This window comes from Actinoplanes sp. NPDC051405 (assembly GCF_055586185.1).
Window position 1 is genome coordinate 215,911 of record NZ_JBVJIR010000014.1, and the last position, 56,228, is coordinate 272,138.

Consider the following 56,228-nt stretch of genomic DNA (forward strand, 5'->3'; position numbering starts at 1 on the left):
GGCGGCTGGCCCTGCGCGACCCGGCCGCGATCACCGCGATCATCACCCAGAACGGCAACGGCTACGAGGCCGGCTTCGTCGAGAGCTTCTGGACGACCGTGTGGGACTTCCACCGGGAACGGACACCGCAGACCGAGGCCGCCGTCCGTGAGGCGCTGACGTGCGAGGCGATCCGCTGGCAGTACCTCACCGGCGTCGCCGACCCCACCCTCGTCGACCCGGAGACCTGGTTGCACGACTTCGCCCTAGTGTCGCGTCCGGGCAACGACGCCGTCCAGGTGAGCCTGTTCGCCGACTACGCCACCAATCCGCCGCTGTATCCGCGCCTGCACGAGTACCTGCGGACCAGCCAGGTGCCGCTGCTGGCGGTGTGGGGTCGCGGTGACGAGATCTTCGGCCCGGCCGGTGCCCGGGCGTTCGCCACCGACCTGCCGGACGCTCAGATCCACCTGCTCGACGGCGGCCACTTCCTGCTGGAGTCCGCCGTGGACGAGGTGGCCGGGCTCATCCGTCCGTTCCTGGCGAAGCTGTAGCCCCGGACGGGTGACGTCGGACGGAGCGGCTGTGGTGACGGGTGCTCGTCCGGGGGATAGTCACCGGTATGGATGCAGACTCCGGGCAGGAGGCGGCCCGTGCCGCGCACCTCGACGACCGTGAGCGCCGGCTGGACCGCCTCGAGGAGCAACGCAACGGGAGCCACGGGGCCCGGGATCGCGCCGCCGACGCGCGTGAGCTCGCCGCCGACGAGCGGGAACAGCGGGCGGACCTGCGGGAGGTGTTGGCCATGGAGAAGCTCCTGCAGTCCGGGGCCGGGGAGGCGCCGCCCCGTACCGACCCCGGCGACTGACCCCGGGCTCACTCCTGATCGAGGAAGGCCAGGGTGACCGCGGCGAACAGCGGTGACAGGAACAGGTTGTAGTGGGTGAGGCCGGGCAGGACGGCCAGCGCGTGCCCGCCCTTGGGGCGGGACTCGCCCATCCAGCCGCCGTCGCGCAGACCGCCGTCGAGCAGGCCGAAGACCTCGACGTAGTGGCTCGGCGGGGCCATGTCGGCGTCGGCGGCCACCACCAGCGTCGGCACCCGCAGGCCGCGGACCTCCTCGGTGAAGTCGAAGTCCTGGGCCATCGCCACGCCGATCTTGTCGAGCAGCCGCGGGAAGTCCTCCGGGCGCGGGGCCACCCGCTGGTAGAGCTCGTACATCGGGGTCTCCTTCATGAACTCCACCGCCGCGGCGCTCACCTGCCCCTGCTGCTGCAGGATCTCCGGGTAGGTCGCGTCCCGGCGGATGCTCGCCGACGCCGCGACCAGGCGGCCGACCTTCTCCGGGAACTGGAACGCCACCTGGAAGGCCACCCCGCCGCCGAGCGAGTAGCCGACCACGTCGGGCCGGTCCAGCCCGAGGTGGTCGATCAGGGTGGCGACGTCGCCGGCCATCAGGCGTACGTCCAGCGGCCGGTCGATGTCGGCGGTCCGGCCGTGGCCCTGCAGGTCGACGGTGATGACCCGGTGGTGGTCGGCGAGCACGGGCAGGATCGGCCCGAACATCTCACCGGAGCCGAGGCCACCGTGCAGCAGGATCAACGGCGCGCCGGTCCCGTGCGACTCGTAGTAGAGGTTGATGCCGTTGACGTCGGCGTACTGGCCGGTGCCGGTCATGATGACTCCCTGGTGTCCGGGGTTGAGGTGACGGGGGGTAGACCGGGCGGGCGGCGCGAACTAATCGGTCGCCGGGCCGCTACGTTGAGCCGGTGGAGGATGTGGCGATCGAGCAGCGGCTGGAGGCCTACCGGCCCGAGCTGACCGGCTACTGCTACCGGATGCTCGGGTCCGCGTTCGAGGCCGAGGACGCCGTGCAGGACACGCTGATCCGGGCCTGGCGCGGCTACGACCGGTTCGAGGGCCGCGCGGCGCTGCGGTCCTGGCTGTACCGGATCGCGACGAACGTCTGCCTGACGATGCTGGACAGCGCCCAGCGCCGGGTGCGCCCGATGGATCTCGGCCCGGCCGGGTCGGGCCGGGCCACCGATGCCGGCGAGCCGCGCCCGGACGAGATCTGGGTCGGGCCGGTGCCGGACAGCCGGTTGCTGCCCGAGGGCGCCGACCCGGCCGCCGTGGTCGCCGAGCGCGAGTCGGTCCGGCTGGCGTTCATCGCCGCGTTGCAGCACCTCCCGCCGCGGCAGCGGGCCGTGCTGATCCTGCGTGAGGTGCTGGCCTGGTCGGCGCAGGAGGTGGCCGAGCTGCTCGACACGTCGGTGGCCGGTGTCACCAGCGCGCTGCAACGGGCCCGGGCCACCATCGCGGCCGCGGACACCACCGCCGACCCGCGCACCCCGCTCGACGACGAGCAGAAGGCGCTGCTCGCGCGGTACGTGAGCGCGTTCGAGGCGTACGACCTGACGGCGCTGACGGCTCTGCTGCACGACGACGCGACTCTGTCCATGCCGCCGCTGCCGCTGTGGTTCCGCGGCACCGGCGACATCGTGGCCTGGATGGCCGGCACGGGCAGCGGTTGCCGCGGCTCCCGGCTGGTGCCCGTGACGGCCAACGGCATGCCCGCTTTCGGTCAGTACCGCCGCAGCGCGGGCGGCACGGGCCACGACCCCTGGGCGCTGATCGTGCTGGAGATCTCAGCCGGGCGGATCACGGCCGTCACCAACTTCCTCGACACCGCCCACCTGTTCCCGCTGTTCGGCCTCCCGCCCCACCTGGGGCAGGACGTCGGTCAGGCCGACCAGTCGCAGCAGCCGGGACAGCTCAGCGCCGGCGCCACCGAGGACGAGCTCGCAGCCGTGCCGCCGGGCGGTCAGGCGTAGCCGGGCCAGCGCGTCGACCGTCACCACGTCGGGCCGCACCACGCCGGCCACGTCGCAGATCACGACGCTGCCGGTACGCCCCCGCAGCAGGTCGGCGAGGCCGGCGCACAGGACGGGCACGTCCGCGCGGGTGACCGTCGTGCCGACGGAGAAATGGGCGGCCATGGTGATGAGACCGGCGCCGGCCCGGGAACTCATCGCTGCCCGGGCCTGGACCGCACGCCGTGCCGCACCATGGGTGGGTGGAATTCGCCTGGCCGGCCTTGCGCCGTGAGATCACCGTCGAGGGCCCGCGCGCCACCGACGACGTCTGGGACCGCTATGTGCGCCCGCAACGGTGGCCGGAGTGGTCACCCCAGATCCGTTCGGTCGACTACCCGGTTGCGCTGCTGGCGCCCGGCACCACCGGCGTCGTGCGCGGGCCTGCCGGTCTGCCGGTGCCCTTCCAGGTCATCGGCGTGGACGCCGCGGGACCGGTGCGGACCTGGTCGTGGACGGCGTCGGCGGCCGGGGTGAAGCTCACCCTGCTGCACACCGTCGAGGCCACCGCCACGGGTACGCGGACCGGCCTCACTGTCGTCGGCTTCGCGCCCGCAGTCGCGGGTTATCTGCCGATGGCTTGGTGGGCGCTGCGCCGTCTGGTGCACTGACCGCTGGGCGCCGGCCGGCGCGTCTATGCTCCGTGCCGTGACCACCAGCGAGACGAGCGGTATGGATCTCACCGAGGTACTGCTCGCCGTCGAGAAGGCGGCTCCGGTGGACGCCGTCCGGGCGGTGACCCGCAAGATCGGGCTGCGCCTCGACGCGGTGTGGGTGTCGTTCCTCGTGGCCGACATGAGCGGCCGCGCCCTGGTGCGCCTGGTCCACCTGCCGGTCGGTGCCGTGTCGGGCGAGCGCTGCCAGGACGAGGACGTCGCACTGGTCCTGCCGTTCGACGGTGGCCCGCAGGAGCAGGCACTGCGCGCTCAGCGGGCGCTCGTCGAGCAGTCCGGCAACGAGTTCGTGGTACGGGCACCCGTCACCCAGCGTGGGGAGGCGATCGGCCTGCTGGAGATCGCCCTGTCCACCGCGCCGTCGGAGGAGATCGTGCGGCGGGTGTCGCGGGCCGCGCACACCCTGGCCTTCGTGGTGATCGCCAATCGCCGGCACACCGACCTGTTCGAATGGGGCCAGCGCACGACACCGTTCACCCTGGCCGCGGAGATCCAGCGGCGCCTGCTGCCGTCCTCGTTCACCTGTGAGGCCGACTCGTTCACCCTGGCGGCCTGGCTGGAGCCGGCCGCGAGCATCGGCGGGGACACGTTCGACTACAGCCTGGCCCGCGACCTGCTGCACCTGAGCATCACCGACGCCGTGGGGCACGGCGTGCACAGCGCACTGACGGCCACCCTCTGTGTGGGCGGGCTGCGTAACGCCCGCCGCCGCGGCAGCACCCTGCTCGAGCAGGCCGAGGCCGCGAACGAGGCGCTGGTCGGGAACGCCTCCGACCGGTCGCTCTTCGTCACCGGCATTCTCGGCCGGCTGGACCTGCGGACCGGATCCCTCGCTGTCGTGAACGCCGGACACCCGGCTCCGCTCCTGGTCCGCGACGGTGTCGTGCAGGCTGTCGCGTTGCCGGTCAACCGGCCGTTCGGCGTGCGGGGCCGGCGGCCCTTCGAGGCCACTCAGCTCGACTTGCAACCCGGAGACCGCCTGGTCCTGCTCACCGACGGCATGCTGGAACGCGGCGCCGCGGCGCTGGACCTGCCCGGGCGGTTGCACGACCTCTGCGACCTGCACCCCAGGGAGCTGGTTCGAGTGCTGGGCGACCTGGTCCTCGCGGTCGCCGGCCCCTCCGGCACCCTGCCCGACGACGCCTGCATGCTGATCCTCGACTGGCACGGCGGCCACGGCGACACCCGCAGCACCGATGCCGGCGCCGACCCGCGGCGCGCCAGCAGCCCCGCGTCCGAGGACTCATCCTCGGGTGATGCACGAGGAAATCTAGGTGCGGCCACCTAGACTTTCTCGGAGTCTTCAGCTAACGTTTCTCTGGTCAACAGCGAGGAACGACGAAGACGCAGACGACAAAGACGCGAACGCCCCGGCCCGCCGGCACCGCCGGCAGCTGGTGTTCTGATCCGTAGCCCCCGGGCCCCGGTGCTTGAGTGCCGGGGCCCCCGTCATCGCCGCGACGAAAGCCGGGCCCGGCAGGCCCGGATCAGGCGGGCAGGGTGACCGCGAAGCGGACGACGGTCGTGGCGTCGCGCCGGACGACGGTGAGCGCGTCGCACAGCTGCTGGGCGATCCACAATCCCCGGCCACCGGCCAGGTCATGCGCGGGCGGGCGGTAGCCGATCAGTGGATCCGCGACCCCGGCGCCCTCGTCGCTGACCTCGCAGGTGACGGTGCCGCCGTGCGTCCACACCCGCAGCTCCCGCCGGCCCCGGCCGTGCCGGATGCTGTTGGTGACGATCTCGCACATCGCCAGGATCAGATCGTCGCCGCGGTCGAGGTCCGCCCAGCCGGCCGCCGTGAGCAGAGCCGACACGGCGTGCCGGGCGGCCGCCACACCCTCGTCCACGTCCAGGCTCAGCGCCGGCGGCCCGGTGGTCGGCGGCACCGGCTCGGCGACACTACGCAGGAACTGCTCGGGCTCCAGGTAGTGCTCGCTGGGGCAGCGCCGCGGGTGGAAGGTCGCCGGGTGGGTGCGACGGGCGTCGTCCAGCAGCGCCGGCGGGAGCGCCCGGGTGTCGTACGGGCACACGATCCACGCCGGCGCCTGCGCGAACACGTCGTTGAGAGCCGCCTCGTACCGCGTCCAGGTGGGGTGCGCAGGGCGGGGGCCGAAGGCGACCTCGCCGATCAGGCGCATGCTCTTGTGCCCGCGGGTGAGGGCGTCGTTGAGCAGCCGCTGCCAGCCGGCCACCGTGGTCGCGGGCCGCCTGTACCACTCGTTGCGATCGATGAACGTCACCGCGGCGGCGTCGGTGCCGAGCGCGTCCCGCAGGAGGACGATGTTGGCCGGTGTCACGGCCGCGACCAGCGCCTCGTCGTGCTCCAGCCCTTCGCGGGCGAACGGGACGAGCGCCGAGACGAACTCGTCGTCGCTGCCGTACAGCATGGCGTCATGGGTCAGCGTGGCGGAGAGGGGCATCGGTCACTTCACCATGATCAAGAGGGCAGGTCGGCCGCGGGGTGGTTCCCGGTCGCAACGGTACACCCGCACGTGAAGAGTTCTCCGGCCGTCCGCCGGCCGTGTCGGGTGTGCGTCACCGCGGTGTCATGTGCGGCGGCTGGTAACAGTCTGGACAACACCTGGGAGATCACTGATTGGGCGGAACGGCGCCGGGTACCCCGGCCTCGCCGCCACCTGGCGGCCCGACATATGACCCCCTGGAGTGATATTCATGGCTACCACGACACACGCGCACGACGGTCTCGACGTCAAGCACACCCGGATCCGCGGCGAGGAGACCAAGCCGTCGTACAAGACCACCGAGCTGTTCGTCTATCTCGCCGCCGTCGCCGGCGTCCTGATCGCCTCGTACACCGTGGGCGACGGGGCGGCCAACGACGGCAGCGACTACTTCGCCGCCGACAAGGCGTGGTGGTACATCACCCTGCTCACCATCGGATACCTCGTGAGCCGGGGCCTGGCCAAGGCCGGCAGCCGCAGCAACGACGGTGACCCGCGCACCCACTGATCCGACGGACATCTGCGGGCGGTGGGCGTGATTGTCGCGCCCACCGCCGCGGTGTTTCCCGGCCGGCGCTCGCTCCCTGATCGAGCGGGCACCGTGCTCGGAGGCGCAGCGGTGCGTAATCAAGGACACTTCGTTGCCCGGGGCCGGTGCCGGGTCCAGGCTGGTCACGGGCCGGACTCCGGACGGTCGCGGTGCCGCCCGACGGGGCCGGCCGCCGCTCGGCCACCCGCTGTGAGTGCCCGCGTCATCCCACGCCTGCTGCCTTCCGAGGGGACACCCATGTCTGTCGACAACCACAAATCCACGCCGCAGGTCCACGCGCCCCGTACCGCCGAGCAGCTCGTCGCCGGCGCGACCTCCGGGCACGGTCTCGGCTACGGACGCCGTTCCGCGCGCGGCCACGGTTACGAGTTACGCGGCCTGTCCTACGTCCCGGTGTCCCGGCTGCACGAGGGCAGATTCGGGCGGATGTTCCGGTTGCCGCCGTTCGTGCCGGGCGACGAGCGGATCGCCCAGATCGCCGGGCTGATGACCGGGCCGGACTCCGACTCCGACAACCCCGACATCCCGGCCGGCTACACCTACCTGGGCCAGTTCATCGACCACGACCTCACCTTCGACCCGGTGTCCAGCCTGGACCGGCAGAACGACCCGGACGCGCTGACCAACTTCCGCAGCCCCCGCTTCGACCTCGACTGTGTCTACGGGCGCGGGCCGGTCGACGACCCGTTCCTCTACGACAAGGACTCCGGCGGCGAGAAGCTGTTGATCGGTCACCACGACGACGAGGACGACCTGCCCCGCAACCCGCAGGAGACCGCCCTGCTCGGCGATCCCCGCAACGACGAGAACATCTTCGTCAGCCAGTTGCAGCTCACCATGCTCAAGTTCCACAACGCGGTGGTCGACCGGGTGCACGACGACCCGGCTCTGCGGCGGGGCAGCGAGACCGCGTTCGAGGCGGCCCAGCGGATCGTGCGGTGGCACTACCAGTGGATGGTGGTGCACGACTTCCTGCGGCGCTCGGTCGGTGCCAGGATGCTCGGCAGCGTGCTCGACGAGAGCGGCCGGTATCCGCGGGTCGACCGGCAGTTCTACCTGTGGCAGCAGGACCCCTACATGCCGGTCGAGTTCTCCGTGGCGGCGTACCGGTTCGGCCACTCCATGATCCGTGGCGGGTACAAGCTCAACACCCTGGTCGGTCCGCTGCCGACGTTCACCGCCAAGCCGATCGCCGAGGAGAACCCGCTCGGGCACTACGGCGGCTTCCGCATCCTGCCCCGGTTCTGGACCATCGAATGGGCCCGCTTCTTCGAGGTCGACGGGGCCGGTAAGGAGGCGCTGCAGCAGTCCCGGCTGATCGACACCAAACTCGCCGACCCGCTGGCGGCGCTCCCGCCGGAGATCGCCGCGAACCGGCCGTCGCTGATCGACCGCAACCTGACCCGCGGCGCCCGCCTGCTGCTGCCGTCCGGGCAGGACGTGGCCCACCACATGGCGGCCGACGTGCTGTCCGAGGGCGACCTTGCGCTGCCCGGCGGCGGCCCGGCCCCGCTGTGGTACTACATCCTGCGCGAGGCCCAGGTGCAGGCCGATGGCCGGCATCTCGGGCAGGTCGGCGGCCGCATCGTCGCCGAGGTGTTCCTCGGGCTGCTGGCCAAGGACGCCTCCTCCTACCTGCGCAACCAGCCCGACTGGAAGCCGTTCCTGCCGTCGGCGACCCCCGGCGACTTCACCATGCCCGACCTGATCACCTTCGCCGGGCACGGCCTGGCGGAGACGAACCTCCCGGCCTGACCGGAACGCCACCGGGTGCCGCGGTCCGGCCGCGGCACCCGTCCGGCTCGCGCGGGGCGGCGTTGACAGCGGTGCGGCGCCGCTTCTACGGTCGACATCCATCGACAAAGGGGAATGGATGAAGCGCCGCGCGTTCGTCACTCTGCCGACGCTGGCCCTGGCGTCGGGCCGGCTGCCGGCCCCGGATCTCGCGGCAGCGGCCGGCGCGGCCGGGTTCGCCGCCCCGGAATTCGAGGGGCCTGCGGTGGTCGACGGCGGGCTGCCCGTCTTCGCCGAGCAGCTCAAGGCCGAGCTGGACTTCCCGCTGGCCTGGAGCCGCAATCGCCGGCTCGGCTTCCGGACCTGGCAGCGGCGGGCCCGTGCCAAGGTCGAGGAGCTGCTGTGGCAGCCCGAGGACGGCTCGCCCTTCGACGTCGAGATCGCCGACGAGCAGGCTCACGACGGCTACCGGCGGCGCCTGGTGCTCTTCAACGTCACCCGGCACAGCCGGGTCCGGGCGTCGATGCTGATCCCGGACGGGCCGGGGCCGTTCCCGGCGGCGTTGCTGTTGCACGACCACGGCGCGAAGTTCGACATCGGCAAGGAGAAGCTGATCGAACCCTGGTACGACGACACCCGCCGGGCGTCGGCGCAGGCCTGGTCGCAGCGGTACTTCTCCGGCCGGTTCGTCGGCGACGAGCTGGCCCGCCGGGGGTACGCGGTCCTGGCCGTCGACGCCCTCGGCTGGGGCGACCGGGGTGGGCTGACCTACGAAGGGCAGCAGGCACTGGCCAGCAACCTCTTCAATCTGGGGTCGTCGCTGTCCGGGCTGATGGCACGGGAGGACGTCCGCGCCGCCGCCATGCTCGCCACGCTGCCCGAGGTCGACCGCCGCCGGATCGCCGCCGTCGGCTTCTCCCTGGGCGGCTACCGGGCGTGGCAGGTCGCGGCCCTCTCCGACGACATCGCGGCCACCGTCTCGGCCTGCTGGATGACCGGGCTCAAGGAGATGATGGTCCCGGGCAACAACACGCTGCGCGGGCAGTCGGCGTTCTTCATGCTGCACCCCGGCCTGCCCCGCTACCTCGACATCCCGGACGTGGCCAGCATTGCCGCACCCCGGCCGATGATGCTGCTCGACGGGGAGAGCGATCCGCTCTTCACCGCGGCGGGCGTCGAGGTCGCGTACGCGAAAATGCAGGCCGTGTGGGCCTCCCAACGGGCGCGGCACCGCCTGAGCACCAAGGTGTGGCCGGGTCTCGGCCACGTCTTCGTCCGCGAGATGCAGGACGAGGCCTTCGCCTGGCTGGACCACTGGCTCAAGCGCGGCTGACGCCGCGGGCGTCAGGCCCGGCCGAGGGGGCGTTCGGCCTCGCGTGCCATCGAGCGCAGCACCTGGGCGAAGCCGACCTTGCCGACGGCGGACAGCAGGGGAGCGGTCAGCCGGGTCAGCCGGTGCGGGCTGACCGTGATGTCCTCGCTCCACACCACCCGGCTGCGGCCGCCCGGCAGCGGGGTGACTACGAACCAGGCCCGGCCGTGCACGACCCGGCCGTGCTTCTCCACGTCGCAGCGGCCGGGTGCGTCGTCCGGGGCGTCGCCGGCGGGCGGCTCCCAGCGCACCACGGTCATCGGGTCGTCGAAGCCGAGCGGGCCGATCCCGGTGCGGGCCACGAATACGGCGCCCACCCCGTCGGGGCGGGCGCTGGTGATGCGCACGCTCGTCAGTGGCGCCCAGTCGGCGTGCTTGCGCCAGTCCACCAGCTCCGCCCACACGCGGGAGGCTGGAGCGCGCACGTCGAGGGACACGTCGAAGCGGGCCATCAGGGGAGACCTCTCTGCGTCGCCGGCCGGGCCGTCGCACGCTCTTTCACGGTACGCCGGGCCGTGGCCGTGCCTCACGGATTCATGAGGCATGATGTACGGACTAGTTCGTATACAAGGAGCGTGATGAGCCGGGGAGCGGCACCAGAACCCGAGGCCGACCGCCGGCGCGACGCCGGGCGTACCCGTACGGACATCCTCGACGTGGCCACCCGGGAGTTCGCCGACCAGGGCTACAGCGGTGCCCGTGTGGACGAGATCGCGGCGCGGACGCGCACCACCAAACGGATGATCTACTACTACTTCGGCGGCAAGGAGCAGCTCTACCTGGCGGTGCTGGAGCGAGCGTACGCGGAGATCCGGGCGGCCGAACGCACCGTCGACGTCGAGCACCTGGCGCCGGTGGCCGCCATCCGCCGCATCGCGGAGGTCACCTTCGACCACCTCGAGGCGCACCCCACGTTCATCAAGCTGGTCGGGGTGGAGAACTCCCAGCAGGCGAGGAACATGTCCAAGGTCGCCCGGCTGGTCGACCTCAACAGCTCGGCGATCGGCGTCCTGCAGGACGCGCTGTCCCGGGGCCAGCGCGACGGCACCTTCCGCGCGGACGTGGACGCGCTGGACGTGCACATGATGATCAGCGCGTTCTGCTTCTTCCGGGTGGCCAACCGGCACACCTTCGGCGCCCTGTTCGGCCGCGACCTGCTCGACCCGTCCGCCCGCGCCCGCTACCGGACCATGCTGGCCGACATGGTTGTGGGCTACCTCGGCCGGTCCGGGAGCTGAGGCCGATGACCGCGGGCCGCCTGCGCCGCTCGATCGCGACGGTGTGTGTCTCCGGGACGCTCGACGACAAGATCGCCGCGGCCGCCGCGGCCGGCTTCGACGGCATCGAGCTGTTCGAGAACGACCTGGTGGTGGCCCCCTGGTCGCCGGCCGAGGTGCGGGCCCGGTGCGCCGACCTCGGGCTGGGCATCGAGCTGTACCAGCCGTTGCGCGACTTCGAGGCGGTCCCCGCGCCGCTGCTGGCGGCCAATCTGGCCCGCGCGGAGCACAAGTTCGACGTCATGGCCGAGCTGGGCGCCGACACCGTCCTGGTCTGCTCGTCGGTCTCCCCGGCCGCGATCGACGACGACGCTCTCGCCGCCGAGCAGCTCGCCCTGCTGGCCGACCGGGCCCAGGCCCGGGGGATGCGCATCGCCTACGAGGCGCTGGCCTGGGGACGGCACGTGTCCACCTGGGACCGCTCGTGGCGGATCGTGCGGCAGGCCGATCACCCCGCGCTCGGCCTGTGCCTGGATTCCTTCCACGTGCTGTCGCGTCAGGCCGGCACCGACGACATCGCGCGGATCACGCCGGGCAAGATCTTCTTTCTCCAGCTGGCCGACGCGCCGCACCTGCGCATGGACGTCCTGCAGTGGAGCCGGCACCACCGGCTCTTCCCGGGCCAGGGCACGTTCGACCTCACCGGCTTCGTCCAGCGGGTGCTCGCCGCCGGCTACACCGGGCCGCTGTCGCTGGAGGTGTTCAACGACGTCTTCCGGCAGGCCGACCCCCGGCGTACGGCCGTCGACGCGATGCGCTCGCTGATCAGCCTGGAGGACGGTCTTCCGGCGCAGTCACCGGCGATCGAGGTACGCCGCCTGCCGGCCGCGCCACCGCTGTCGGTGCACGCGTTCAGTGAGTTCACGGTGGACGGCCGTTCCGGACCCGTGCTGCAGGAGGCGTTGCGGGGGCTCGGCTTCGCCCACACCGGCCAGCACCGCTCCAAGCCGGTCGAGCTGTGGGAGCAGGGAGCGTGCCGCGTCATCCTCAACAGCGCGGTCACCCGCCCGCAGAGTCCGGGCACCGCCGCCCTCAGCGCCTTCGCACTCACCAGCGCCGACCCGCAACGGTCCCGGGCGCGCGCCGAGGCCCTGCTCGCCCCGGCCCTGCCCCGGGCCCGGGGGGTGCGGGAGGCGGACCTGGCCGCGGTGGCCGCCCCGGACGGGACCTCGGTGTTCTTCAGTGCCGACGACAACGACTGGCGGGCCGACTTCCTGGCCACCGGGGAGCAGCCCACCGTGGACGCCGGGCTGCGGGGCACCGATCATCTCGGGCTGGCCCAGCCCTTCGACCACTTCGACGAGGCGGGGCTGTTCTACCACTCGGTGCTCGGGCTGACCCAGCTGACCACCGAGGAGTACGCGGCGCCGTTCGGGCTCATGCGCTCGCGGGCGTTCAGCACCGCGCACCGGACGATCCGGCTGGCGCTGACCGTGGCCCTGCTGCGCCGCGGCGAGTGGGCGCCGGCCGTGGTGGATCCGCAGCACGTCGCCTTCGCCACCGCCGACATCTTCGCCACCGCCGCGGCCGTCGACCGGCTGGGCGGCCCGGCGATGCCGGTGCCGGACAACTACTACGCCGACCTGGTCGCGCGCTTCGCCCTGCCCGGCGATCTCGTCGCGCGGCTACGCCGCCACGGCATCCTCTACGACCGGGACTCCGCCGGCGGTGAGCTGTTCCACCTGTACACCCCGGTCTACGGCGGGCGGGTCTTCTTCGAGATCCTCCAGCGCCGGGGCGGTTACGACGGCTTCGGCGAAGCCAACGCACCCGTACGGATGGCCGCCCACCGCCACCTGCGGCTGTCGGCGAGCTGATCGGGGTCCTCAGAGTTTCTGCAGCTGGGTCACCACCATCGCCACGGCGAAGAAGCCGTAGAAGCCGATCGCCACCAGCAGCCCACCCAGCCGCCAGCCGCCGATCCGGATGGCCGCGGGCAGGTCCCTGCGGTTGAGCCGTACGAGCAGCACCGAGTACAGCAGGGTCACCACCGAGGCGGCGCAGGTCGACACGATCAGCAGGCCGAGCGGCTGGGTGAAGCCGGCCAGCAGGATCAGCGAGCCCAGGACGATCTCGCCCCAGACCACGGCCAGGTAGAGCCGGGCCTCGGTCCAGCGGGCCGAGCCGGCCAGGTGGTTGCGGCGGACGAAGTCGCTGGCCACCCGGCCGATGACGTCGAGCAGCCCCATCGCGGCGGCCCACAGCGAGACGGCGGCGATCGCGAAGAACAGCAGCTTCAGCCAGCCGCCGACCTCCGTGGCCAGCACGTCACCCTCGATCCGCAGGAACGACGGGTCGGACTTGAGGTCGTCGCGGCCGAACAGGGTCTCGTAGGCCAGCAGGCTCATGATCGTGATGGTCAGGAAGCAGACCAGCAGGAACGCGAAGAAGTGTTCGATGTTGGCGCGCTTCCACCAGACCCGCCAGCGAGCCAGGTTCTCGTCGTCCTGGGGGAAGGTGTACCGGTCGCTGCCGGCGGCCTCCTCCTGGCCGGTGATGGGGGAGATGAGCCGGGGGACGTGCGCGCCCATGCCGTACCGCTTGTCGCGGATCCAGTTGCTGAGCACCAGGTTGTGCACGCCGCCGGCGCCCGCGGCACCGATCGCGCTGAGCAGCAGGGTGAAGGTGATGCCCTCGGGGATCTGCCCGAAGCCGGTGACGGTCTCCCGCGCGCCCTCACCCCAGGTGGGCAGGGAGATGACGAAGACCACGACCACGGCCAGGAAGAACAGCGTCAGGCCGACCTTGACGACCTCGACCCGCTCGACGGTCTTGTAGATGACCTTCGACAGCGACAGCAGGACACCGATGGCAGCCAGCACGCCCACGGTGATCCAGACCGGATCGCCCCCGCCGGCCAGGTAGGTGAACACCGTGGAGCCGCTGGTGGCCCAGCCCGGCCACACGTACTGGAAGGCGCCGGCCAGGCAGATGATGATGCCCCAGCCCTTCCACCAGCGGGAGAAGCCGGCGACGGCGGTCTGCCCGGTGGCCAGGGTGTAGCGCTCGATCTCCATGTTGATGACGAACTGCACGGCCAGGGTGGCGAAGGCCAGCCAGAGCAGGCCCAGCCCGCCGATCGCGGTGAGGTACGGCCACAGGATGATCTCCCCGGCCGCCATGCCGATGCCGACCGCCACGACGCCCGGGCCGACCATGCGGCGCAACGACATCGGCTCGGGAAGGTTCCGGCTGGTGGGGTGCCCGTCGGGAGGCACGGTCCGGTCTGCGCGTTGCGTCGGTCGGCTCATCGGTCACTCCAACGGTGTGGGGGCGGGGCGGGGGACGGGTCAGGCGTGGATGTGGCGCCCGCTGCCTTGCAGCAGCAGGTTGAGGTGGGCGAGCATCCGCCCGGTGTCGGGGGTGCACCCGGTGAAGAGCTCGAACGCGGCGGCGGCCTGGAACACGCACATGGCGGCGCCTCCGATGGCCCGCAGGCCCTCGGCCCGGGCGGCGCGCAGCAGCCGGGTCTCCACCGGCAGATAGATGATGTCGACCACCCACAGGCCCGGGTGCAGCAGCGTGACCGGCAACGGCAGCCCGGGGCTGGCCTCCATGCCGACCGGGCTCGCGTTGACCAGGCCGTCGGCCGCGGCCAGCACCGCGGCCAGCTCGTCGGGCGCCGCCACCGCGATGCGCTCGACCTCGAAGCGCAGGCTCAGCGCCTCGGCCAGCAGGCCCCGCTGATCGGCGTCCGGATCGACCACGGTCAGCTGCTCGACGCCCCCGCTGAGCTGGGCGAACGCGCAGGCCGCGCCGGCGCCGCCGGCACCGAGCTGCACCACCCGGCCGACCGCCGCGCCCGGCAGCCCCCGGCGGAACGACTCGGCGAAGCCGTACGCGTCGGTGTTGTGACCCAGCCGCCGGCCGTGCCGGAAGACGACCGTATTGACCGCGCCGATGTCGCGCGCCTGCGGGGAGAGCTCGTCGAGCAGGCCGACGACCCGCTGCTTGAACGGGTGGGTGATGTTGACGCCGGCGAACCCGTCGGACTGCGCCCCGGCGAGCAGGTGGCCCAGGTCGTCCGGCGTACCCGGCTCGGCGATGTCGATCAGCTCGTACGACAGGTCCAGCCCGTGGTGCCGGCCCTCGGTCTCGTGCAGCGACGGTGACAGCGAGGCGCCGATGCCCGCACCGATGAGGCCGTACCGGCAAGGTTTCATGGGCATGAAGCTCCCGTCGTGGCTGGGGACGCTGATCAACGGCACTCGATGTACGAACTGGTACGTTAGTAAGCGACGAGGGTGCGGGCCTGTCAAGGGAGCTGCGATGGAACGTGCCGCTGAGCGGAACATCCCCGACGTGGCCGTGGCCCGGGTGTCGGCGGTGCTCGGCGCGTTCGACCCGGAACACCGCGAACTGCGGCTCAGCGAGATCAGCCGGCGCTGCGGCCTGCCCAAGTCGACGACCTCCCGGCTGGTGACCGAGCTGGTGACGTACGGCTTCCTGGAACGCCGCGGCGCCCACCTGCACCTGGGACTGCGACTGGCCGAGCTCGGCAGGCTGACCCTGCGCCGCCGGGACCTGCGGGCGGTCGCGTTGCCGTACCTGGTGGACCTGCGGGAGGCGACGCGGCAGTCGGTGCAGCTGGCGGTTCTGGACGGGGCTGACGTCGTACACCTCGAGATCTTGCGCGGCCGGGACACCCCGGAGCCGCCGGCGTCCGGTGGCCGGCTGCCGGCGCACGCCTGTGCGGCCGGCAAGGCGCTGCTGGCCTGCAGCGACGAGGCGGCCGTCAACCTGGTCTGCGCCCGCCCGCTGGCGGCGCTCGGGCCGCGCACAGTGCTGACGCCGGCGTCCCTGCGACGGCAGCTGAGCCAGGTACGCGAGTCAGGACTGGCCTACGAGAGCGAGGAATCCGGCCCGGGAGTCGGCGGCGTCGCCTGCGCGATCCTGCACGCCGACGGGCACCCGGTGGCCGCCGTCGCGGTCTCGGGCTGGTCGGGCCGGCTCAATCCCCACGCGATCGGCCCGGCCGTCCGCACGGTGGCGCTGGCCGTCGGCCGCGAGTTCTGCCCGTCGGCGAGCGCCCACTGCCGCCAGTGCCGGTGATCAGTGCGGTACCGTGCCGCCATGGCTCTGACCGCCGACGACCGGTTCGCCATCACCGACCTGATCAACCTGCACGGCCACCTGATCGACCGCGGCGACTTCGCCGGGCTGGCCGCCGTGTTCACCGAGGACGCCGCGTACGACGTGACCGCCCTCGGCGGCGGCGTGCTGGTGGGATGGGCGGCGACCCGCGAGGCTGCTCTGGCTCTGGGCGACGGCAACCCGGTGGCGCACCACGTGACCAACATCGTCCTGCACGAGGTGAGCGACGGGACCGTGCACGCCACGTCCAAGGGACTCGGCATCAGGGCGGACGGCTCAGCGGGCAGCGTCACCTACGACGACACCGTCGAACGCACGACCGCCGGCTGGCGCATCACCCACCGGGTGGTCCGGCCCCGCCGCAGGCCCCTGCAGCCCTGAGCGCCGGCAGATTCGCTACCGGCTCAGCAGTAGCCCCAGCCAGAACATCGCCCACAGCCGGCGAGCCGCCAGAAAGCGCCGCTCGTCGACGGGGATCATCGTCAGCAGCGGTCCACAATCGGTGTCGCGCCAGGACACGTGCTCCACGAGGATCGCCAGACGACCACGGCTTGACGCCCGCGAGGCCGGCACTGGGCACGTCCCAGAGCGCTGTGATCGCCGCGGCGAGTTCGGCGCTCTGACTCCGGGTGATGTCCCTCGGCCGCGGCACCAGGTACGGAAGGTGGTGATGCACCCGCTGCGACACCGACCACTCGCGCACGTGCTCGCCGCGCTCCCACGAGGTGTAGCGCTTCACCAGCCGGCGGCCGGTGTAGACCAGCTCATGGGTGTGAGCCATCGCCGGCAGCATACGGCGGATAATCGGTTGGCGGCCGGGGCCAGGGCCGTTAACTTGCCGCCATGTCCCTTCGCCGTGAGCAGGCGCGTGACCACGCCGCGGTGGCCGCCGCCCATCGCAGTGGGTTCGGCCCCGGGCACGGCGACACGGTCGCCCAGCTGGTCGACGCCCTGCGTCGCGACGACCCGTCCGCACTCTCCCTGGTGGCCGAGGAGGGCGGCGAGGTCGTCGGGCATGTCATGGTCAGCCGGGCCTGGGTCGACGCCCCGCAGCGGCTGGTCGAGGTGAAGACGTTGAGCCCGCTCGCGGTCTCGCCGCCCTGGCAACGCCGTGGGATCGGCTCGGCCCTCGTCCGCGCCGCGCTGCGGCACCTCGACGAGCGTGGCGTTCCGCTGGTCTTCCTCGAAGGCGATCCGCGTTACTACTCCCGTCACGGGTTCGTCCCCGCTGGGGAGCTCAGCTTCGGCAAGCCCTCGTTGCGCGTTCCGGACGCCGGCTTCCAGGTCGTGCGGTTGTCCGCCTACGAGCCCTGGATGACCGGCACGTTCGTCTACCCGTCCACGTTCTGGGAGTACGACTGCGTCGGCCTGCGCGACGAGGTGCCGGCCGCCTCAGAGCTCGGGTAGCCGTTCACGGGTTTCCCGCAGGCGGGCGTGGAGATCGGGAGTGGCCCGGAAAGCCGGTGCCGCCAGACGCTCGTCGATCGCGGCCATGGTCTCCCGCGGAGCCGCGAACCGGGCGCGCGACAACGCGTTCAGCAGGCTCAGGCAGTCCTCCGGCGACATCTGGCCGACCAGCGCCGCCAGGCCGGACAGCTGACTGCCGATCACCGCCGCCCGCCCCTCGTCGAGCGGCGCTGGATCCGCCAGCAGGCTTTCCACCAGCGGCAGCAGATGCACGGTGTCGTCGAACCACTCGCTCGACCGGATCCGCAGGGCCAGCCGCACGACGTGGGCGGAGGGCAGCCGGTGCGCATCCGTGGCGAGGCAGTGCAACACCATGGTGATGGTCAGACCGGGCGAGCCGTTCGACATGTCGGCCGGTCCCCAGCCCTGGCCTGCCAGTGCGGTGACCACCCGGTAGTAGGCGGGCAGCAGCCGGGCCGGTTCGTCGCCCAGGGCGGAGCCGAGCCACAGGCGGACCAGCATGCGGGCGAAGGACTCCGTGTCATCGTGCCCGTGCACGGCGAAGGTCACCACCGCCTCTGGCAGACGGTCGAGCAAGGGCTCGAGGGCGTGCCGCATCACGTCATCGCTGAGCGCGCCGCTCAGCTGCATCGACGTCAACGCGGGGCGCAGCTGGAAATTGTTGCTGAAGCCGCTGCCGGGGTCCGCGTCCCGGAACTCCCAGTCCGGGCCGAAACCGTGGGACCAGAACGGGTCGACGGCGTCGAGGCCGGTGCCGGGGGAGTGCTCGAGGATCAGGTCGCGGCGGCCGTCGCCGGCCCAGGTCCGGGTGACTGCGATCGGCTCGAGCGACTCGAGGAACATGCTCCCGGGAACGGCCGCCCGCCATTGCAGGGCCGTGTCGCGCAGCCAGCCGGCCGGGTCCCTGGCCGCGCGGAACAGCTCCGACGCCCGCAGCGGTCCGCCGCAGGCCAGGGTGAGCAGCATCAGGTTGAACGAGTAGGTCGCCATCCAGTGGTCGATGCGCTTGTCGACCGGCTGATATCCCCGCGGGACATACTGCGGCCGGGTGACCGCCGTACGCAGCCGCTCCACCAGCCACTCCCGGACCTCCGCCGTGTCCGGGCCGCGCAGCAGAGCGGTGGCGAACGGCAGGACCGTGGTGCGGGCACTCAGCGGCGTGAAGCCCAGCAGCGACTGCAGCAGGTCGTCCTCCTCGGCCCGGCCGAGCCGCAGGGTACGGGCCCGGGCCCGCGCGGCCGCGTCCCGCAACGCCTGCACGACCAACCGGGCCACGAGGTATTCGCCGAACGTGGCGTGCAGGAACTCGTACGTCTGCCGGGTCCGGTCGTCCTGGTGGGCCTGGGCCCGCTGGATGAAGAAGAACCGCCCGACCATCTCCTGCCCGGCCGTGATCGGCGCCCGGAAGCCCTCGCTGCCCGCCTCCCGCGACGCCCGCAGGCCCAGCCCGGCCAGGTCGGCGTCGAGCTCCTCGGTGGTGGCCCAGAGCCGCAGGCGGTGGAACATCGCGAACGCGACGACGGACAGCCGCAGCAGCTCCGCCTCGATCAGCTCGGGCATCGCCGACTCGGGGCGGCCGGCGTGCACCCGGCGTACCTCCCGGTCGGCGAACTCGCTGAGCAGCCGCTCGTAGAGCTGGCCGATGTCGAAGGTCTCGTCGTCGCTCTGCAGGCCGTTGCCCGTGGCGTCGTAGAGCGCCAGCATCAGCAGCAGCAGCGGCTGCTCGGCCAGGTCGTGGAAGCGCCGCAACACCGCCGACGACAGCGGGCGCCGTCCGGCCGCGGCCAGCCGTTCGGCGTTCGTGCCGTTCCAGACCTCCAGCCACCGTTCGAGCTGCTCGTCGGCGAACGGCTCCAGCCGTACGACCAGGCCCCCGGCCGGCAGGCGGGCCCGGTCGGCGACCGCCTCGCGGGTCGTCACCAGCACCGCCACCGGCCGGCCGAGCACCGCCTCACGCTGCTGGAACGCCGCCACCCGCTGCAGGTAGTCGGACTGGTGGATGCCGGTGGCCTGGAGCAGCTCGTCGAAGCCGTCGAGCAGGATGACCGGCATCGCCCCGCCGGCCGACCGGGCCAGCTCCGCCCAGGCCACGGTCTCGCCGACGGTGTCGCGCAGCGCCTGCTCCACCTGGTCCTGGATCTCCGCCTCGGCGCGCACGTCGCGCAGGGCGACCCGGACGACCAGGAAATCCGCGGCCGGCAGCCGGGCAGCCAGGATCCGGGTCAGCGAGGACTTACCGGCGCCGGGCTGGCCCAGCAGCAGCACCGGGACGTCCGCCGCCTGCGGGGTGGTCACGTAGGTGGCCAGGAAGCCGGCCAGGTCGTCGCGCGGCTCCGCCTGCCACCAGTCCTGCTCGGCCGGCCGGGACCCGGCTCCGGCCACCTGCACCCGGAAACGCGGATCGATGTAGGCCGCGCCGAGGGCCGGCATGATCAGGTCACCGGCGTCGCCGCCGAGGATGGGACGGTCCAGCTCCGACCGGTACGCGGCGGCGATGGCGGCGCGCAGCCGTACCGGATCGCGGCCGGAGGTGGCCCGCAACAGCGCCTCCTCCAGGGCCTGCAGGCCGCGCATCGCCGCCCGGTCCTCGAGCCGGCGCATCCAGATCGCGAACTCGGGCAGCTCGGCGGACAGCCGGCGGGCCGCCTCCTCGTAGCGCTCGACGGCCCGGTCCGGCAGCACGGTGCGCAGCAGGCTGTCGACCAGGCGCTGGGTGCGCACGTCGGAGCTGTCCCAGACGTCGAGGCCGCCGAGGTGGTCGACGGTCTTCGCCGCCAGCGCTGCGAACCATTGCCGCAGGTCGCCCAGCAGGTCGTCGTAGCCGCGGTCCGGTGCCGGGACCGGAATGGGCGCGGCGAGCAGCCGGGCGGGCCAGTCACCGGCCACTTCGGTGGCGGCGGCCAGGGTGAGCTGCTCGTCGCGGGTGAAGCCGGGCGAGGCCATGCCGGCTGTGCCGAGGCAGTCGTCGAGAGCTTCGAAGTACGCGGTCACGACCAGGACCCCGTGTGCTGCTTGCAGCCGCGTGCTGCGGTCGTAGCGGCTCAGTCCGCGTACCGTCCCGGCCAGACCGGCCACCAGGTGGCCGAGCCGGATCGCCTCGGCCTTGGCGTCGAAGAGGCTGAGCGCGACCTCGCTGCCGCCGGCCGTGGCGAGGCTCAGCGCCCCACCCAGCAGGTTGTCCGCGACCGTGACCAGCGGGCTCGACCCGCCGAGCAGTTTGACCGCGCTGGCGTACGTCAGACCCTGCGGCATCCGAACACTATGGACCATCGCGCAGGGCCGCGGCCAGTTCCCGGCGGGAGCCGAGACCGAGCTTGCCGAAGACCTTGCGCAGGTGCCACTCGACGGTGCGCGGGCTGAGGAACAGGACGGTGCCGATCTCCGGGTTGGTGCGTCCGGCCGCGGCCAGGCGGGCGATCTGCGCCTCCTGCGCGGTCAGCTCGGCGCGGACGCCGGGGACCCGCTTGTGGACGGTCTCGCCGGTGGCGACCAGCTCACGCCCGGCCCGGTCGGCGAAGCCCTCCGCCCCCATCGCGGTGAACGCCTCGTGGGCCGTGCGCAACTGCGCGCGGGCGTCGGTGCGCCTGTTCTCCCGGCGCAGCCATTCGCCGTAGAGCAGGCGGGCCCGGGCCACCTGCACCTCCTGCCGGGTGGTGGCGGTCAGGCGGTCGATCGCCTCGCGATAGCGGTCCTCGGCCTTGGTCGCCGGTCCCGCGAGCGCGTCGGCGACGGCCTGGGTGCCGGACGCCCAGTCCGTACCGGCGGCGCTGGTCCGCTCCGCGAGGCGCTCGCGTGCTTCCGCGGCGACCGCGGGCTCCCCGGCGCGTGTCGCGGCCTCGACCAGCTCGGCCAGAGCGCAGGCGTACACGCCGGGATCCTCGTACTCGACCACCCGGCGGGCGGCCCGCGTCGCGTCCTGGTACCGGCCGAGCCCGTTGCACAGCACCGCTTCGGCCAGACCGGCCAGGCCGTGCAACGCGCCCTCACCGCGCGCGTCTGCGTCCCGGGCAGTGGCGTTGATCAGCTCCAGGGCGCGGGCCTCGTGGCCGCGGTGGGCTGCCAGGGTGAGCGCGGCCGAGGGTGGTGTCGGCAGCCCGGTGGCCTGCCCGATGGCGGCAGCCTCGTCGAGCACGTCCGACGCGTCGGTGAACCGGCCCGCCGGCAGCAGCGCGCCGGCCCGGAAGACCAGCGCGGTGGGCAGCAGCGACATCGCGCCGGTGGCGCGGGCGACGCGGACCGCCTGCTCGGTGAGGCGGTGCCAGGCCGCGTCGTCCCAGAGCAACTGCGCGACGGGTACGGCGAGCCACAGCAGACCGAGGTCCTCATCGGCGGTCAGCGTCCCCAGGGCCTGGCGCAATTGCGGTGCGGCGGACGCGTACCCGTCCAATGCCCAGGTCGTGAGGCCGGTCAGCAGCAGGCCGGCAGCGTCCGCCCCAGGGGGCACCGCACGGGCGGCCTCAGCCGCGTGGCGCAGATCGTCGCCTCCGAGTCGTCCCGCGTGCACGGCCGCCCCCAGCGCCGACAGATACGTCTCACGAGCCGCGGCCAGGTCCAGCTCCTCCAGGCGGCGCGCGGCGGCCAGCAACGGCGGCCCGGCCGCCCGCCCCCGGTTCAGGGCGAACGCGACCTGGGCCCGCAAGCGCTCCACTTGGGCCCGCTGCAGCGGACCGAGCGGACCCAGCTCGGCGGCGGCCAGCAGGCCGGGCACCCGGGCCGGAGCCCCGGCAGCGAACCGGGCCTGCGCCGCGGCGAGTGCCCGCGCGGCGCGGGGCTTCGGGTCCGGGCTCAGCTCCACCGCGCGTTCGAGGAACGTCGCCGCCGCGGAGCGACCGCCGCGGGACAACGCCCGGTCGGCCGACCGTTCCAGCTCGCCCGCGACCTGCTCGTCCGGTCCCACAGCGGCATGGGCGCGGTGCCAGGCCCGGCGGTCGGGCTCCTGCGCCGGGTCGGTCACCTCGGCCAGGGCCCGGTGCACGTCCCGCAGCTCGGCGGCGTCGGCCGACCGCCAGCAGGCGGAGCGCACCAGCGGGTGCCGGAAACGCGTACGGGCGGCGAACTCGACCAGCCCGGCGGCCTCGGCCGGGGCCGCAGCCTCCGGGCCGACGCCCAGCCGCTTGAGCGCGCGCCACAACAGCGTCACGTCACCGACCGGCTCGACGGCGGCGGTGAGCAGCAGCCGGCGGGTGTCCGGCGGCAACGCTGCGATGCGCCGCTGGAAGCCTTCCTCCACCCGGCTCGGCAACGGCATCGCCGTCTGCGCGCCGAACCCGAACGCCAGCTCCGCCGGGGTGAGGTCGCGCGGCAGTTCGAGCAGGGCGAGCGGGTTGCCGCGCGTCTCGGCGACGATCCGTTCGCGGACCCGGGCGTCGACCGGGCCCGGCAGCACCGAGTCCAGCAGGTCGTGGGCGTCCGCGTCGGGCAGCCCGGCGACCCTCAGCTCCGGCAGGCCGGGAAGGAGCTGCTCGTCGCCGGGACTGCGGGCAGCGAAGATCAGCGCGACGGACTCGGCCTCCAGCCGGCGGGCGACGAAGGTGAGCACCACCTCGGACATCCGGTCCAGCCACTGCACGTCGTCCACCACGCAGACGAGCGGCTGGTCGGCGGCGGCCTCGGCGAACAGCCCCAGCACGGCCAGCCCGACGAGCAGGGCCTGCGGCGGGCTGCCGGAGCTGAGCCCGAAGGCGGTGGCCAGCGCGGCCCGCTGCGGCTCGGCGAGCCGGTCGAGATGGTCCAGCAGGGGAGCGCACAGCTGTTGGAGCGCGGAGTACGCGATCTCCGACTCGGGCTCGACCCCGGCCGCGCGGACGACCCGGCTGCCGGGGGAGTGCCCGCTCAGGTGGTCCAGCAGCGCGGTCTTCCCGGCTCCGGCCTCCCCGCGCAGCACCAGGACCCGGCTGTGCCCGGCCCGGACGTCGCGCAGCAGCCCGTCGAGCAGGTCCCGCTCACGTTGGCGCCCCCGTAGCGTGGGGCTCTCGGCGTTCCTCGGCACGTTGTCCTCCCCGGCCGGAGGCTACACCGGGCCGGATCACCAACTCGGTTTGGATTCTTTCCCTTGCGTGTCGCCCGCCGATGCTCGGTCCGGCGTCTAGGGGGACAGCGGGCGATCAGGAATGGGCGCGCCGCGGAAACAGCGGTCGCGGCCTGCGCGCGACCGCTGATCGTCATGCTCAATCACGGGGATCGAGTGCATACGTGGAAACCGTAGTTGCTGATCGGGCCGGGCCGCGCCCGTCGAGGTCCCGCACCCGGCGGGGCCTGATCGAGGCGGCCTGGGTGCTGCTCGTCGTCGTGATCGCCAGTCTGCTTTTCCTGGCCCGCTACGAAGATCCCAGGCGCGTCGCCTCCGGGGACAGCTTCTGGTACATGCGCCAGGCGCTGATCTTCACCGGTACGGATCCCGAGGTGGCCCGCATCGAGGCGGGCTCGCAGGTGTGCCGGGATCTGAACCGCTCGTCGCGGGCGCGCGGCGAGAAGCCGACCTGCACGAATTACGTGACCGCCGGTTTCTCGCCCCGATACGCCGCGATCTTCCACAGCCGGCCCGGTTATCCGCTGTTCGCCGCGCCATTCGTGGCGACGCTGGGATCGTGGACCGGCATGATGGCGGCGACGTTGATATTGGCGCTGCTCGCGGCCGTACTGGCGTATCTGGCGGTCTGGCTGGCCAGCGGTCTGCGGCTGGCCGGGGTGCTGGCCGCGACCGTTCTTTTCGTCCTGCCGACGGGTTTCGCCATGACCCGCATGCTCACCGAGAGCGGCGTCTTCGCCGGATACCTCGCGGTCCTGCTCGGTGCCACCCTGGTGGTGCGCGGCCGCCGGGCCGGGCTGTTCCTCGTGGTCGCGGCGCTGGCCTGGCTGTTCGCGGTCCGCTCGGCCAGCGGGATGGCGATGGCCCTGACCTTGCTCGCCGCCGGCGCCCTCACGGCACTCGGCCGGCGGCACCGGTGGCCCGGGGCGATGCTCGGCGCGACCGGCCTGCTCGCCGCGCTGGGCTGGCAGCTGCTCAGCCGGGTGCTGCACCTGCCGGGCCTGAACGACACGATCCAGGACTTCGCGACCCGCCATTTCAAGGCCCGTCCCGACGTGGCCGACCCGATCGGCTGGCTGATCGAGCGCAACCTGAGTTTCTGGCCGGACCAGCTCGCCCTGGAACTGGCCGTGCCCGGCACCCTGGCCGCATTCCTGTTCACGGTCGTCGTGCTCGTGCTCCGGATGCGCGCCGTCGCGGCACTGTGGATCTTCACCGGCCTGACCGGGGTGCTGATGCTCCTGGCCCACCCGGTCGACACCGAGTACCACCGGCTGATGGCGCCGATCTGGTTGCCGGTCGCCTGCGCCTTCGGCTATGCGGCGGCCCTCGCGATCGGGCACCGTCGACAGCAGCCGGCCACGCCGCAGCCCGCCGGCCTGCCGCCGGGCGGGCCGGAGTCGGCCGGATCAGAGCCGGGCGGGCCGGAGCCGGCCGGCGAATCGCCCGCGCTGATCCCCCGGCAGCGTGAATCGGCGGCCGGCCCGCGGCAGACGACCGCTGACCGGGTCGCGGTGCCCGCCGGCGGATGACGGCGCGGGACGGCGATTGTCGCGGCCCCGACAGAACTACCGGCGGGCGGCGGGTCACTACGGGTGGCGTACACCAGAGAGGATGCCTATGTGCACACCCGCGAGATACCTGAGCACATTCTCGATCAGCTGCTGGTCAGCGTCGTGTTCTACGAGGCCGAGCTGACCTTGGAGCACTCGGAGCCGGGCACCACGGCAGTGCTCGGCGACTCGTTCGGTTCGGTGTTCACCTGGCTGTGGCGGGAGAACCCGGCCAAGGCCACGGTGCTGATGGCCGACTTCGTGGCTGAGCTGCGGTTCTACCACCACAACGCGAACCGGGCACTCGGCCTGGAGGAGGTGCTGCGCGGCCTGCCGGCCTGCCTGCGCGGCGTCTCGGCCGACGAGGTACGGGCGATGCAGGAGCAGCTGCGCAACGACGTGCCCCAGTACGTCAGCCTCGACGAGACCGAACCGCGGCCCAGGTAGCCCGGACCCGGCGGAAATGCGCCGCCGATAAAGATGACCTAGGCAGGACTGCGAACAAAAGCCGGCGCGGACGTGACTGACTGAGTGACCGATCCTCAAGTCGATGAAAGAGAGAGCAGAAATGCGTCACTCCACGTTCCGTCGTGCGGCTGTCGGTACGATCGCCGCGATCGCCACCGTCACGCTGGCCGCCTGTGGCGACTCCTCGGTGTCACCGCGGCCCGCGCAGGCTGCCGCGAACCAGGCGTCCGCCGCCCCGGTCCGGATCCCGAGTACGGCGCCCCATGCGCCGGCTCGGGCCGAGAGCCCCGAGCTCGGTCTCGCGAGACAGCCGGCCGGGCAGAGACCGGTGCAGACCAGGACCGCCGGACCGGCCCACTCATCCGAACCGATCTCCACCGGTCCGACCTCCACCTGCTACGGCGCCGTCCGGCATGACCTGGACCTGCACAACACCGTGCTGGACCTGATCAAGTCCATGTGTTTCCACACCGGTGGCGTCCTGCGTCTGCAGGGAATCGGGCCGGGTCTCGTGACCGCGGCTCCCCGTTCGCTGGTGTCCCAGAACTATGAGGCCGGCGTGGTCGACCTGCGGTTCGTCCGACCCGGAACGGTCACCGTGCACATCCCCCAGGATGAGCAGACCTACACCATCACGGTTGTGGTCGTCAGCTAGCGGCGAGGCGGCGGCGGTTCGGCCGGCGCGCCGGACCGCCAGGCAGATACCCGAGCTGAGGCACGCGCGGCCGCGTCGATGGCGCGTAGGTCGGCCGCGGATCAGTTCGCCAGTGCGTCGGCGGGCCGGCGCCCACCGGGCGTGCTGCCAGAACCTCGGCAGTCCCACAGGGGCCCCTCCAAGGCGTGAACAGCGACGATCGGTCCGGGACCGCACGGGCTCTCGGAGCGGCAGTACGCCGCCGAGCGCGTGGCGGGGACGCCGTTCGACCCGGCCGACTGCGTCCGCGAGCCGATCCATCCTTGGGCGGGGTGCAGTCGTCCGGCAGGTCTGCGAGTTCGAGCCTTCGGCCGGCGGCGACCACGCCTCCTTCTCGCTCGTCCACGCCCGGAGCCGTCAGGCGTTGGTGCGGCTGCAGCGGGCCGGCTCCGTACGAGCGGCGTGCCGGGCCGCCGTCGCGGAGGTGCGCGCGATCACCGGCTACGAGCGGGTCGTGGCGTACCGGTTCGAGTCGCCCGACGGGCCCGGCGAGGTCATCGCCGAGGATCCCGCCGCAGGCCCGTCGCCTGTACGAGAAGAACTGGATCCGGGTCATCGCCGACGTCGAGGACCGGGCCGCGCTGCTCATCCCGGCGACCCTGCGCGGCCTGCGAGTTGTTCGCGGTGGCCCTCTCCCTGCACATCGCCGGGTTACGCGCGCGGGACGAGGCCGCGGGGCGCGACCGGGCCCGGGAGGTGATCACGGGGCTGCGGGAGACGATCGCGCCGGACCTGTCCTCCGGGTGGGCGGACGGCCCGGCCGGGCTCGACGAGGTCGTCGCGTCGAGCGCTGTCGCCGTGCGGATCGGTGATCGGGTGACGGTGCACGGCATGGATCCCGGTGCGGCGGCGGTGGACGAGTTGTTCGCTGTGATGCCGCCGCTGCGGCCGGGCGAGCCGTGGCACTCGGACTGCCTCGGTGCGCATTCGCCGGTGCTGGCGAAGTACGCCGCGTCCTTGGCCGGGGCGATGGTGCTGCCGCTGGGCCGGGCCGGTGACTGCACCGCCTGGCTACGGCCCGGGCGGACGGTGCAGCGGCGGTGGGCGATCGATCCGGCGGAGCCCGTCCGGACGCCGGCGCCGCCATGGACGCGCTGTCGTCGCGGCGGCTGGAGACCATCCAACGGCTGGCCGTCCGGATGGACGAACTGCTGAACTCGCTGCTCCACTACTCCCGGCTCGGGCGTGGTGACCTGCGAACCGAGGAGGTCGACGTGCACGACGCGACGGTCCGGGCACTGGAAGTCGCCGGCCCGCGGCTGGCCGAGGCCGAGGTGCGGGTGTCGATGCCGGCCCCGGCGCCGTCATCTGCCGGGCGGCACGGCGGTCAGGCCTGGGCGGAGTCGTCCGCGACCGGCGGCACCACCGTCTGGCTGACGTTCCCTCCCGGCTCGGCCGGGACGTCCGGCCCGGCCCACCGCGATCGCCAATAGTCGATGGTGCCTCGCAGCACGGTCTGGAACAGGGCGAAGTTGATCGGCTTGTAGATGTAGCTGTCCGCGCCGGCGGCGTAGCAGGCCTCAGCCTCGGCCTGCTCGGCCGACGACGTGAACACCACGACGATGACCTCTTCGAGGGCGAGCACCGCCCGGATGTTCGTCAGGACGGTGAGACCGTTGTCTCCCGGCATGTTCAGGTCCAGCAGGACCAGGACGGGTAGTGCCGCGAGCGGATCCGTGAGCCGGGGCAGCACGGCTGAGCCGTGGCGGATGAATTCGAGGCGGATGTCGGGGTGGGAACGGTGGATCGCGCGGTGGATGGCTTCGACGTCGGAGTCGGCGTCCTCGACCACCAGAATCAGCTGGTCACTCATCGCTGCTGCTCGGTCCGTTCGATCGGAGGGTGGGCCGCAACCCCAGGACGGCGATGTCGTCGGTGCCGACTTGGCCGAAGTCGGCGGCCAGCCCGGCCAGCTTCTTCACCAGCACAGCCACCGAGGTGGTCTGCATTCCCTCGAGGGAGGGGCGCAGGGCGGCGTCCTCGAACATCGTCCCGTGCGCGTCGCGGGCCTCGGTCAGCCCGTCGGTGAACATCAGCAGCGTGTCGCCCGGCGCCAAGCGCAACCGGGAGCTGCCGATCCGGGCCGGCTCGGCGACTCCGAGCAGAACTCCGCCGCCCTGGGCCGACAAGACCTGGCCGGATGCCCGCAGCACCAGGGGCGCGGGGTGCCCGGCCGACGCCAGCCGTACGGCGAGGCCACCGTCGGATTGCCGGCGGAAGGTGGCGACGGCGCCGGTGACGAAACGCCAGGATCCGTCGTGGCGCAGCACCGCGTTGAGCCGTGACAGCGCGCGTTCGCCGGACATTCCCTCGTGCAGCAGCGTGCTGAGGGTGTGCCGCGCCATACCGGTCAACGCGGCGGCGCTGACGCCCCGGCCACACACGTCGCCGATCAACGCTGCGCCACCGTTGGTCTGCGGCACCACGTCGTAGAAGTCCCCGCCGACTTCGAGCGTCTCGTCGGCGACCGCGTAGGTGGCGGCCGTCTGCACCCCGGCGATGAGCTGCAACTCGGCCGGCAGGAGATGATGCTGCAACGTGATGACGTCACGCCGGCGCTGCTCGTACAACTGGGCGTTGTCGATCGCCAGCGCCGCCCGCCGGGCGAGGTCGCGCAGGAACGACGGGTCGGGGAGGCGGTCGGCGGCTCGGTCGAAGAGGAAGACCACCGCGCCGAGCAGGCGACCACGGGCCCGCAGGGTCGCGATCGCCAGCGACCGTGCCCCGAGCGCCGCGGCAGCCTCGGGCGACAGCAGCTGCGTCTCACCCTCCGGCACAACCGGGTCCGCTGTCGTCCGCGTGATCAGGTCGTTCAACCAGTGCAGGTGAAGCTCGGTGACATCGCGCGGCCACCGCCGCCGGGCGTCGACGTGGACGCCGGCCGTCAGCACCACAGTGTTGCCGGCGGCGAGGTGGACCAGACATCCCTCGGCAACCGCCGGGACGGCCATCCGGGCCACTCGTTTCGCGGTCTGGGCAACGTCCAGAACCGCGTCCATCTGCAAAGACGCCTCGGCCAGCAGTGCGTCACGGCTCGCCACCTCCTCGAGCAGGGACCGCCGGTCGAGACGATCCAGCGCCCGGCGGCCGACCTCGACGACCTGGAGGAAATAAGCGACCGGCGGCGGCTTCGCGGCTGCGCCGAACACCACACACAGGTCGGCGGACGCGCCGGACGACGCGGTGAAGCCGGCAACGACCAGAGTGTTCGCGCCGGCGGCCGGCGCCACGACCAGCACCGGCTCCTGCCGGCGGCTCACGAGCCGCTCGAGTTCGGCTGCCAGCTCACCGGAGACGGGAGCATGGCCGTGGGGAGTGGCCCACCGGGCCCGTTCCGTACGGCCGTCAAGGTCCCGGTCGACGTAGCCGGCGGCGACCGCACCCGGCAGGCCCAGCACGACGTCCAGTACCTCGGATCCCAGCTCGAGGCGACCCCGCGCAGTCATCGCCACCCTCCACAGGCGGTGCAGCGTGCTCGATGGACCATCGATGGGAGGACTGCTCATCGGGTGCCCTCTCCGGGCCGTCGGCAGAGATTCAGCGCAACGGCTCGGAACATAGGGCCAGGGCGGGTCGTAGAGGTACGTCTCAGCCTCTCACAAGTGAGGTCCCACACCGCGGATGAGTGACCTGTTCTTCGGCCGATCTCGGCGGCCTCCGGACGGGGAACGCCGCCGCCCGGTCGCGGCCCAGCCGCACCAGCGCCCGTACGGCAAGCACAGCCGAGACCACCACCGCCAGGGTGGCACCGAGTTCCGGGTCGCGGACGAGGTCGCCGGTCAGGGCCTCGCCGGTGGCGCCCGATCATCGTGACCAACGGCGGCAAGATGACTGCGCCGACGCTCACCGCCACCAGCCGGGTCCGGCGCGCCGGGGTCGGCCGTGGCCCGGATCAGGTCCACGGCCGCCTGCCGGCGCTCGTGCCATACGTCACGCCTGGGTGGCACCGCGGCGAGCAGCCGGGCCACCGCCCGGTCGGCCTCCCGGTCGGAGCCCTCGACCAGCCATAACGCGGCGGCGCGCCGCCGGGCCGTCAGCCCCGAGGTGACCCCGGTGAGGGCCGGCTGCGCGGCCTCGGCGGTGATCCGGTCCGGCGTGGCCGGGCTGCGGCGGACCCGTCCGATGAGTACGGCCAGCGCCGCGAAGGCGAGGCAGATGAGGCCGGCGGCCGGCCGGTAGAAGTAGTCGGTCGGTTCGGTGACGAACGTGCCGACCTCGATGAACAGCCCGAAGCCGGCGCCGCCCAGCACGGCCGCGCCCAGCTGGGCCGCCCGCCCGGTCAGGGCCAGTGCGGCGCCGAGGCCGGCCAGCATGAGCAGGCCGCCCCAGAGCACGTGCGCGATGTGCAGGCCGCCGCCGCCCAGCGCGGGATAGCCGGTGGCCGCGAGGAAGCCTCAGAAGGGTGCGGGCCCGCGACCGACCAGTGACATCAGCACCTGGGTGGCCAGCAGCTTGCGGACGCCGGTCACGGCGACCTCACCGATCTGGTCGTAGGGCAGCTCCAGCTGCAGTCCCTCGGTCGCGTTGCGGATGTCCGTGCTGACCTCGTTGGGCCGGAACGTGCCGCTCCAGCCGTTGAGATTCCCCCGGTTGTTGGTGCCGAGCGAAGCCATGCCGGTGACGCGTGCGCCGTCGACGAGGATCAGCGTTGCCGGACCCGAGTAGGTCGTCATGTCGTAAACCGTAGCGGCTCGCCGCATTTCCGGTACCCACGGGTTGGTCCTGAACGAGCGTTAGAGGTGGACCAGGGCGGTGTCGGTGGTGTTGAGCCGCCGTACGCCGTCCGTGGTGCAGACGACGATGTCCTCGATCCGGGCCCCGTGCGCGCCGGCCCGGTAGATGCCCGGCTCGACGGAGAACGCCATGCCCGCCACCAGGGGATCAGTGTTGCCCGCGACGATGTACGGGTCCTCGTGCGTCTCCAGCCCGATCCCGTGACCGGTGCGGTGCAGGAACAGCGCCCCGTAGCCGGCCTGCTCGATGGGGATGCGCGCGGCGGCGTCCACTGCCTCGGCGCTCACCTCGGGCCGGACGGCGGCCACTGCGGCCCGCTGGGCGGCCTGGAGCACGGCGTAGTAGTCGGTGAAGTCCGCGGGTGCCGACGGCCCGATGATGTACGTGCGGGTGCAGTCGGAGCAGTAGCCGCTCGGCATCGTGCCGCCGATGTCGACGACCACCGGGTCGCCGCGTTCGATGATCCGCCGCCCGCTGCTGTGGTGCGGGCTGGCGGCGTTCGGGCCGGCCGCGACGATGACGAAGTCCGTGCGGGCGTGCCCGGCGTCGCGGATGGCCACGTCGATGTCGGCGGCGACCTCGGCCTCGGTGCGGCCCGGGCGCAGCCAGCGGTGCATCCGGCGGTGCACGTCGTCGATGGCGGCCCCGGCCTCGGCCAGCGCGGCGATCTCCGCCGGTGACTTCGCCGCCCGCAGCGCTCCGGTCGCCCGGCCGGCTTCCGCCCAGCGCAGGCCGGGCAGCAAGCGTTGCAGGGGGAGCAGGTGGGCGGCGGGCATGGCGTCCACGACGCCGACCACCCCGGTTGTGTCCGGCAGCGTGCCGGCCAGCAGCCCCGCGGCGTCACCGCCGTCGGGATGATCGGCCAGCCGGAGCCGCAGGTCACCGAGCGCGGCCTCGGCGGCGGCCCGTTCCAGCCGGGGGACGATCAGGGTCGCCTCGCCGGCGGCCGGCAGCACCAGGCAGGTGAGCCGTTCCAGCGGCATCGCCTCGTAACCGGTCAGATGGCGCAGGTCGGGGCCGGGCGTGACCAGCAGGGCCGTCCAGCCCTGCCGGGTCACCTCCTGCCGGGCCCGGTCCAGCCGGCGGCGCAGTTCCTCAGCTGTCCACAGCACCCGCCCACGGTAGCCCTGTGGGCCGGAGTTCCGGTGTCAGTGCCTGGTCCGACAGGCTGCCGTCAGCACGGTCGATGAGCTGCGCCGTGCTCCGCGCCCAGGCGGTCAGCGCCGCCACGGGTACGCCGTACGGCGGCGCCGCGGCGTAGTCCTCGATCCGGTCCGCCGCCCGCCGCAGCAGCCGTGCCGCGCCCTCGGTGTTGCCCCGCCGGGCGTGGGTCAGGCCGACCGCGAGCTGGGCCAGGCCCCGCCAGAACTCGCGTTCCGGCTGGTCGGACGCCTTCCAGGCCGCTTCGAGCACCTCGTGGGCGTGGAACGGCCGCCCGCCGTCGAGCAGGCGCTGGGCCTCGCGCAGCGCCTCGACGGGCGGCAGGACCAGATCGTCGGGCGTGGTCGGCACGCCGGGCATCCCCTTGGGCAGCGGCCGGCCCAGCCCGTCGCGGGGCCGGGCGTTGCGGGGCCGCCCGGCGGCGTCTCGATCACGTGCCTGAGGCTCGGTGGCCGGTTCGCTCGATTCCATGCTGCGATTCTTCCCCAGCCGCCGGGCCGGTGTGGCGCTGGTCGAGCCCGGAGAGCCGGTACGCCAGCCGGCGGCGGAACGCCGGAATCCGGGCGAGCGTGGACAGCAGCGCGTTGCGGACCGGACGCAGCGGTGCCGGCACGGTCGCCAAGCGGGTCAGCTGCGAGGCGAAGCCGACCACGGCCTGCGCCACGGGACGGCGCTCGGCCGCGTACCGGTCGAGGGGTGCCTCGGAGCCGGACCGCAACGCCTCGGTGAGGGCGTCGGCCAGCGCGAGGCCGTCCTTGAGGCCGAGGTTCATGCCCTGGCCACCGGCCGGGCTGTGCACGTGGCCGGCGTCGCCGGCCAGCAGGACCGGGCCGGCGCGGAAGGTGTCCGCGACGCGATGGTGGACGCGGAACCGCGAACCCCAGACCACGTCGGCGACCTGGGCGGGGGAGCGGGCGGGTCCGCGGTGGTCCAGCAGGGACTGCACGTACGCGGTGCCGGGATGCTCGGGTGCGTCGTCGACGGCGGCCACGAGGCGGACCGTGCCGTCGGGCAGCGGCGCCCAGACGAGCAGGCCGGCGCCGGAGAAGTACAGCACGACCTCGTCGCGGGGCGGGCCGCCGTCGACCTTCACGTCGGCAAGGGTGAACGACTCGCCGCCGGACGACGGGTCGCCGAAGCCGATGCCGGCCAGCTCGCGGATGGTGCTGCGCATGCCGTCGGCGGCGACCACGTAGCGGGCGGTGACGCTCTCGCCGTTGGCGAAGGTCACCGTGCCGCCGGACAGGCCGACGGCCTCGTAGCCGCGCAGCACCCGGCCGCCGGCGGCCACCAGCCGGTCGTGCAGCACGGCCTCGGTGGTCGACTGCGGCACCATCAGCGCGTACGGGAAACGGGTGGGCAGGCCGGCGAACGAGATCGGGACCAGGGTGCGGTCGCGGTCGCGGATGGTGAAGCGCGGCGCCGGGATGCCGGCCGCGGCCAGCGGATCGGCCGCGCCGATCCGGTCGAGCACCTCGAGCGTGTGTGCGTGCACCACGGCGGCCCGGCTGGTGTGCGCGGCGGTCGCGGCGCGGTCGACGACCGTGACGTCGACCCCGGCCCCGGTGAGGGCGGCGGCCGTGGCCAGGCCCACGGGACCAGCGCCGACGATCAGGACATCGGTGGTTGCGGGGAGCATTCGAGTCACCTGCCAACGTTTGTTTGCCAACATCTGTTGACACGAAGGTAACCCTCCTCGGCGCGCGGGTCAACATGTGTTGGCATACACTTGTTGGCATGAGCGAAGAACGACCACGGCGATCCGACGGCACCCGGGCGGCGATCCTGCGCGCGGCCCGGGAAAGGTTCGCCGCCGACGGGTACGAGCGGGCCACCATCCGGGCCATCGCGGCGGACGCGGCCATCGACCCGTCGATGGTGATGCGCTACTACGGCAACAAGGAACGCCTGTTCGCCGCGGCGGCCGAGTTCGACCTGCGGTTGCCGGAGCTGTCCGGCGTACCGGTGGACGAGATCGCCGCCCTGCTCGTCGGGCACTTCCTGGACCGCTGGGAGGGCGACGACACGCTGATGGCCCTGCTGCGGGCCGGCGTGACGAACCCGGCCGCCGCCGAGCGCATGCGGCAGATCTTCGCGGCCCAGCTGGGCCCGTTGGCCGAGCGGGTGGCCCCGGACCAGCCGCACACCCGGGCCGGGCTGGTGTCCAGCCAGGTGCTCGGGCTGGCGCTGTGCCGGTACGTGCTCAAGCTGCCCCCGGTGGTCGCCATGGAACGGGCCGACCTCATCGCCTGGCTCACCCCGACCGTGCGGCAGTACCTGCTCGGCCCGTCGCCCGGGGGGCCGAAGGTCCCGGAAGGTACGGCAGTGCGGCACTGATCACCGGCGCCGATCGCGGCTGGAATAGGGGTGTACACAACGACCCGGAAGGACGTGGACGCCATGACCGCCGTCCAGCACCCCAAGACCATCACTTCTGAGCGCGACGGCACCGTGGTTTCCATCGGCGCCGCCGGAGCGACCGTCACCGAGACCCGCCGGAGCAAGGCCACCCGTTTCACCCTCGCCGGGTTGCGTCTGGCCCTGGGCTGGGTGTTCCTGTGGGCGTTCATCGACAAGCTGTTCGGCCTCGGTATGGCCACCCCCGACAAGGGTGCGTGGATCAACGGTGGCAGCCCGACCAAGGGTTTCCTGGGCAACGCGGTCGCGGGTCCGTTCGAGGGTGTCTACCACTCCATCGCCGGTGCGGCCTGGGCCGACTGGCTGTTCATGCTCGGCCTGGCCGGTATCGGTATCGCCCTGATCGCCGGGATCGGTATGCGCCTGGCCGCGGCGGCGGGCAGTCTGTTGCTGGTGCTCATGTGGACCGCGGTGCTGCCTCCGGAGAACAACCCGTTCATGGACGACCACCTGATCTACGCCGGTGTCCTGGCCGTGCTCGCCCTGACCGCTGCCGGTGACACCCTCGGCCTGGGCAAGATGTGGGCCCGCCTGCCGCTGGTGCAGCGCCTGCCCTGGCTCAAGTAACCCTCGGACCGCACGACCGGGCGGCACCCACCACGGGTGCCGCCCACTAGGCTGCCGCGGATGGAAGCCCTGACACCACCACCGGCGGAGTCCGGCTGGGTCGAGGATCCCGACGCCGCGCCCCATCTCCTGCTGCGCGGTTCGGCCGACCGGACCTGGTCCGCGACGATGGTGACGGCCGGCGGACGCCCGGTGCTGGCGGTGCCGGCCCCGGGCGACGGTGAGCCCGGCTTCCTCAGGGCGGTCGACCTGGCCACCGGCGCGGTGCTGCCGGACCACTCTGGACTGCGCCGCGAGCAGCACGATGCCCTGACGCTCGGCGCGGGCGGCCTGGTCGCGACTGCGGGCCGGCCCAGCGGAACCGTCGTCGTACGGGACGCGGTGACGGGTTCACCGGTCGGCGTGCCGCTGCCCGTGAAACCCCGCGGCATCTCCCTCACCATGCTCGACGGACGGCCGGTCCTGATCGGCGCCGGATCCGGCCTGGCGGTCCACGATGTACAGACGGGCGCGCGGATCGTTCGGCACGACCGCCGCAACGGCTGGTGTCTCACGGAGTTCCAGGGCCGGCACCTCCTCGTGGCGCAGGAGTCGGCCAGATCCCTGCGGCTGTACGACGCGCTGACCGGAGAGCCGTACGGTGAGCCGTTCAGCTGTGACTTCTCCGGGTCCGTCTTCCGGATGGCGGCGGTGGACCACGACGGCCGGCTGCTGGTCGCCTTCCTCGATCACCACGCCGCCTGCAAGGTCTCGCTGTGGGACGTGACCACCGGCGCCGCGCTGCCGACGGCGCCACCCTTCGACGACGTCCAGGAGATCGATGTCGCGACGGTGCACCGGCGGCCGCTGCTGCTCGCCGCCCGCTCCGGCAAGGCGGCATCGCCGCTGACGCTGTGGGATCTGATCACCGGGCAGCAGGTCTTCCCGGACTCCTTCGCCGGATACGACGGCGAGTGCGCGCGGGTGGCATTGGGCAGTCTCCCCGACGGCTTCTTCGCGGTCACGGTCGACCGGGACGGCTCGTCCGCGCTGTGGGTGCGCTCGTCGCAGGGGACCCGGCGCACGGCGCTGACGGACGGCGGTATGTCACGGGTAGCTCTGGGCGAGGTCGACGGGTGCCCCACTGTTGCCCTGGGCGGCGCCGGGGGAGCACTGCGCTTGTTCGACGCGCGGAGCGGACGGGAGTTCGGCAGCCCGTTCTACGGCGGATCACCGGACGACAGCGTCATCGGTGCCACGGGCGACGCCGGCCGTGCCGTCGTCCTGCAGCGCGGGCAGCCCATGCGCCTGTGGGACCTCGAAGCCGGGCGTCCGGTGGCTCGGCTGGACCTGCCCGCCGATCGGATCGCGGCCGGCGAAGTGGCCGGCCGGAGAGTGTTCGCCCTCGTCACCGGTGGCCGGGACAGCGGCGTCGGCCTCAGCGTCTGGGATCCCGATGCCGGCGCGCTGCTCGCCGAGGTCCCGCTGGCGCACACCACCGCCGACGATCGTCCGGCCGACGTGGTGTTCACCCGGATCGGCGACCGGGCGGCGGTGGCTGTGGCGATCGGCCGTACGGTCCAGTCATGGGACGCCGTCACCGGTGAGTCGTTGGGCCGGCCGTACCGGGGACTCCTCAGCTCCGTGTCGAGGATCGCCGCCGGCCGGATCGGCGACCGGGCGGTGCTCGCCGCCGGCGGCAAGGACAACGCGGTGCACGTGTTCGATCCGGCCACCGGCGCGGCCGTCGCGCCGCCCCTGGCCGGTCACTCCCAGGGTCTGACCGCCCTGGCCTTCGGCACCGTGGCCGGCCGGACCGTGGTGGCTTCGGGAAGCTGGGACAAGACCGTACGCGTGTGGGACGCCGCCACCGGTGCCCGCGTCGGCGGGCCCTGGAGCGGCCACGGCGATCGCATCGTCGCCGTGCACGTGGCCGAGCGCAACGGCGAACCCGTCGTGGTGTCCCACGCGGCGACCGGTGCACCGCGCCTGTGGCGACTGCGCGCACCGGCCGCGAGCAGCGGTCACACCGACGCCCTCCACACCGTCGCCGCCGGCCGGTGGCAGGGCCGGCCGGTGTTCGCCTCCGGTGGCGCCGACCGGACCGTGCGCCTGTGGGACGCGGCCACCGGGCAGGCCCTCGGCCCGGCGCTCACCGGCCACGCCGCGGAGGTCACGCACGTCGCCTTCACCGGCCCGGACGGCGACATCCTGGTCACCGGCGACGGGAGCGGGGCGGTGCTGCGCCGGCAGTTCCACGCCGGCGTCGCTCGCAGTGAGCCGCTGGCCCGGCTGGACGAACGGATCGCCGGGATCAGCCCGGCCGAGGTGGACGGTCGCGCGGTGGTGGGGATCGGCACCGCGGACGGCGTCCTGCGGATCTGGGATGCCGTGACCAGCGAGCCCGTTGCCGAGCTGCGGACCGGCGCAGGCCTGCGGGTGAGCCGCACGGACCTCGGCGTGCTGGACGGGCGGCTCGTCGCTTTGACGATCGGGTACGACAGCTCCGGCGACGACGACAGCCCGACGCTGACCCTGTGGGACGTGACCACCGGCGAACCGCTGTACGAACCCATGGCCGTGCCGGAGGAGTGCGAGGTCGGGGCGCTGGCCATGCTGGACGGAAGGCTCGTGGTGGTCCAGGGGATCGATGCGTTCGCCGGCGGCACGGGATACCACCCGGAGGAGGCTGCCGACGTCCAGGTGATCGACGTCGCCACCCGCACGGTGCTCAGCCGGCACCGGTCGAAGCGGGGATGGAGCCACCGGGCAACGGTCGCCGCGGGCGCCGTCGTGCTGGTCACGGCCGAGGATCGGGTGGTCGGGGTGAACGCGTACGGGGCCGGCGCACCCGGCGAGTTCCGCTACGACGGGCACCGGGACTTCGTGAGCTGCGTGGCCACCGCCGACGTCGCCGGGCGCACGATCGTGGCCACCGGCGACCGCGGCAACGCCCTGCACTTCTGGGACCTGGACACCCGCGAACGCCTCCGCTGAGGCCGCCGCCGGGCCCCTCAGAGCTCGCCGGCCGCCCGGTGGATCAGGCAGAACTCGTTGCCCTCCGGATCGCGCAGCACGACCAGCGAATCGTCGCCCGGATCGTCGAGGTCGTCGGCGGGAGAGGCGCCGAGCTCCACCGCGCGGCGGCGGGCCGCGTCCAGGTCGTGCACGCCGATGTCGAGGTGCAGGCGGACCTTGCCGGCCTTCTTCTCCGGTACGGGCTGGAAGACCAGCTCCGGTGTCCCGGTGGCGGGACGGGTGAGTGCCACGTACCGGCTCTCCCGGGGCCTCACCTGCAATCCGAGCAGATCGGCCCAGAACCGGGCCAGCCGGACCGGATCGGCGCAGTCGATCGTCACGGACGTCACCCAGGCTGCACCGGACATGGTCGGCCTTTCCGCGCGGATTCTCTGCCACTCCCATCTTCGCCCCGGCCCGGCCGTGGTGGCCGACTCGGCTCGGCTCAGGTCGCGTGGTGGCGTTGCGGCCGACCGGTGGTGCTCGTCCGCCGGGCGGCCACAGCCGGACTGACCGCTGCGTCTTCGTCGATACGGGCGGGAGCCCCCAGACTCAGCTTGGTGACCGCGGCACCCAGCATCCCCACCAGATGCCGGTGGCGGTGGGCCGGATCCTCGGCCCGGGCCGACATCAGCGGACGCAGGTCGGCGGGAAGCGACGCAGCGAGCCCGGCCGGGGTGGTACCGCGACAGTAGGCATTGAGCTGTTCGAGGGTCACGCGGGTGTAGAAGGCGGCGTCCGGTTCACTGACGTGCAACTCGTCGGCGACATCACGGATGAGCTGCTGAGCTGAGCCGGTGTGGTGCCGGCGATCGGTGGCGACGAGACCGACCTCGGCCGGCAATTGACCGGCCAGGCTCAGATACGCCGGGTCGGGAAGGACGTTCCGCAGCGCGTGCATGACGGCCCGGACGACCCGTCTGGCGTGGTTACGGCCGTACAGGCGAGCGCGTATCCGGAGCTCGGTCAACAGGTCATCGCGATGCATGATCACCGTCTTTCCGGATTCACCTTGGGGGCAGGCGGTTTACCCCACCAGTGCGGCTTCAAACCGTCAGGCACGCTCTCGACCTCCGGCACCTGGGCGTCTCCGACCGGGCCGCCGATCTGGTGCCGCACCTGACGTACGGAGCCGTCACGTGGAGCGTGCCGGCGGCCCTCCAGGACGATGGAAATTGGCCTGGTAGAGGCGTACGAGGTGGGCGGCTTCGCGGTCGCGGCCGGCCTTGCGCAGCATGATGTGCAGCTCCCGGCAGGCGACCGCCACCGCCGGCGTCACAGCCTGCCGCGCCGCGGGATGCAGCCCAGGCAGCATGTCCAGGCCCTCACGGACCGCGGACACCGCCTCGGTGAGGCCCGGCGCGCCGCGGTCCAGGTTCATGAGGGCGTAGTTGCACAGCAGCTGCACCAGCTGGTGGGCATCCGCCGGTGATCCCTGCCGGGCCGCGGCCACCGCCTCGCGCATGACGGGCAGCGCCGCGCCGTCCCGGCCGAGGGCGATGAGACACACGGCCAGCGCGTTGAGGCAGATGGCCAGCTCGACACTGTGCACGCCGGTTCCCTGAGCCGCGATCCGGCGCCGGATCACCACCGCCCGTTCGAGCAGCGGCCGGCTCTCCTCGTTACGACCGGCTTCCCCGAGGGACGTGCCCATGGTGGTCAGGGCCTCGGCCGTCAGCCGTTCATGAGCTGCCGCGACCTCCGGTGGCAGGTTCCGCAGGATGGCCAGGGCCTCCGTGGCTGCCACCAGCGATTGTTCGAGCATGTCGTTCTCGACGTAGCGCAGCCCCAGGTTGTTGAGCACCTGGGCGAGGTGGGGCAGGTGCGCCTGCGGGCGGCGGGCCGCCAACGAGCGGAAGATCGAGACGGCGTTGCGGCTGTGGCCCAGGGCCTGCGGGTGCCGGCCGAGCTGGGCCAGGCGCATGGCCACGCTGTCGCTGAGGACCGCGTACGGGAACTCGTACGCGTCCGGGTCCCGCGCCGCGAGCTCGCGCAGGTGGCCGACGCCCTCCTCGGCGGCCCGCAACGCGTCGTCGACGCGTCCGAGGTCGGCGAGCACTGCCGCGTAGGTGTTGAGGGTCGCGGCCAGGTCGCCGAGGAAACGTTCCGGGTGCCGGGCGGCGAGATCGCGGTAGAGCGCGACGGCCTTCTCCACGAGCGTCAGGCCTTCGGTGAGCCGGCCGAGGCCGGTCACGGCCGCACCGAGGTTGGCGGCGATCAGGGCCAGGTTGGCCGCACCGCCGTCCGGATTCGCCCGCCACCGCCGTTGGTAGATGTCGTGCGCCTCCACGAGGAAGGCCATCCCGTCGGCATGCCGGCCCTGGTCGCGGTACCGCACGTACAGGTTGTTCAGGGCGGTGGCGAGCTGGCCCTCGTACCGGCCGGGGTTGTCCCGGGCGAGGTCGCGCAGCAGCGCCACCTGCGTTTCACCGGCCACGACGGCCGCCTCGTGGTGACCGAGCTCCGAGAGCGCGACGCCCTGAACGGCGACAGCGGTCACGTAGCCAGGCAGGTAGGTGTCCCGGTCCTGCTCGACCAGGGGCGCGAAGACTGTCACCGCTTCCTCGGCGTCGGCGAGGGCGTCCTCGTGCCGGCCCATGTCCCGCAGGACGGCGGCCCGGCGGGCCAGCGAGTCGCCGAGGGCCGGGCGATGGGCGATCAGGTCCGCCCCGGCCAGCAGCCGCCGGAGCCGGACGGCCTCGCTGACCGCGGCCAACGCCTCCGGGTGCCGTCCGGTGCTCTGCAGATGCTCCGCGACCACCTGCAGCGCGCCGGCGTACTGCGGGATGTGCTCACCCTGGTCGCCGACCAGATCCCGCATCAGCTCCAGGGCCCGCCGGGCGAACGCGACGGCCTCGTCGATCCGGCCGAGGGTGCTGGCGAAGGTGGCCGCGTTGCTGAGCGAGGTGGCCAGCAACGGCTGGAACTTCGGCGAGTTGACCCGGACCAGGTCCTCCCGGATCTCGATCGCCTCCAGCGTGGGGGCGAGCGCTTCGGGGTAGCGGCCGGTGTCGCCGAGGCAGGCGCCGACGTTGTGCAGTGCCAAGGCCAGGACCGGCCGGTGCGCCGCGGGATTGCTCCGGGCCAGCTCCCGCGCGACGGCGAGGGCCTCGTCGGCGGGCTCGTGGGCGGCTGGGCGCCGGCCGGTGCTCCGGCGGGTAGCGGTCAGGTTCACCAGTGCGTTCGCGAGGTCCGCGAGATACCGGTGGCGGTCGTCCTCGACCAGCCCTCGGTACATCGCGGTGGCCTCCTCGGCGGCGCGGGACGCCTCGTCACGACGGCCGACGGCGAGGTACCGGCCACTCAGATTGATGAGACTCCCGGCCAGGTCGGGCAGGTAGCGCTCCGGGTAGGCCCCGGCGACGCGCCGCAGCAGGGCCGCCGCGTCCTCGGTGGGGGCGACCGCCTCCTCGTCCCGTCCCAGGTCGGCCAGAACGGTGCCGATGTTCATCAGCGAGGTCGCCAGGTCCGGCAGATGCCCCACGTGGACCCGGGCGAGACGATGGTGCAGCTGCGCGGCGTCTCGGGCGTCCTTCAGCGCTCGCTGATAGTCACCGGCGAGGGCGAACGACGCGCCCCGGATGCTCAGCGAGTTCGCGTAGTCGCCGAGATGGTCCTCCGGACCGGCGGCGGCCAGCAGCTCGACGGCCCGCGATGCCGTCTCCACCGCCGCCTCGTGGCGGCCCGCGTGGTGCAGCCGGATCGTGTGGTCGATGAGCACCCGCGCGCGTTCCGCCGGATCGGCCGGGCCGGCCAGGCGACCGGCGAGCAGGCGGGTGCTGACGGCCGCGATGCCGTCGTCGAGATCAACGTGGCGACCGCGCGGCAGGACGTCGGCGACTCCCGCCAGCATGGTCAGGTCCACCTCGGCGATCGCGGCCAGCCCCGACAGTGCCTCGCTGCCCGCCTGCACCGCGAGCGCGGGACGGCTCCGCAGCAGCGGGTACAGATGGGCCGGCCCGACGTGCGGCCACCGGGCCGCGGCCGCGATGAGGAAGGTCAACGGTCGCCGTGGGTCGACACCTGTCAGCACCGCGGCCAGCCGCGACCCGGACCAGGGCTGACCCTCGGGGCCGCCGGTCAGGGTGAGCGCGAGGTAGTCCTCGGCGAGCCGGTCCGGCAGCAACGGCTGCAGGACCCGCGACGACGGGTAGCAGACACCGTGGTCGTGCAGGATCCGCTCGATCGGCATCTCCTTCTCGACCTCGGCCAGGAGAGCCTTTCCCTCGTCGTCCGGCAGCGCCCCGGTGAGAGCGGCCGTGAAGACCGTCCGGGCCATGACACTCGGCGGGGTCGCGAAGTCGAGGCCGCGGACGGCGCCCTCGTGGAGCCGGGTCCACTGCAGGTGCTCGCGGTCGAGCAGGTACTGGGTGTGCTTGGCCGGATCGGTCTCCGGTCGCGCGCCGTTGGCCCGCGCGTCCACCTCGACCAGGGCGGCCAGGTGCACGGCCAGCGTCAGCCCGAAGCGGTCACCGTCGAGATCGACGCCGGGGTCCGGTGGGGGAGCGACGTCGTGCACGCGGGCGAAGGCGGTGCGGGCGGCGGCGTACATGGCCGGCCGGTCGGAGACCGGGAGTGCTCCGAGCTCCATGCGGGAGGCGGCGGCCCCGACCGCCGGTCGCTCCAGCTCACCGCGCAGGGCCCGCCAGTTGGTCGCGCCGCGCCCGGCCAGCAGGATCCGGGTACGCACCCCCGGACGGTGCAGCAGCGCGTTGCGGGAGAGCCAGAGCAACGACGTCAGCGGCCAGCGGTCGGCGTAGTCGATCAGCAGGAGGACGCCTTCGGCCTTGTCCGTACGCAGGTCCTGGCTGCCCGGCGACGGCACGAACGCCCCGACGCCCTGGCCGGCGACGACCACCTTCCAGCCCGTGGCCCGGGCCTGCTCGGCGACGTCCTCGATCAGTCTGGTCTTGCCCTGGCCGCCCGGCCCGGACAGCCAGCGCACCGCCAGCCGGCCGGCCGATCCGAGCCACTCGCGCAGGTCGGCCCGCTCGGCCTCCCGTCCGGTGAACGGGACCAGGCCGGAGCGGGCGTCCAGCATGCGGCTGGGCAGCTCGCGCAGCCAGCCCGGGTCCGGCGGTGGCGTCGGCCGGAACTCCTCCAGCAGGTAGAGCGGGGACCCGTCGCCGAAGACGTGCAGGTCCGCGCCGACCACGCCGTACGCGAAGCCGGCCGAGGCGACGACCGTCTGTTCGGGTGCACTCACATCGACCCTCCGGGTCCGGCCACCCGTGACAGTCCCCTATGGGTCTACCGAATCTCTTCCGGCGCCCGCCGGGCAGGATCGTGCCACGGGACACCGGGGACGGGCACGGGATCGATAGGCTGCAGTGACCGCCTGTTGATGTCCGGGCCGGCGACCGGGGAGGTGTTGGGCGATTCTCGACGTGGTTGAGCTGGTGGTCGTGGTGTCCGGTGTGGCCCGTGCCGCGGTCTCGTTCTCCGCCCGCGAGGCCGAGCCCACCGCGGTGATCGCCGACGCGCCGGCCGCCACGGCGCTGGCCCGGACGGTGGCCGGTCTGGCCCAGCCGCTCTCGGGGCGGGTCCTGGTCGGCGACCGCGACGTCACCGAGCTGCCGCCCGGCGGCCGGCAGATCGGGTACGTGCCCCGCGGCGGAGCCCTCCTGCCGCACCTCACCGTCCGGCAGAACATCGAGTATCTGGTCTGGCGGCAGGAGTCGGTGCGCGAGATCGTCCGCGGCTGGGCGTCCACCCTGATATACCAGCTCGAGCTCGGGCCGGTGCTGGAGCAGCGGCCGCACGAGATCACCGCGCAGCAGCGGATGCGCGGCGCCCTGGCCCGGGCGGTGGTCTCGATGCCCGAGGCGCTGGTCCTCGAACGGCCCGATCCCGCCGTCTGCGGCCCGCTGGACGACCTGCTGGCCCGGATCGAGTCGCCGGTCTCCGCCGCCCCGGCCACGGTGGTCTTCGGGGATCGGCAGGCAGCACCCGAGGGTGCCCTGACCGTGGCGGTGACGGCGTGACCAGCCGGCGCACCGTCCTGGGTGGAGCGCTCGGTGCCGTCGTCGCCGGGGCCGGCGGCTGTGGCCGGTCACCGCGGCCGGTGCAGGTCGCCGTGGTCTGGAGCGGCGGGGAGCTGGTCCGGTTCCGCGAGGTCGTCCGGCAGTACCCGCAGCCGGTCGACGTGATCAGCACCCGCAACGACATCGACGCCTTCCTCAGCGCCCGCTACCGGGCCGGCAACCAGCCCGACGTGGCGATCGTGCCGCAGATCAGCCTGATCGCCGACTACGCCCGCCGGGGCTGGCTGCAACCGGTGCCACCGCAGGTGACGCAGCGCTTCGCCGACCAGTGGCGGGCCATGGTCACCGTGGACGGCCGGCAGTACGGCGCCTGGGTGAAGGCCGCGCACAAGTCGCTGGTCTGGTACCACCCCGACCGGCTGCCCGCACCGCCCGCCACCTGGGCCGAGTTCGTGTCGCTGGTCCGCGACCTGGCCGCCGCCGGCCGGCCGGCCCCGCTGGCCCTCGGCGCGGCGGACGGCTGGGTCCTCACCGACTGGCTGGAGAATCTGCTCATCGGTTTCGCCGCGGACGGCGAATACCAGGGCCTCGTGGACGGCACGGTGCCGTGGGACGGCCCGCTGGTGCGTACAGCGCTCACCCAGCTCGCCACCGTCTGGTCGGTCCCGGGCGCGTTCCCGGACGGGATCGGCCGCGCCCTGATCACCCAGAACGAGGAGTCGGTCATCCAGGTGGCCGAGGGCCGCGCCGCGATGATGGTCGAGGGGGACTTCGTCGCCGCCGTCGCGGACAGGTTCCGCCCGGCCGGGGCGCCGGCCCTGGCCGCCGCGCGGTTCCCGGCCGGACCCGAGGCGTTGCCGCTGCTGGTGGCCGGGGACGCCGCGATGGTGTTCGCCGGATCGAGCGCCGGTGGTGACCTGGTGGAGTGGCTGACCCGGCGGGATTCGTTCCGGCCGTGGATAACCGCCGGCGGCTACCTGTCGCCGAACACCCTGATCCTGCCGGACGCGTACGGGCCGGCGGCCGCCCGGGCGGCCGAGCTGCGCGATCCCGCGGGTGCGCTCCAGTTCGACCTGTCCGATCAGCTGCGCGGCTCGCTCGGCGGCCCGGACGGGCTGGGCAGCTGGAAGATCCTGCAGGACTTCCTCACCGAGGTGACCCGGCCCGACGCCGTCGACCGGGCCTGCCGGCGACTGGTCCGGGCGGCCGCGCAGGCCCGGCGGGAGGCCGGCTCGTGACGGAGCCGGCGCGCACCCGGACGGCCCCGCCCCGGCTGCTCGGCGAGACGGTGGTCATCGACGACGTCGGCCCGGGCCGGCGCAGCCGGGCGTACCCGAGCGGCGGATTCGCGTCGATGCTGCTCACCCCGATCGCCCTGCTGCTGGGCGGCATCCTGCTGTGGCCGGTCTCCCGCACGGTGCAGGCGAGCCTGACCGGGCCGGACGGCCAGTGGGTGGGCCTGGAGAACTTCCGCACCGCCCTGGCCGCGGAGGGCGCCTGGGAGGTGCTGGGCCGCACGGTGCTGTGGGCCGCGGTGGTCCCGGTCGTGGTGATCACCCTGGGCTATCTGCTGGCCGCGTCGCGCCGCACCGGCACGTTGCTGCTGCTCGCACCGATGGCGTTGCCGCTGGTCGTCACGGGGGTGATGTTCCGGCTGTTCTACGACCCCGACCCGGCCCGGGGCGCCGGCACCGCGGTCCTGACGTCGCTGGCCGGCCTGTTCGGGGTGCCCGCCGACGAGGCGCCGTCCTGGCTGGGCTCCGGCCTGATCACAGTCGCGCTGATGTCGGCGTTCGTGTGGGCGTGGATCGGCCTGCCCGTGGTGGTGTTCCGGGCGGCGCTGGACGCGCTGCCGGCCGACCTCACCGACGCGGTCCGGGCCGGCGGCGGCGGGCGGCTCGACGTCTTCCGCGACGCCCTGTGGCGGCCGCTGCTGCGGCGCACCGCGGCCATCGTGTTCGCGCTGGTGGCGCTGGGCACGGCCCGGGCGTTCGACCTGATCCTGGTGATGGCGCCGGGCTCCAGCCTGGACGAGGCGGCCAACCTCGCGGTCCGGGTGTGGCAGACCTCGGGCAGTTCCACCACCGGTCCGGCGGCCGCCCTCAACACTCTGTGGCTGGTCGCGCTGGGCATCGGCGTCGTGGCCGCGGCGATCGGCGGGCGGCAGGCGTGGCCACCGCCCACGCTGGAGGACGCTCCGGTCCGTACGGTGGCCGACCGCCCCCGGTCGCCGGTCCGCCGCACCCTGCCGGTCCTCATCGCCCTGCTCTGGGCCGTGCCGGTGCTCGCCCTGGTGGCCACCTCCCTGCACTCACCGCGGGAGGCCGCCACCCGGGGCTGGTCCGCCGCGTCGCTGCGGCTCAGCTCGTACGCCGACGTCCTCACCCAGCCGGAGGTCATCCGCTCGTTCGCCTTCACCGCCCTGCTCGCCGTGTCGGTGACGGTGCTGGTGATCATCGTGGCCCTGCCGGCCGGGTACGCCCTGGCCCGGCTGCGCCCGCCCGGCACGTCCGCCGCCGGGGCTCTGCTGGTCGCCGCGTCGGCGGTGCCGGTGCAGGTAGTGGCCGGTCCGATCAACGAGGTGCTGGAACGCGTCGGGCTGGCCGGCACCGGCGTCGGCCTGGGGCTGGTGCACGTGGCGCTCGGTGCGCCGTTCGCCGTCCTGGTGCTGCGCAACGCGCTGGCCGATGTGCCCGGCGCCCGGATCCGCGCGGCCCGCACCGCCGGCCGGCGCGAGTGGGGCGTGCTGTGGCGCACGGTGCCCGCCGCGGTGCCGGCCATCATCGCGGTGGCCGTGCTGGAGTTCGTCCAGGTGTGGAACGACTTCGTGGTCGGTCTGCTGTTCGGTGGCTCGGGCACGCCGCTCGGGCTGATGCTGTTCGGCCAGACCCGGCAGTTCGTCTCCAACAGCGGCACCCTGGCCGCGTTCGCGCTGCTCGCCTCGGTGCCGCCGCTGGTGGTCATCGTGCTCGCCCGCCGCCAGGTGATCGCCGGCCTGGTGTCCGGGGCGGTGCGATGAGCCCGCGGACCGATGCGCCCCGGCCGACGCGGCCCTGGCAGTGGGTGCTGACCCTGTCCATCGCCGTCGGCTCGGTGGTGGGCGGCATCGCCAGCAACATCCTGGCCGACATGATCGACCCCAACCTGGGCGCGATCACCTGGATCATCGCCGCGGCCGGCGTCCTGATCGCCGGGGTGCTGGCCACGCTGGAGGTGCGCAGCCGCCGTGCGTTGCAGGCCGACGCGGCGGTCGAGCCGGCTCCCGCGGTGCCGGTCCAGGAGGCCGGGGTGCCGACCGACCTGCCCGACACCACCGGGTTCGTCGGCCGGCGGACGGTGGTGGACTGGCTGGCCGGGGCCATCCGCGCCGAGCACGCCGTGGCGCTGCTGGGCCGGCGGGCCGTCGGCACGTCCGCCTGCGTGGTCCAGGCGGCCAACGCGGTCCGCAGCCACTACCCCGACGGACAGCTCTACCTGGACCTCCGAAAGGTCGACCGGCGGGGCCCGGCCCGGGCGCTGCGGCCCCGGGAGGTCGTCGACGCGCTGTGCCGCAAGGCCGGCATCGACGAGACCGCCCTGGGCCAGGCCGCCGACCTCGACGCGGCCGCCACGCTGCTGCGCACCGCGCTCGGCGATCGCAAGATCCTGCTGGTGCTGGACAACGTCGACTCGCCGGAGCAGGTGCGGCCGCTGCTGCCGCCGGCCCGTCGCTGCCGCCTGCTGATCGCCGGCAGTCCCACCCTGAACGGGCTCGAAGGGGTCCGGGTCCGGCGGCTGGCCGAGCCGTCCGCCGACGACGCGGTGGAGCTGTTCGTGGCGGCCGCCCGGGACGCCGGGGCCGTGCGCCGCGGCCTGCCGGCCGAGCCGAGCGTCCGGCACATCGTGGAGCTGGCCGGTCGGCAGCCGCACGCGGTCCGGGTGCTCGGCTCGTGGCTGGCCGCCCAGGGCTGGTCGCCGCAGGATCTGCTGACCGCCCTGCGGCACGGTCTGGACAACGGCCGGGCCGACGCCACGCTGACGCTGCTGGCCAGCCGGGACCGGGCGTACGCCGGGCTCGCCGCCGACGCCCGGCGCCTGGTCCGGCTGCTCGCGCTCGTGCCGCAGCCGGTCAGCCGCAACGCCGTGGCCGCGCTGGCCGGCACCAACCGCGGGCACACCGACCGGATGCTCGACCAGGCGGCCGACGGGGCCTTCGTCACGGTGACCCCGGACGGCCGGTACCGGCTGCGGCCCCTGCTGGTCCCGTACGCCCGGGTGCATCTGTTGTGTGACGAGCCGCCGCGGCGGCGGGTGGCCGCGCAGGCCCGGCTGGTGCGGTATCTGGCCCGGCAGGCCGAGCGTTACGCCGACTCCGTGCTGCCTGACGAGCCGCCGGGCACCGAGCCGGGCAGCGACTGGTTCGGCCGGCACGAGGCGTTGCTGCGGACGCTGATCTGCGAGCCGTGGGGCCGGCCGGGCGCCCTGCCGGCCAACCCGCCGCGCCGGATGCGCCGCTGGTGGCTGCGGCTCGCGGTCGCCCTCTGCACCTGGTACGCGTCCGCGGGCAGGCTCGACGACTGGGCCGCGGTGTGCCGGGCGGTGCTGCACAGCCCGGTGGCCCGCCAATCGGCCGCGGTCGCGGGCTGGGCGCACAACGAGCTCGGCGCGGTCCACCGGTGGCAGGGTGACCCGCACCGGGCCGCCGTCGAGCTGACCGCGGCGGTGGCCCTGCGGCACCGCCGGGGCGCCGCCCAGTCCCGGACCAACCTGGGTCTCGCCCTGCTCGACCAGGGCGACGTCGACGGCGCGGTCGACCAGCTCCAGCGGGCCCGTCAGCAGCGCTCCCCGAGTGATCGGGCCGGCCAGGCGCTCACCGAGCTGGGACTGGGCGTGGCGTTCCTGGCCCGCGAGGAGCCACGGTTCGCCAGCCGTCACCTGATCCGCGCGGCCAACCAGTTCGAGGTCGTCGGCGACCGGCGCGGGTACGCCGCCGCCCTGACCAATCTCGCGCTGGCCCAGTGGTGGCTCGGTGAACGCCTGGACGCCGCCCAGGCCTGGAGCGCGGCGCTGGAGTGCCATCCGGCCGTCAAGGACCGGCAGGGCCAGGCCGCGGCGCTGCTCAACGCCGGGGCCATCGTGGCCGCCGGGGCCGTCAGCACCGGCGCGGCGGAGCCCAGTAGCCGGCGACGGGCCACCCAGGCGCAGCAGCTGCTGCAGGAGAGCCTGCGCATCCGCCAGGCCGACGGCCGGCCGACCGGCCGGACGCGGCTCTACCTCGGGGACGTCGCGCGGATCCTCGACGACCCCGACGACGCCCGGCAGCACTGGGAGGCGGCGGTCGAGGCCTGCGAGAAGGCCGGCGATGCGGACGGCGCCGAAGCCGCCCGGGCCCGGCTGTCGGAGGCCTGAGGCGTTCCTCGGCGATTCTCTTGAACAAATGTCCGGCGGTGGTGTCGGATCGCGGTAGCGGTGTTCGTAGCAGAGGTGAGCGGCCGCCCACGTGAGGCGCCCGGACCACAGGAGATGATCGTCAGATGCAGTACCTGGTTTCCGTGATCGACGACCGGACCGGCTCCGCCACCCCGGAGGAGATGGTCGCCATCGACGCCTTCAACGACCGCCTGCAGGCCGACGGCCACTGGGTCTTCGCCGGCGGCCTGAACGCGCCCAGCACGGCCACCACCATCGACAACCGCGGGGCCGAGCCGGTCTTCACCGACGGGCCCTTCCTGGAGTCCAAGGAACACCTCGCCGGTTTCTGGGTGCTCGAGGCCGCCGACCTCGACGTGGCGCTCAAGCTCGCCGCCGAGGGATCGAAGCACTGCAACCGCAAGGTCGAGGTACGGCCCTTCCTGTGACCCTGCTCGACGCCGGCGAGGCGGTCACCCGGGCCCATCGCGCGGAGTGGGCGCGCGTGGTCGCCGCCCTGACCAGACGATTCGGGGATCTCGACATCGCCGAGGAGGCGGCCGCCGAGGCGTTCGCGACCGCCGTCGAGCGATGGCCGGCCGAGGGCGTACCCCCGAATCCCGGCGCCTGGCTGACCACCACCGCCAACCGCAAGGCCATCGACCGGATCCGGCGCGAGAGCAAGCGCGACGACAAGCACAGAGAGGCGCAGCTGGTGTTCGACGACGAACCGCCGGAGCCTCTCGGTGCCATCGAGGACGAACGGCTCCGGCTGATCTTCACCTGCTGCCACCCGGCGCTCGCGATGGAGACCCGGATGGCGCTCACCCTGCGGATGGTCGGCGGCCTGACCATGCCCGAGATCGCCCGCGCCTTCCTGGTGCAGGAGGCCGCCATGGGCCAGCGGATCACCCGGGCCAAGGCCAAGATCAAGGCGGCCCGGATCCCGTACCGGGTGCCGTCGGCGGAGGATCTCCCGGCCCGCGTGTCCGGCGTGCTCGCGGTGCTCTTCCTGGTCTTCAACGAGGGTTACCTGGCGACCGGGCCCGGCACCGATCCGGTACGGCACGACCTGACCGCCGAGGCGATCCGGCTCACCCGGCTGATCCGGGTGTTGCTGCCGGACGACGGTGAGGTGGCCGGACTGCTGGCGCTGATGCTGCTCACCGAGGCCCGCCGCACCGCCCGGGTCTCGGGCAGCGGTGAGCTGGTGACCCTGAGCGAGCAGGACCGTGGCGCCTGGGACAGGACGCTGATCGCCGAGGGTCACCGGCTGGTCCGCGAGCGCCTGGCCGCCGGGGTGGCCCCGGGCCGCTACCAGATCCTCGCGGCGATCAACGCCGTGCACACCTCGGCCCGCGACGTCCGCGACACCGACTGGTCGCAGGTCGTCGCCCTCTACAACCACCTGGTCCGGCTCGACCCGTCACCGATCGTGGCGCTCAACCGGGCCATCGCGGTCGCCGAGCTGGACGGGCCCGAGGTGGCGCTGGCGGCGATCGACCGGCTGGACGACAAGCTGGCCGGATATCACGCCTTCCACGCGACCCGCGCCGACCTGCTGCGGCGGCTGGGGCGCGGGCCCGAGGCGCGCGAGGCGTACGGGAAAGCGATCGAGCTCGCGGGCAACACGGCCGAGATCGCCTACCTGACCCGCCGCCGCGACCAGCTGGGACAGCGCCGCTGACCTACCGCTGGTCGGCCAGTGTCGCCCGGGTCGCGGGGGACTCCTCGCCGCCGGGACGCCCGGTCAGCACCCGCGGGCCGGCCTCGGTGACGGCCACGGTGTGCTCCGAGTGCGCCGTACGGGATCCGTCCGCCGACCGGATCGTCCAGCCGTCCTCGTCGGTCCGGATCTTGTCGGTGCCGCGGCAGAACCAGGGCTCGATCGCGATGGTCAGGCCGGGCTCCAGCCGCATGCCCCGGCGGGCGCGGCCGCCGTTGGCCACGTGCGGGGCCTCGTGCATGGTGCGCCCGATGCCGTGGCCGCCGAACTCGCCGTTGACGCCGTACCCGTAACGCCCGGCGACCTCGCCGATCGCGGCCGAGACGTCGCCCAGGTGGCCGCCGGGCCGGGCGGCCGCGACCCCGGCGGCCAGCGCGACCTCGGTGCACTCGATCAGCTTCAGGTCGGCCGGGTCGGGGGTGCCGGCGATGACCGACAGCGCGGAGTCGGCGGCCCAGCCGTCGATGGTGACCGCCATGTCGATGCTGAGCAGGTCGCCGTCGCGCAGCACGTAGTCGTGCGGCAGGCCGTGCAGCACCGCGTCGTTGACCGACAGGCACAGCACGTGGCGGAACGGGCCCCGGCCGAACGAGGGCGCGTAGTCCCAGTAGCAGGACGTGGCGCCGCGTTCCTTGATCCGCCGGCGGGCGAGGTGCTCGAGGTCCATCAGGTTGACCCCGACGGCGGTGGCCGCGCCGAGCTCGGCCAGCAACTCGCCGACGAACCGGCCGGTCACGGCCATCTGTTCCACCTCTGCGGGGGATTTGAGCTCGATCACGACAGCCTCCCTCTCCGAATGCGGTATTTTTATACCACGCTCGGCCGGGGGCGCCCCGGGGGACTATCCTGCTGGCATGGTTCGCCAACCGCTCACCGCCGAACAGATCGCCGCCGGCCGGCGACTCGGGGCCGCCCTCCGGGCCGCGCGAACCGGCCGCAGCCTCGTCGAGGTGGCCCTGGCGGCCGGCATCTCACCCGAGACGTTGCGCAAGATCGAGGTGGGCCGGCTCCCGGCACCGGCGTTCGGCACCGTGGTCAGCCTCAGCGAGGTGCTCGACATCCCGCTGAGCGAGCTGGCCGAGGTGTGGCTGGCCGGCACACCCGTCAGCCAGGCGTCCTGACCCGATGAGCTGGCCGGCGCCCGACCGGGCGGTCATCGACTTCCCCGACCTGGCCGCCGTCTCCGCACGGCAGGCGCAGGTCACCACGCTGGTCAAGCGCTGGGTGCAGACCTGACGACGAGCGGACGGGAGCCGGCGTGACGGAGGATCTGCGGGACGCGACGGCCGTCTTCCAGGAGGTGCGGCCACGGCTGTTCGGCATCGCGTACCGGATGCTCAGCAGTGCCACCGAGGCCGAGGATCTGGTGCAGGACGTCTGGCTGCGCTGGCAGACGACCGACCGCAGCGTGGTCGTCAACCCGGGCGCGTTCCTCGCCACGACCGCCACCCGGCTGGCCATCAACGCCCTGCAGTCGGCGCGGGTGCGGCGCGAGACCTACGTGGGGCCGTGGCTGCCCGAGCCCGTCGACACGAGCGCGGACCCGTACCTGGGCGCCGAGCGCGGTGAGGCGCTGCAGCTCGCGACCCTGCTGCTGATGGAGAAGCTCACCCCCAGCGAACGCGCGGCCTATGTGCTGCGCGAGGCCTTCGATTACCCGTACGCGCAGATCGCCGACATCCTCGGGTCGACCGAGCCCGCGGCGCGCCAACTGGTCAGCCGCGCCCGGAAGCACGTGACCGGGGAGCGGCGTACGCCGGTGAGCGGGGACGCGCAGAAGGAGCTGCTGACGACGTTCATCGCGGCCGCCCGTTCCGGAAACCTGAGCGCGCTGGAGAAGCTCCTCGCGGCGGACGTGACCAGCGTGTCCGACGGCAACGGCGCGTACCGGGTCGCCCGCCAGCCCGTGGTGGGTGCGGCGCGGGTGGCGAAGTTCCTCGCGGCGATCTCCACCTGGTTCTGGAACGACATCGACGTGCAGTGGGCGACCGCGAACGGGCAGACCGCCGCGGTGTTCCGCCGCGACGGTGCCGTCTACGGCGTGCTCACCATCAGCGCCTCGGCCGAGGGCATCGACCAGCTCCTGTGGATGGTCAACCCCGACAAGATCGCGGCGGTGTCCTGACCCGCGCCGGGCCCGCACGGTGTTGCCGTACGGGCCCGGCCGGGATCAGCGGGCGAGCCACTCCCGGTACGACGTCTTGGCGATGACGGCGTCCTGCTGGGCGATCAGCGCGTCGCCCGGCGCGGCGGCGAACATGCCGGCGCTGCTGTCGGTGACCACGGTGCGCTGGTCGCCGTGGGCCGCGAGAGTGATCCGGCCCAGCTCGTCGAGGGCGAAGACCTCGGGACCGGCGATGTTGCGGGTGCCGTTCAGCGGCGCGCCGACGGCCACCTCCGCGACGGCCTGAGCGACCTCGGCCGCGGCCATGGGCTGGACGGGCGTGGCCGGCAGCCGGACCGTGTGCTCGTCGGAGGTCCAGGACAGCACCGCGTCGATGAACTCGAAGAACTGCGTGGCGCGGACGATCGAGTACGGCACCGGGCCGGCCTTCAGGATGTCCTCCTGCAGCACCTTCGCGCGGTAGTAGGCCAGGTCCGGCACCTGCTCGGCGCCCACGATGGACAGGATGACCACGTGACCGACCCCGGCGCGCCGGGCCGCGGCGAGCAGGTTGTCCATGGTCGTGCGGAAGAAGGCGGGGGAGGCGTCGTCGAAGGTCGGCGAGTTCGTCAGGTTGACGACGACGTCGGCCCCTCGCAGCGCCTCGTCCAGGCCCTTCCCGCTGAGCAGGTCGAGGCCGGTGGACGGCGAGTGCGGTACCGCCTCGTGCCCGCCCGCGTTCAGCATCCGTACCACCTGCGAGCCGATGAGCCCGGTGCCACCGATGACGGCGATCTTCATGTGCGTGACCCTTCCGGTCGGAGAGTTCGTTCGCCTGCTCAGACCGGACAGCCCTCGCCGTTGTGACAGCCGCGCGGAGATTAGTGCCGCGGTGGCCCGGGCATGGTGGGGTGATGACGACAAGATCTGCGGGGCAGGCCGGCGGGGAACAGAGCCTGCTCGTGCTCGGCGCCAGCGGCGACCTCACGGGCCGGTTGCTGCTGCCCGGACTGGGCGGGCTGCTGGCCGCCGTTCCCGGCCGGCCCCTGTTCCTGCTGGGCAGCGGCATGGACGACTGGGACGAGGAACGCTGGCGCAAGCGCGTCGACGACTCCTTCTCGTCGGTGTCCGCGACCGGCCCCCAGGTGACCGCCACGGTCGAGGGCACCCGCTACCTGCGGGCCGATGTCACCAAGGCGGAGGACCTGCGCCGGTTGCTCGACGCCTGCCGCGGACAGATCGTGATCTTCTTCGCCTTGCCGCCGGCCGTCACCGCGAAGGCCTGCCAGGCCCTGGCCGGCCTCGACCTGCCGGCGGGCACCCGGCTGGTGCTGGAGAAGCCCTTCGGCACCGACACCGCCGGCGCCGAGCGGCTCAACCAGCTGCTGGCCACGCTGGTGCCCGAGGAGCAGATCCACCGGATCGACCACTTCCTGGGCAAGTCCACCGTGCTCAACATCCTGGGCCTGCGGTTCGCCAACCGGCTGTTCGAACCCATGCTGAACGCCCAGCACGTCGCGAGTGTCGACATCGTCTTCGACGAGAGTCTCGCCCTGGAGGGCCGGGCCGGTTACTACGACTCCGCGGGCGCCCTCGTCGACATGGTGCAGAGCCACCTGCTGCAGGTGCTGGCCCTGCTCGCCATGGACGCGCCGCCCACCATCGACGCCCGCGAGGTGCGCGACCGCAAGGCCCAGGTCCTGCGGGCCACCCGGCTGTGGGACGACGACGCCCGGACCTGCACCCGCCGCGCCCGGTACACCGCGGGCGAGATCGACGGGCGGCGGCTGCCCGCGTACGCCGACGAGCCGGGCGTCGACCCGGGCCGGAGCACCGAGACGCTGGCCGAGGTGGTGCTCACGGTGGACACCTGGCGGTGGGCCGGGGTGCCGTTCCGGCTGCGGTCCGGCAAGGCGATGAGCGCCACCCGCAAGGAAGCGGTCATCACGTTCAAGCAGCCGGCCCGGGTGCCCGACGGGCTGACCGGCTACGACCGGCCCGATCGGCTGCGGATCGGCTTCGGCCCGGACCGGCTCGCCGTCGACCTCAACATCAACGGCCCCGGCGACCCGTTCGTGATCGATCCGGTCACCCTCGATGCCGACTTCGGGCCGGGAGAGCTGCCCGCGTACGGCGAAGTGCTGCGCGGTGTCCTGGACGACGACCCGCTGCTGTCGGTACGGGGTGACACCGCCGAGCAGTGCTGGCGGATCGTCGAGCCGGTGCTGAGCGCCTGGCGCGACGGGACGGTCCCGCTGCTGGAGTATCCGGCGGGCAGCGAGGGACCCGAGGACTCCCTGCTGGCGACGGGCTAACGGGCTCCGGCGCGTTCCGGGGCGTACCCCGGGGGCTGGTGGGGCGGCGGGAGCAGCGGTTCCAGGGCAGCGACGGGACGCAGAACGGAACCACCGGCGGTGAGCTCGATCGGCTCCCCGTAGAGCTTGATCGTCAGGCGGGCGTCGGTGCCGTCGCGCAGGCTCACCCGTACCGTCGTGGGGTCGGCCTCGACCAGCAACCGCAGACCGCTGTGCCGCAGCCGGAAGCGCAGCCCGGTGATGCCCTCGGGCAGCCGCGGCGCCAGCGCGAGCACATCGTCGTGCTCGCGCAGGCCGCCGAAGCCCTCGACGATCGCCGACCACGCCCCGGCCAGCGAGGCCAGGTGCAGCCCGTCGCGGGTGTTGGCGTGCAGGTCACGCAGGTCGACCAGGGCGGCCTCCCAGGCGTAGTCGTGGGCCAGCTCCACGTGGCCGACCTCGGCGCACATCACCGCCTGGGTGCACGCCGACAGCGACGAGTCGCGCACGGTGATGCGCTCGTAGTAGTCGACGTTGCGGGCCTTCTGCTCGGGGGTGAAGGCCTCCGGGCACCAGTGCAGCGCCAGCACCAGATCCGCCTGCTTGATCACCTGCCGGCGGTACAGCTGGAAGTACGGCGCGCGCAGCATCAGCGGCTCGCCGGGA

At 73.2% G+C, this 56,228-nt stretch carries 51 protein-coding genes and 1 pseudogene (2 of these 52 only partly in view); 30 read left to right on the forward strand and 22 right to left on the reverse strand.

Annotated elements, in window-relative coordinates; translation table 11 throughout:
• Positions 1–533, forward strand: the 3' portion of a protein-coding gene (locus ACZ6S4_RS28715) for an alpha/beta fold hydrolase (protein ID WP_465477880.1). 328 nt of this gene lie to the left of the window's left edge; 533 of the gene's 861 nt are visible here — the last part of the coding sequence; its start codon lies off the left edge, out of view; it ends in the stop codon at positions 531–533.
• 68 nt (positions 534–601) lie between these two features.
• Positions 602–847 carry a hypothetical protein gene (locus ACZ6S4_RS28720; protein WP_465477881.1) on the forward strand — a complete coding sequence of 82 codons (246 nt, stop codon included), beginning with the start codon at positions 602–604 and terminating at the stop codon, positions 845–847.
• Between the two features lie 8 nt (positions 848–855).
• On the opposite strand, the gene ACZ6S4_RS28725 is transcribed toward ACZ6S4_RS28720, so the two are convergent.
• Positions 856–1,656 (reverse strand): alpha/beta fold hydrolase, encoded by an 801-nt coding sequence (locus ACZ6S4_RS28725; protein ID WP_465477882.1) that lies wholly within the window; start codon positions 1,654–1,656, stop codon positions 856–858.
• A gap of 92 nt (positions 1,657–1,748) precedes the next feature.
• Here ACZ6S4_RS28725 and ACZ6S4_RS28730 point away from each other — a divergent pair, with 92 nt between their 5' ends.
• Positions 1,749–2,813: a sigma-70 family RNA polymerase sigma factor gene (locus ACZ6S4_RS28730; protein ID WP_465477883.1), complete on the forward strand. Its 1,065-nt coding sequence runs from the start codon at positions 1,749–1,751 to the stop codon at positions 2,811–2,813.
• Here ACZ6S4_RS28730 and ACZ6S4_RS28735 read toward each other — a convergent pair.
• A pseudogene (locus tag ACZ6S4_RS28735) lies at positions 2,772–3,011 on the reverse strand (STAS domain-containing protein); the annotation flags it as partial. The gene ACZ6S4_RS28730 and the pseudogene ACZ6S4_RS28735 overlap by 42 nt on opposite strands.
• 44 nt (positions 3,012–3,055) lie before the next feature.
• On the opposite strand from ACZ6S4_RS28735, the gene ACZ6S4_RS28740 reads away from it, so the two are divergent.
• Both ACZ6S4_RS28740 and ACZ6S4_RS28745 read left to right on the forward strand, forming a co-directional pair.
• Positions 3,056–3,463: an SRPBCC family protein gene (locus ACZ6S4_RS28740; protein WP_465477884.1), complete on the forward strand. Its 408-nt coding sequence runs from the start codon at positions 3,056–3,058 to the stop codon at positions 3,461–3,463.
• A 37-nt stretch (positions 3,464–3,500) separates the two neighbouring features.
• On the forward strand, positions 3,501–4,814 hold the full coding sequence (locus tag ACZ6S4_RS28745; RefSeq protein WP_465477885.1) for a PP2C family protein-serine/threonine phosphatase: 1,314 nt from the start codon (positions 3,501–3,503) through the stop codon (positions 4,812–4,814).
• 199 nt (positions 4,815–5,013) lie between these two features.
• Here the strand turns inward: ACZ6S4_RS28745 and ACZ6S4_RS28750 are convergent, their stop codons facing one another.
• Positions 5,014–5,949, reverse strand: coding sequence for an anti-sigma factor RsbA family regulatory protein (locus tag ACZ6S4_RS28750; protein ID WP_465477886.1), 936 nt, complete (start codon positions 5,947–5,949; stop codon positions 5,014–5,016).
• Positions 5,950–6,202: 253 nt separating this feature from the next.
• Between ACZ6S4_RS28750 and ACZ6S4_RS28755 the strand changes: the two genes are divergently transcribed.
• From ACZ6S4_RS28755 to ACZ6S4_RS28765, 3 genes are all read left to right on the forward strand, one after another.
• Positions 6,203–6,499 carry a hypothetical protein gene (locus tag ACZ6S4_RS28755; RefSeq protein ID WP_465477887.1) on the forward strand — a complete coding sequence of 99 codons (297 nt, stop codon included), beginning with the start codon at positions 6,203–6,205 and terminating at the stop codon, positions 6,497–6,499.
• Positions 6,500–6,778: 279 nt separating this feature from the next.
• Complete coding sequence (locus ACZ6S4_RS28760) at positions 6,779–8,296, forward strand: peroxidase family protein (RefSeq protein ID WP_465477888.1); 1,518 nt, start codon at positions 6,779–6,781, stop codon at positions 8,294–8,296.
• A gap of 118 nt (positions 8,297–8,414) precedes the next feature.
• Positions 8,415–9,608: a dienelactone hydrolase family protein gene (locus tag ACZ6S4_RS28765; RefSeq protein ID WP_465477889.1), complete on the forward strand. Its 1,194-nt coding sequence runs from the start codon at positions 8,415–8,417 to the stop codon at positions 9,606–9,608.
• A gap of 11 nt (positions 9,609–9,619) precedes the next feature.
• Here ACZ6S4_RS28765 and ACZ6S4_RS28770 read toward each other — a convergent pair whose 3' ends face one another.
• Complete coding sequence (locus tag ACZ6S4_RS28770; protein ID WP_465477890.1) at positions 9,620–10,099, reverse strand: SRPBCC family protein; 480 nt, start codon at positions 10,097–10,099, stop codon at positions 9,620–9,622.
• A 126-nt stretch (positions 10,100–10,225) separates the two neighbouring features.
• Here ACZ6S4_RS28770 and ACZ6S4_RS28775 point away from each other — a divergent pair, with 126 nt between their 5' ends.
• On the forward strand, positions 10,226–10,885 hold the full coding sequence (locus ACZ6S4_RS28775; protein WP_465477891.1) for a TetR/AcrR family transcriptional regulator: 660 nt from the start codon (positions 10,226–10,228) through the stop codon (positions 10,883–10,885).
• A 5-nt stretch (positions 10,886–10,890) separates the two neighbouring features.
• Positions 10,891–12,741, forward strand: coding sequence for a bifunctional sugar phosphate isomerase/epimerase/4-hydroxyphenylpyruvate dioxygenase family protein (locus ACZ6S4_RS28780; protein ID WP_465477892.1), 1,851 nt, complete (start codon positions 10,891–10,893; stop codon positions 12,739–12,741).
• Between the two features lie 9 nt (positions 12,742–12,750).
• On the opposite strand, the gene ACZ6S4_RS28785 is transcribed toward ACZ6S4_RS28780, so the two are convergent.
• Positions 12,751–14,175: an Nramp family divalent metal transporter gene (locus tag ACZ6S4_RS28785; RefSeq protein ID WP_465477893.1), complete on the reverse strand. Its 1,425-nt coding sequence runs from the start codon at positions 14,173–14,175 to the stop codon at positions 12,751–12,753.
• Positions 14,176–14,214: 39 nt separating this feature from the next.
• Positions 14,215–15,087: a shikimate dehydrogenase gene (locus ACZ6S4_RS28790; protein WP_465477894.1), complete on the reverse strand. Its 873-nt coding sequence runs from the start codon at positions 15,085–15,087 to the stop codon at positions 14,215–14,217.
• 106 nt (positions 15,088–15,193) lie between these two features.
• Here ACZ6S4_RS28790 and ACZ6S4_RS28795 point away from each other — a divergent pair, with 106 nt between their 5' ends.
• On the forward strand, positions 15,194–15,976 hold the full coding sequence (locus tag ACZ6S4_RS28795; RefSeq protein ID WP_465477895.1) for an IclR family transcriptional regulator: 783 nt from the start codon (positions 15,194–15,196) through the stop codon (positions 15,974–15,976).
• A 21-nt stretch (positions 15,977–15,997) separates the two neighbouring features.
• A complete protein-coding gene (locus ACZ6S4_RS28800) occupies positions 15,998–16,399 on the forward strand; it encodes a nuclear transport factor 2 family protein (RefSeq protein WP_465477896.1) in 402 nt (133 codons plus the stop codon).
• 15 nt (positions 16,400–16,414) lie between these two features.
• Here the strand turns inward: ACZ6S4_RS28800 and ACZ6S4_RS28805 are convergent, their stop codons facing one another.
• Complete coding sequence (locus ACZ6S4_RS28805; RefSeq protein ID WP_465477897.1) at positions 16,415–16,546, reverse strand: hypothetical protein; 132 nt, start codon at positions 16,544–16,546, stop codon at positions 16,415–16,417.
• A gap of 315 nt (positions 16,547–16,861) precedes the next feature.
• Here ACZ6S4_RS28805 and ACZ6S4_RS28810 point away from each other — a divergent pair, with 315 nt between their 5' ends.
• Entirely contained in the window at positions 16,862–17,425 is a 564-nt protein-coding gene (locus tag ACZ6S4_RS28810; protein ID WP_465477898.1) for a GNAT family N-acetyltransferase, read from the forward strand.
• On the opposite strand, the gene ACZ6S4_RS28815 is transcribed toward ACZ6S4_RS28810, so the two are convergent.
• Positions 17,411–20,698, reverse strand: a complete 3,288-nt coding sequence (locus ACZ6S4_RS28815) for an NACHT domain-containing protein (protein ID WP_465477899.1) — start codon at positions 20,696–20,698, stop codon at positions 17,411–17,413. The genes ACZ6S4_RS28810 and ACZ6S4_RS28815 overlap by 15 nt on opposite strands.
• Positions 20,699–20,705: 7 nt before the next feature.
• The gene (locus ACZ6S4_RS28820) at positions 20,706–23,435 is read right to left on the reverse strand and encodes an ATP-binding protein (protein ID WP_465477900.1); all 2,730 of its coding nucleotides are present in this window, start codon (positions 23,433–23,435) and stop codon (positions 20,706–20,708) included.
• A gap of 203 nt (positions 23,436–23,638) precedes the next feature.
• Here ACZ6S4_RS28820 and ACZ6S4_RS28825 point away from each other — a divergent pair, with 203 nt between their 5' ends.
• The 4 genes from ACZ6S4_RS28825 to ACZ6S4_RS28840 all read left to right on the forward strand — a co-directional run bounded on the left by ACZ6S4_RS28825 (position 23,639) and on the right by ACZ6S4_RS28840 (position 27,344).
• Positions 23,639–25,006, forward strand: a complete 1,368-nt coding sequence (locus tag ACZ6S4_RS28825; protein ID WP_465477901.1) for a hypothetical protein — start codon at positions 23,639–23,641, stop codon at positions 25,004–25,006.
• Between the two features lie 63 nt (positions 25,007–25,069).
• The gene (locus ACZ6S4_RS28830) at positions 25,070–25,474 is read left to right on the forward strand and encodes a hypothetical protein (protein ID WP_465477902.1); all 405 of its coding nucleotides are present in this window, start codon (positions 25,070–25,072) and stop codon (positions 25,472–25,474) included.
• Between the two features lie 121 nt (positions 25,475–25,595).
• Positions 25,596–26,150: a hypothetical protein gene (locus tag ACZ6S4_RS28835; RefSeq protein WP_465477903.1), complete on the forward strand. Its 555-nt coding sequence runs from the start codon at positions 25,596–25,598 to the stop codon at positions 26,148–26,150.
• A 663-nt stretch (positions 26,151–26,813) separates the two neighbouring features.
• On the forward strand, positions 26,814–27,344 hold the full coding sequence (locus ACZ6S4_RS28840; protein WP_465477904.1) for a GAF domain-containing protein: 531 nt from the start codon (positions 26,814–26,816) through the stop codon (positions 27,342–27,344).
• A 172-nt stretch (positions 27,345–27,516) separates the two neighbouring features.
• Here the strand turns inward: ACZ6S4_RS28840 and ACZ6S4_RS28845 are convergent, their stop codons facing one another.
• Both ACZ6S4_RS28845 and ACZ6S4_RS28850 read right to left on the reverse strand, forming a co-directional pair.
• Positions 27,517–28,002, reverse strand: coding sequence for a response regulator (locus ACZ6S4_RS28845; protein ID WP_465477905.1), 486 nt, complete (start codon positions 28,000–28,002; stop codon positions 27,517–27,519).
• On the reverse strand, positions 27,995–29,635 hold the full coding sequence (locus ACZ6S4_RS28850) for a PP2C family protein-serine/threonine phosphatase (RefSeq protein WP_465477906.1): 1,641 nt from the start codon (positions 29,633–29,635) through the stop codon (positions 27,995–27,997). Before ACZ6S4_RS28850 ends, ACZ6S4_RS28845 begins: the two co-directional genes overlap by 8 nt.
• Before the next feature lie 175 nt (positions 29,636–29,810).
• Here ACZ6S4_RS28850 and ACZ6S4_RS28855 point away from each other — a divergent pair, with 175 nt between their 5' ends.
• A complete protein-coding gene (locus tag ACZ6S4_RS28855; protein ID WP_465477907.1) occupies positions 29,811–30,002 on the forward strand; it encodes a hypothetical protein in 192 nt (63 codons plus the stop codon).
• On the opposite strand, the gene ACZ6S4_RS28860 is transcribed toward ACZ6S4_RS28855, so the two are convergent.
• Genes ACZ6S4_RS28860 through ACZ6S4_RS28880 form a run of 5 tightly spaced genes read right to left on the reverse strand, consistent with a single transcriptional unit; the run spans position 29,969 to position 33,723 of the window.
• Complete coding sequence (locus tag ACZ6S4_RS28860; protein WP_465477908.1) at positions 29,969–30,523, reverse strand: hypothetical protein; 555 nt, start codon at positions 30,521–30,523, stop codon at positions 29,969–29,971. The two genes, ACZ6S4_RS28855 and ACZ6S4_RS28860, sit on opposite strands and share 34 nt — an antisense overlap.
• A 60-nt stretch (positions 30,524–30,583) precedes the next feature.
• Positions 30,584–30,862: a hypothetical protein gene (locus tag ACZ6S4_RS28865; protein ID WP_360552794.1), complete on the reverse strand. Its 279-nt coding sequence runs from the start codon at positions 30,860–30,862 to the stop codon at positions 30,584–30,586.
• Between the two features lie 60 nt (positions 30,863–30,922).
• A complete protein-coding gene (locus ACZ6S4_RS28870) occupies positions 30,923–32,032 on the reverse strand; it encodes a M24 family metallopeptidase (protein WP_465477965.1) in 1,110 nt (369 codons plus the stop codon).
• Positions 32,019–32,555 carry a DUF309 domain-containing protein gene (locus ACZ6S4_RS28875; RefSeq protein ID WP_465477909.1) on the reverse strand — a complete coding sequence of 179 codons (537 nt, stop codon included), beginning with the start codon at positions 32,553–32,555 and terminating at the stop codon, positions 32,019–32,021. Before ACZ6S4_RS28875 ends, ACZ6S4_RS28870 begins: the two co-directional genes overlap by 14 nt.
• Entirely contained in the window at positions 32,515–33,723 is a 1,209-nt protein-coding gene (locus ACZ6S4_RS28880) for an FAD-dependent oxidoreductase (RefSeq protein WP_465477910.1), read from the reverse strand. Before ACZ6S4_RS28880 ends, ACZ6S4_RS28875 begins: the two co-directional genes overlap by 41 nt.
• A gap of 98 nt (positions 33,724–33,821) precedes the next feature.
• Between ACZ6S4_RS28880 and ACZ6S4_RS28885 the strand changes: the two genes are divergently transcribed.
• From ACZ6S4_RS28885 to ACZ6S4_RS28895, 3 genes are all read left to right on the forward strand, one after another.
• On the forward strand, positions 33,822–34,421 hold the full coding sequence (locus ACZ6S4_RS28885; protein WP_465477911.1) for a TetR/AcrR family transcriptional regulator: 600 nt from the start codon (positions 33,822–33,824) through the stop codon (positions 34,419–34,421).
• A 63-nt stretch (positions 34,422–34,484) separates the two neighbouring features.
• Positions 34,485–35,069: a hypothetical protein gene (locus ACZ6S4_RS28890; RefSeq protein WP_465477912.1), complete on the forward strand. Its 585-nt coding sequence runs from the start codon at positions 34,485–34,487 to the stop codon at positions 35,067–35,069.
• A 60-nt stretch (positions 35,070–35,129) separates the two neighbouring features.
• Positions 35,130–38,045, forward strand: coding sequence for a WD40 repeat domain-containing protein (locus ACZ6S4_RS28895; protein WP_465477913.1), 2,916 nt, complete (start codon positions 35,130–35,132; stop codon positions 38,043–38,045).
• Between the two features lie 17 nt (positions 38,046–38,062).
• On the opposite strand, the gene ACZ6S4_RS28900 is transcribed toward ACZ6S4_RS28895, so the two are convergent.
• The 3 genes from ACZ6S4_RS28900 to ACZ6S4_RS28910 all read right to left on the reverse strand — a co-directional run bounded on the left by ACZ6S4_RS28900 (position 38,063) and on the right by ACZ6S4_RS28910 (position 43,272).
• On the reverse strand, positions 38,063–38,407 hold the full coding sequence (locus ACZ6S4_RS28900; protein ID WP_465477914.1) for a VOC family protein: 345 nt from the start codon (positions 38,405–38,407) through the stop codon (positions 38,063–38,065).
• A gap of 104 nt (positions 38,408–38,511) precedes the next feature.
• Complete coding sequence (locus tag ACZ6S4_RS28905) at positions 38,512–39,054, reverse strand: DUF2267 domain-containing protein (protein WP_465477915.1); 543 nt, start codon at positions 39,052–39,054, stop codon at positions 38,512–38,514.
• A 147-nt stretch (positions 39,055–39,201) separates the two neighbouring features.
• Positions 39,202–43,272: a tetratricopeptide repeat protein gene (locus ACZ6S4_RS28910; RefSeq protein WP_465477916.1), complete on the reverse strand. Its 4,071-nt coding sequence runs from the start codon at positions 43,270–43,272 to the stop codon at positions 39,202–39,204.
• A 181-nt stretch (positions 43,273–43,453) separates the two neighbouring features.
• Between ACZ6S4_RS28910 and ACZ6S4_RS28915 the strand changes: the two genes are divergently transcribed.
• The 6 genes from ACZ6S4_RS28915 (at position 43,454) to ACZ6S4_RS28940 (ending at position 51,125) form a co-directional block, all read left to right on the forward strand.
• Positions 43,454–44,050, forward strand: coding sequence for an ATP-binding cassette domain-containing protein (locus ACZ6S4_RS28915; RefSeq protein ID WP_465477917.1), 597 nt, complete (start codon positions 43,454–43,456; stop codon positions 44,048–44,050).
• Positions 44,047–45,288 (forward strand): ABC transporter substrate-binding protein, encoded by a 1,242-nt coding sequence (locus ACZ6S4_RS28920; protein ID WP_465477918.1) that lies wholly within the window; start codon positions 44,047–44,049, stop codon positions 45,286–45,288. Before ACZ6S4_RS28915 ends, ACZ6S4_RS28920 begins: the two co-directional genes overlap by 4 nt.
• Positions 45,285–47,069, forward strand: a complete 1,785-nt coding sequence (locus ACZ6S4_RS28925; protein ID WP_465477919.1) for an ABC transporter permease — start codon at positions 45,285–45,287, stop codon at positions 47,067–47,069. Before ACZ6S4_RS28920 ends, ACZ6S4_RS28925 begins: the two co-directional genes overlap by 4 nt.
• Positions 47,066–49,438, forward strand: coding sequence for a hypothetical protein (locus ACZ6S4_RS28930; protein WP_465477920.1), 2,373 nt, complete (start codon positions 47,066–47,068; stop codon positions 49,436–49,438). The genes ACZ6S4_RS28925 and ACZ6S4_RS28930 overlap by 4 nt, the downstream gene beginning before the upstream one ends.
• A 125-nt stretch (positions 49,439–49,563) precedes the next feature.
• A complete protein-coding gene (locus tag ACZ6S4_RS28935) occupies positions 49,564–49,887 on the forward strand; it encodes a YciI family protein (RefSeq protein WP_433731416.1) in 324 nt (107 codons plus the stop codon).
• A 2-nt stretch (positions 49,888–49,889) separates the two neighbouring features.
• Complete coding sequence (locus ACZ6S4_RS28940) at positions 49,890–51,125, forward strand: RNA polymerase sigma factor (RefSeq protein WP_465477966.1); 1,236 nt, start codon at positions 49,890–49,892, stop codon at positions 51,123–51,125.
• Between the two features lies 1 nt (position 51,126).
• Here the strand turns inward: ACZ6S4_RS28940 and map are convergent, their stop codons facing one another.
• Positions 51,127–51,942: a type I methionyl aminopeptidase gene (map, locus tag ACZ6S4_RS28945; RefSeq protein WP_465477921.1), complete on the reverse strand. Its 816-nt coding sequence runs from the start codon at positions 51,940–51,942 to the stop codon at positions 51,127–51,129.
• Between the two features lie 76 nt (positions 51,943–52,018).
• Here map and ACZ6S4_RS28950 point away from each other — a divergent pair, with 76 nt between their 5' ends.
• Both ACZ6S4_RS28950 and ACZ6S4_RS28955 read left to right on the forward strand, forming a co-directional pair.
• Complete coding sequence (locus ACZ6S4_RS28950; RefSeq protein ID WP_360833978.1) at positions 52,019–52,285, forward strand: helix-turn-helix domain-containing protein; 267 nt, start codon at positions 52,019–52,021, stop codon at positions 52,283–52,285.
• A 137-nt stretch (positions 52,286–52,422) separates the two neighbouring features.
• Complete coding sequence (locus ACZ6S4_RS28955; protein ID WP_465477922.1) at positions 52,423–53,289, forward strand: RNA polymerase sigma-70 factor; 867 nt, start codon at positions 52,423–52,425, stop codon at positions 53,287–53,289.
• Positions 53,290–53,334: 45 nt separating this feature from the next.
• Here ACZ6S4_RS28955 and ACZ6S4_RS28960 read toward each other — a convergent pair whose 3' ends face one another.
• On the reverse strand, positions 53,335–54,069 hold the full coding sequence (locus tag ACZ6S4_RS28960) for an SDR family oxidoreductase (protein WP_465477923.1): 735 nt from the start codon (positions 54,067–54,069) through the stop codon (positions 53,335–53,337).
• Positions 54,070–54,182: 113 nt separating this feature from the next.
• On the opposite strand from ACZ6S4_RS28960, the gene ACZ6S4_RS28965 reads away from it, so the two are divergent.
• On the forward strand, positions 54,183–55,583 hold the full coding sequence (locus ACZ6S4_RS28965; protein ID WP_465477924.1) for a glucose-6-phosphate dehydrogenase: 1,401 nt from the start codon (positions 54,183–54,185) through the stop codon (positions 55,581–55,583).
• On the opposite strand, the gene ACZ6S4_RS28970 is transcribed toward ACZ6S4_RS28965, so the two are convergent.
• Positions 55,580–56,228 carry the 3' portion of a glycoside hydrolase family 65 protein gene (locus ACZ6S4_RS28970; RefSeq protein ID WP_465477925.1) on the reverse strand. The gene runs 1,709 nt beyond the window's last position, so only the last 649 of its 2,358 coding nucleotides appear in the window; its start codon lies off the right edge, out of view — the gene reads right to left on this strand; its stop codon occupies positions 55,580–55,582. The two genes, ACZ6S4_RS28965 and ACZ6S4_RS28970, sit on opposite strands and share 4 nt — an antisense overlap.

Coding starts and splice junctions, on each gene's coding strand:
- ACZ6S4_RS28720 (WP_465477881.1), top strand. CDS start 602: ATGGATGCAGACTCCGGGCAGGAGGCGGCCCGTGCCGCGCACCTCGAC.
- ACZ6S4_RS28725 (WP_465477882.1), bottom strand. CDS start 1,656: ATGACCGGCACCGGCCAGTACGCCGACGTCAACGGCATCAACCTCTAC.
- ACZ6S4_RS28750 (WP_465477886.1), bottom strand. CDS start 5,949: ATGCCCCTCTCCGCCACGCTGACCCATGACGCCATGCTGTACGGCAGC.
- ACZ6S4_RS28755 (WP_465477887.1), top strand. CDS start 6,203: ATGGCTACCACGACACACGCGCACGACGGTCTCGACGTCAAGCACACC.
- ACZ6S4_RS28760 (WP_465477888.1), top strand. CDS start 6,779: ATGTCTGTCGACAACCACAAATCCACGCCGCAGGTCCACGCGCCCCGT.
- ACZ6S4_RS28765 (WP_465477889.1), top strand. CDS start 8,415: ATGAAGCGCCGCGCGTTCGTCACTCTGCCGACGCTGGCCCTGGCGTCG.
- ACZ6S4_RS28770 (WP_465477890.1), bottom strand. CDS start 10,099: ATGGCCCGCTTCGACGTGTCCCTCGACGTGCGCGCTCCAGCCTCCCGC.
- ACZ6S4_RS28775 (WP_465477891.1), top strand. CDS start 10,226: ATGAGCCGGGGAGCGGCACCAGAACCCGAGGCCGACCGCCGGCGCGAC.
- ACZ6S4_RS28780 (WP_465477892.1), top strand. CDS start 10,891: ATGACCGCGGGCCGCCTGCGCCGCTCGATCGCGACGGTGTGTGTCTCC.
- ACZ6S4_RS28785 (WP_465477893.1), bottom strand. CDS start 14,175: ATGAGCCGACCGACGCAACGCGCAGACCGGACCGTGCCTCCCGACGGG.
- ACZ6S4_RS28790 (WP_465477894.1), bottom strand. CDS start 15,087: ATGAAACCTTGCCGGTACGGCCTCATCGGTGCGGGCATCGGCGCCTCG.
- ACZ6S4_RS28795 (WP_465477895.1), top strand. CDS start 15,194: ATGGAACGTGCCGCTGAGCGGAACATCCCCGACGTGGCCGTGGCCCGG.
- ACZ6S4_RS28800 (WP_465477896.1), top strand. CDS start 15,998: ATGGCTCTGACCGCCGACGACCGGTTCGCCATCACCGACCTGATCAAC.
- ACZ6S4_RS28810 (WP_465477898.1), top strand. CDS start 16,862: ATGTCCCTTCGCCGTGAGCAGGCGCGTGACCACGCCGCGGTGGCCGCC.
- ACZ6S4_RS28815 (WP_465477899.1), bottom strand. CDS start 20,698: ATGCCGCAGGGTCTGACGTACGCCAGCGCGGTCAAACTGCTCGGCGGG.
- ACZ6S4_RS28835 (WP_465477903.1), top strand. CDS start 25,596: ATGCGTCACTCCACGTTCCGTCGTGCGGCTGTCGGTACGATCGCCGCG.
- ACZ6S4_RS28845 (WP_465477905.1), bottom strand. CDS start 28,002: ATGAGTGACCAGCTGATTCTGGTGGTCGAGGACGCCGACTCCGACGTC.
- ACZ6S4_RS28850 (WP_465477906.1), bottom strand. CDS start 29,635: ATGACTGCGCGGGGTCGCCTCGAGCTGGGATCCGAGGTACTGGACGTC.
- ACZ6S4_RS28855 (WP_465477907.1), top strand. CDS start 29,811: ATGAGTGACCTGTTCTTCGGCCGATCTCGGCGGCCTCCGGACGGGGAA.
- ACZ6S4_RS28865 (WP_360552794.1), bottom strand. CDS start 30,862: ATGACGACCTACTCGGGTCCGGCAACGCTGATCCTCGTCGACGGCGCA.
- ACZ6S4_RS28875 (WP_465477909.1), bottom strand. CDS start 32,555: ATGGAATCGAGCGAACCGGCCACCGAGCCTCAGGCACGTGATCGAGAC.
- ACZ6S4_RS28880 (WP_465477910.1), bottom strand. CDS start 33,723: ATGCTCCCCGCAACCACCGATGTCCTGATCGTCGGCGCTGGTCCCGTG.
- ACZ6S4_RS28885 (WP_465477911.1), top strand. CDS start 33,822: ATGAGCGAAGAACGACCACGGCGATCCGACGGCACCCGGGCGGCGATC.
- ACZ6S4_RS28890 (WP_465477912.1), top strand. CDS start 34,485: ATGACCGCCGTCCAGCACCCCAAGACCATCACTTCTGAGCGCGACGGC.
- ACZ6S4_RS28895 (WP_465477913.1), top strand. CDS start 35,130: ATGGAAGCCCTGACACCACCACCGGCGGAGTCCGGCTGGGTCGAGGAT.
- ACZ6S4_RS28905 (WP_465477915.1), bottom strand. CDS start 39,054: ATGCATCGCGATGACCTGTTGACCGAGCTCCGGATACGCGCTCGCCTG.
- ACZ6S4_RS28930 (WP_465477920.1), top strand. CDS start 47,066: ATGAGCCCGCGGACCGATGCGCCCCGGCCGACGCGGCCCTGGCAGTGG.
- ACZ6S4_RS28935 (WP_433731416.1), top strand. CDS start 49,564: ATGCAGTACCTGGTTTCCGTGATCGACGACCGGACCGGCTCCGCCACC.
- ACZ6S4_RS28950 (WP_360833978.1), top strand. CDS start 52,019: ATGGTTCGCCAACCGCTCACCGCCGAACAGATCGCCGCCGGCCGGCGA.
- ACZ6S4_RS28960 (WP_465477923.1), bottom strand. CDS start 54,069: ATGAAGATCGCCGTCATCGGTGGCACCGGGCTCATCGGCTCGCAGGTG.
- ACZ6S4_RS28965 (WP_465477924.1), top strand. CDS start 54,183: ATGACGACAAGATCTGCGGGGCAGGCCGGCGGGGAACAGAGCCTGCTC.